Source organism: Rhodococcus sp. 06-156-4, from assembly GCF_002259345.1.
Lineage (GTDB): Bacteria > Actinomycetota > Actinomycetes > Mycobacteriales > Mycobacteriaceae > Rhodococcoides > Rhodococcoides fascians_E.
Genome location: NZ_NPGB01000031.1, coordinates 344,321 through 401,991, shown reverse-complemented (window position 1 = coordinate 401,991; position 57,671 = coordinate 344,321). Strand labels below are relative to the sequence as shown.

At 64.1% G+C, this 57,671-nt stretch carries 45 protein-coding genes and 3 tRNA genes (2 of these 48 running past the window's edge); 31 read left to right on the top strand and 17 right to left on the bottom strand.

The window, feature by feature from the left end:
- Window positions 1–4,468: the 5' portion of a chemotaxis protein CheB gene (locus CH290_RS24400; protein ID WP_033189276.1), read on the bottom strand. It extends 29 nt beyond the left edge of the window; the window shows 4,468 of its 4,497 coding nt (coding positions 1–4,468); its start codon is at window positions 4,466–4,468; its stop codon lies off the left edge, out of view.
- A 197-nt stretch (window positions 4,469–4,665) separates the two neighbouring features.
- Here CH290_RS24400 and car point away from each other — a divergent pair, with 197 nt between their 5' ends.
- Window positions 4,666–8,205 carry a carboxylic acid reductase gene (car, locus tag CH290_RS24395; protein WP_033189277.1) on the top strand — a complete coding sequence of 1,180 codons (3,540 nt, stop codon included), beginning with the start codon at window positions 4,666–4,668 and terminating at the stop codon, window positions 8,203–8,205.
- A gap of 127 nt (window positions 8,206–8,332) precedes the next feature.
- Here car and CH290_RS24390 read toward each other — a convergent pair.
- The 3 genes from CH290_RS24390 to CH290_RS24380 form a co-directional block, all read right to left on the bottom strand.
- Window positions 8,333–8,405 (bottom strand) — tRNA-Arg (locus tag CH290_RS24390).
- A 45-nt stretch (window positions 8,406–8,450) separates the two neighbouring features.
- Window positions 8,451–8,540, bottom strand: a tRNA-Ser gene (locus CH290_RS24385).
- 73 nt (window positions 8,541–8,613) lie between these two features.
- The gene (locus tag CH290_RS24380; protein ID WP_033189323.1) at window positions 8,614–9,366 is read right to left on the bottom strand and encodes a dienelactone hydrolase family protein; all 753 of its coding nucleotides are present in this window, start codon (window positions 9,364–9,366) and stop codon (window positions 8,614–8,616) included.
- A gap of 91 nt (window positions 9,367–9,457) precedes the next feature.
- On the opposite strand from CH290_RS24380, the gene hisC reads away from it, so the two are divergent.
- Window positions 9,458–10,519, top strand: a complete 1,062-nt coding sequence (gene hisC, locus CH290_RS24375; RefSeq protein WP_020111829.1) for a histidinol-phosphate transaminase — start codon at window positions 9,458–9,460, stop codon at window positions 10,517–10,519.
- Here the strand turns inward: hisC and CH290_RS24370 are convergent.
- From CH290_RS24370 to CH290_RS24360, 3 genes are all read right to left on the bottom strand, one after another.
- Entirely contained in the window at window positions 10,516–11,553 is a 1,038-nt protein-coding gene (locus CH290_RS24370; RefSeq protein ID WP_033189324.1) for an alpha/beta hydrolase, read from the bottom strand. The two genes, hisC and CH290_RS24370, sit on opposite strands and share 4 nt — an antisense overlap.
- Before the next feature lie 141 nt (window positions 11,554–11,694).
- A complete protein-coding gene (locus CH290_RS24365) occupies window positions 11,695–12,324 on the bottom strand; it encodes a YrhK family protein (RefSeq protein ID WP_019667533.1) in 630 nt (209 codons plus the stop codon).
- A gap of 51 nt (window positions 12,325–12,375) precedes the next feature.
- On the bottom strand, window positions 12,376–12,579 hold the full coding sequence (locus tag CH290_RS24360; RefSeq protein ID WP_033189325.1) for a DUF3072 domain-containing protein: 204 nt from the start codon (window positions 12,577–12,579) through the stop codon (window positions 12,376–12,378).
- Window positions 12,580–12,690: 111 nt separating this feature from the next.
- Between CH290_RS24360 and CH290_RS24355 the strand changes: the two genes are divergently transcribed.
- From CH290_RS24355 to CH290_RS24330, 6 genes are all read left to right on the top strand, one after another.
- A complete protein-coding gene (locus CH290_RS24355; RefSeq protein ID WP_019667531.1) occupies window positions 12,691–13,041 on the top strand; it encodes an excalibur calcium-binding domain-containing protein in 351 nt (116 codons plus the stop codon).
- A 75-nt stretch (window positions 13,042–13,116) separates the two neighbouring features.
- Window positions 13,117–14,028, top strand: a complete 912-nt coding sequence (locus tag CH290_RS24350) for a pseudouridine synthase (RefSeq protein WP_196250053.1) — start codon at window positions 13,117–13,119, stop codon at window positions 14,026–14,028.
- Window positions 14,029–14,302: 274 nt separating this feature from the next.
- Window positions 14,303–14,599 carry a hypothetical protein gene (locus tag CH290_RS24345; RefSeq protein WP_019667528.1) on the top strand — a complete coding sequence of 99 codons (297 nt, stop codon included), beginning with the start codon at window positions 14,303–14,305 and terminating at the stop codon, window positions 14,597–14,599.
- Complete coding sequence (locus tag CH290_RS24340) at window positions 14,596–16,314, top strand: alpha/beta hydrolase (protein ID WP_020111826.1); 1,719 nt, start codon at window positions 14,596–14,598, stop codon at window positions 16,312–16,314. The genes CH290_RS24345 and CH290_RS24340 overlap by 4 nt, the downstream gene beginning before the upstream one ends.
- Before the next feature lie 95 nt (window positions 16,315–16,409).
- Complete coding sequence (locus CH290_RS24335; protein ID WP_230620985.1) at window positions 16,410–16,913, top strand: LppA family lipoprotein; 504 nt, start codon at window positions 16,410–16,412, stop codon at window positions 16,911–16,913.
- A 31-nt stretch (window positions 16,914–16,944) separates the two neighbouring features.
- Window positions 16,945–17,313, top strand: coding sequence for a hypothetical protein (locus CH290_RS24330; protein ID WP_020111824.1), 369 nt, complete (start codon window positions 16,945–16,947; stop codon window positions 17,311–17,313).
- Between the two features lie 269 nt (window positions 17,314–17,582).
- Here CH290_RS24330 and CH290_RS24325 read toward each other — a convergent pair.
- Both CH290_RS24325 and CH290_RS24320 read right to left on the bottom strand, forming a co-directional pair.
- Window positions 17,583–17,669 (bottom strand) — tRNA-Ser (locus CH290_RS24325).
- Window positions 17,670–17,721: 52 nt separating this feature from the next.
- The gene (locus tag CH290_RS24320) at window positions 17,722–18,219 is read right to left on the bottom strand and encodes a MarR family winged helix-turn-helix transcriptional regulator (protein ID WP_026348207.1); all 498 of its coding nucleotides are present in this window, start codon (window positions 18,217–18,219) and stop codon (window positions 17,722–17,724) included.
- A gap of 116 nt (window positions 18,220–18,335) precedes the next feature.
- Here CH290_RS24320 and mgrA point away from each other — a divergent pair, with 116 nt between their 5' ends.
- Together mgrA and CH290_RS24310 are read left to right on the top strand one after the other, a co-directional pair.
- Window positions 18,336–19,373 carry an L-glyceraldehyde 3-phosphate reductase gene (gene mgrA, locus CH290_RS24315; protein ID WP_019667523.1) on the top strand — a complete coding sequence of 346 codons (1,038 nt, stop codon included), beginning with the start codon at window positions 18,336–18,338 and terminating at the stop codon, window positions 19,371–19,373.
- A gap of 10 nt (window positions 19,374–19,383) precedes the next feature.
- On the top strand, window positions 19,384–20,355 hold the full coding sequence (locus CH290_RS24310; RefSeq protein WP_020111823.1) for an NAD(P)H-quinone oxidoreductase: 972 nt from the start codon (window positions 19,384–19,386) through the stop codon (window positions 20,353–20,355).
- 65 nt (window positions 20,356–20,420) lie between these two features.
- Here CH290_RS24310 and CH290_RS24305 read toward each other — a convergent pair whose 3' ends face one another.
- On the bottom strand, window positions 20,421–21,626 hold the full coding sequence (locus CH290_RS24305; protein ID WP_019667521.1) for a cysteine desulfurase-like protein: 1,206 nt from the start codon (window positions 21,624–21,626) through the stop codon (window positions 20,421–20,423).
- A 166-nt stretch (window positions 21,627–21,792) separates the two neighbouring features.
- On the opposite strand from CH290_RS24305, the gene CH290_RS24300 reads away from it, so the two are divergent.
- The 5 genes from CH290_RS24300 to CH290_RS24280 all read left to right on the top strand — a co-directional run bounded on the left by CH290_RS24300 (window position 21,793) and on the right by CH290_RS24280 (window position 26,130).
- The gene (locus CH290_RS24300) at window positions 21,793–22,377 is read left to right on the top strand and encodes a bacterial proteasome activator family protein (protein WP_026348206.1); all 585 of its coding nucleotides are present in this window, start codon (window positions 21,793–21,795) and stop codon (window positions 22,375–22,377) included.
- Between the two features lie 129 nt (window positions 22,378–22,506).
- Complete coding sequence (gene wzm, locus CH290_RS24295) at window positions 22,507–23,382, top strand: galactan export ABC transporter permease subunit Wzm/RfbD (protein ID WP_020111822.1); 876 nt, start codon at window positions 22,507–22,509, stop codon at window positions 23,380–23,382.
- A 9-nt stretch (window positions 23,383–23,391) separates the two neighbouring features.
- Window positions 23,392–24,267, top strand: a complete 876-nt coding sequence (gene wzt, locus CH290_RS24290) for a galactan export ABC transporter ATP-binding subunit Wzt/RfbE (RefSeq protein ID WP_020111821.1) — start codon at window positions 23,392–23,394, stop codon at window positions 24,265–24,267.
- A complete protein-coding gene (gene glfT1 / locus CH290_RS24285) occupies window positions 24,251–25,159 on the top strand; it encodes a galactofuranosyltransferase GlfT1 (RefSeq protein ID WP_026348205.1) in 909 nt (302 codons plus the stop codon). The genes wzt and glfT1 overlap by 17 nt, the downstream gene beginning before the upstream one ends.
- A 116-nt stretch (window positions 25,160–25,275) precedes the next feature.
- The gene (locus CH290_RS24280; protein WP_020111820.1) at window positions 25,276–26,130 is read left to right on the top strand and encodes a TylF/MycF/NovP-related O-methyltransferase; all 855 of its coding nucleotides are present in this window, start codon (window positions 25,276–25,278) and stop codon (window positions 26,128–26,130) included.
- A 43-nt stretch (window positions 26,131–26,173) separates the two neighbouring features.
- On the opposite strand, the gene CH290_RS24275 is transcribed toward CH290_RS24280, so the two are convergent.
- Window positions 26,174–28,045, bottom strand: a complete 1,872-nt coding sequence (locus CH290_RS24275; protein ID WP_033189326.1) for a glycosyltransferase — start codon at window positions 28,043–28,045, stop codon at window positions 26,174–26,176.
- A 113-nt stretch (window positions 28,046–28,158) separates the two neighbouring features.
- On the opposite strand from CH290_RS24275, the gene CH290_RS24270 reads away from it, so the two are divergent.
- Window positions 28,159–29,679 carry a hypothetical protein gene (locus CH290_RS24270; RefSeq protein ID WP_020111818.1) on the top strand — a complete coding sequence of 507 codons (1,521 nt, stop codon included), beginning with the start codon at window positions 28,159–28,161 and terminating at the stop codon, window positions 29,677–29,679.
- On the opposite strand, the gene CH290_RS24265 is transcribed toward CH290_RS24270, so the two are convergent.
- Together CH290_RS24265 and rfbB are read right to left on the bottom strand one after the other, a co-directional pair.
- Entirely contained in the window at window positions 29,665–31,140 is a 1,476-nt protein-coding gene (locus CH290_RS24265) for a hypothetical protein (protein ID WP_020111817.1), read from the bottom strand. The two genes, CH290_RS24270 and CH290_RS24265, sit on opposite strands and share 15 nt — an antisense overlap.
- Complete coding sequence (gene rfbB / locus CH290_RS24260; RefSeq protein WP_033189327.1) at window positions 31,124–32,128, bottom strand: dTDP-glucose 4,6-dehydratase; 1,005 nt, start codon at window positions 32,126–32,128, stop codon at window positions 31,124–31,126. The genes CH290_RS24265 and rfbB overlap by 17 nt, the downstream gene beginning before the upstream one ends.
- 87 nt (window positions 32,129–32,215) lie before the next feature.
- On the opposite strand from rfbB, the gene CH290_RS24255 reads away from it, so the two are divergent.
- The 6 genes from CH290_RS24255 (at window position 32,216) to CH290_RS24230 (ending at window position 36,974) form a co-directional block, all read left to right on the top strand.
- Window positions 32,216–32,971: a DUF8017 domain-containing protein gene (locus tag CH290_RS24255; protein ID WP_230620986.1), complete on the top strand. Its 756-nt coding sequence runs from the start codon at window positions 32,216–32,218 to the stop codon at window positions 32,969–32,971.
- Window positions 32,972–33,190: 219 nt separating this feature from the next.
- The gene (locus CH290_RS24250; RefSeq protein WP_230620987.1) at window positions 33,191–33,919 is read left to right on the top strand and encodes a DUF8017 domain-containing protein; all 729 of its coding nucleotides are present in this window, start codon (window positions 33,191–33,193) and stop codon (window positions 33,917–33,919) included.
- A gap of 115 nt (window positions 33,920–34,034) precedes the next feature.
- Window positions 34,035–35,132 (top strand): lysophospholipid acyltransferase family protein, encoded by a 1,098-nt coding sequence (locus CH290_RS24245; RefSeq protein WP_230620988.1) that lies wholly within the window; start codon window positions 34,035–34,037, stop codon window positions 35,130–35,132.
- Window positions 35,129–35,479, top strand: coding sequence for a hypothetical protein (locus tag CH290_RS24240; RefSeq protein WP_230620989.1), 351 nt, complete (start codon window positions 35,129–35,131; stop codon window positions 35,477–35,479). Before CH290_RS24245 ends, CH290_RS24240 begins: the two co-directional genes overlap by 4 nt.
- 38 nt (window positions 35,480–35,517) lie before the next feature.
- The gene (gene rfbA, locus CH290_RS24235; RefSeq protein WP_033189329.1) at window positions 35,518–36,387 is read left to right on the top strand and encodes a glucose-1-phosphate thymidylyltransferase RfbA; all 870 of its coding nucleotides are present in this window, start codon (window positions 35,518–35,520) and stop codon (window positions 36,385–36,387) included.
- Window positions 36,387–36,974: a dTDP-4-dehydrorhamnose 3,5-epimerase family protein gene (locus tag CH290_RS24230; RefSeq protein WP_033189330.1), complete on the top strand. Its 588-nt coding sequence runs from the start codon at window positions 36,387–36,389 to the stop codon at window positions 36,972–36,974. The genes rfbA and CH290_RS24230 overlap by 1 nt, the downstream gene beginning before the upstream one ends.
- A 122-nt stretch (window positions 36,975–37,096) precedes the next feature.
- Here the strand turns inward: CH290_RS24230 and CH290_RS24225 are convergent, their stop codons facing one another.
- Entirely contained in the window at window positions 37,097–37,597 is a 501-nt protein-coding gene (locus CH290_RS24225; protein ID WP_080748718.1) for a GtrA family protein, read from the bottom strand.
- Window positions 37,598–37,671: 74 nt separating this feature from the next.
- Here CH290_RS24225 and dprE1 point away from each other — a divergent pair, with 74 nt between their 5' ends.
- From dprE1 to CH290_RS24180, 9 genes are all read left to right on the top strand, one after another.
- Window positions 37,672–39,123 (top strand): decaprenylphosphoryl-beta-D-ribose oxidase, encoded by a 1,452-nt coding sequence (dprE1, locus tag CH290_RS24220; protein ID WP_019667145.1) that lies wholly within the window; start codon window positions 37,672–37,674, stop codon window positions 39,121–39,123.
- Window positions 39,120–39,884, top strand: a complete 765-nt coding sequence (dprE2, locus tag CH290_RS24215) for a decaprenylphospho-beta-D-erythro-pentofuranosid-2-ulose 2-reductase (protein ID WP_019667144.1) — start codon at window positions 39,120–39,122, stop codon at window positions 39,882–39,884. Before dprE1 ends, dprE2 begins: the two co-directional genes overlap by 4 nt.
- Window positions 39,885–41,777: a galactan 5-O-arabinofuranosyltransferase gene (locus tag CH290_RS24210; protein ID WP_033189331.1), complete on the top strand. Its 1,893-nt coding sequence runs from the start codon at window positions 39,885–39,887 to the stop codon at window positions 41,775–41,777. It begins immediately after the preceding gene.
- Between the two features lie 34 nt (window positions 41,778–41,811).
- Window positions 41,812–43,602 carry a hypothetical protein gene (locus CH290_RS24205; protein WP_019667142.1) on the top strand — a complete coding sequence of 597 codons (1,791 nt, stop codon included), beginning with the start codon at window positions 41,812–41,814 and terminating at the stop codon, window positions 43,600–43,602.
- Window positions 43,603–43,707: 105 nt separating this feature from the next.
- Window positions 43,708–46,908 carry an arabinosyltransferase domain-containing protein gene (locus tag CH290_RS24200; protein WP_052083177.1) on the top strand — a complete coding sequence of 1,067 codons (3,201 nt, stop codon included), beginning with the start codon at window positions 43,708–43,710 and terminating at the stop codon, window positions 46,906–46,908.
- Between the two features lie 72 nt (window positions 46,909–46,980).
- Window positions 46,981–50,307: an arabinosyltransferase domain-containing protein gene (locus tag CH290_RS24195; protein WP_020111808.1), complete on the top strand. Its 3,327-nt coding sequence runs from the start codon at window positions 46,981–46,983 to the stop codon at window positions 50,305–50,307.
- A 95-nt stretch (window positions 50,308–50,402) separates the two neighbouring features.
- The gene (locus tag CH290_RS24190; protein ID WP_033189333.1) at window positions 50,403–51,296 is read left to right on the top strand and encodes an ABC transporter ATP-binding protein; all 894 of its coding nucleotides are present in this window, start codon (window positions 50,403–50,405) and stop codon (window positions 51,294–51,296) included.
- Window positions 51,293–52,009 carry an ABC transporter permease gene (locus tag CH290_RS24185; protein WP_033189334.1) on the top strand — a complete coding sequence of 239 codons (717 nt, stop codon included), beginning with the start codon at window positions 51,293–51,295 and terminating at the stop codon, window positions 52,007–52,009. The genes CH290_RS24190 and CH290_RS24185 overlap by 4 nt, the downstream gene beginning before the upstream one ends.
- A complete protein-coding gene (locus CH290_RS24180) occupies window positions 52,006–52,758 on the top strand; it encodes an ABC transporter permease (protein WP_033189335.1) in 753 nt (250 codons plus the stop codon). Before CH290_RS24185 ends, CH290_RS24180 begins: the two co-directional genes overlap by 4 nt.
- Window positions 52,759–52,783: 25 nt before the next feature.
- On the opposite strand, the gene CH290_RS24175 is transcribed toward CH290_RS24180, so the two are convergent.
- The 3 genes from CH290_RS24175 to pks13 all read right to left on the bottom strand — a co-directional run.
- Complete coding sequence (locus CH290_RS24175; protein ID WP_033189336.1) at window positions 52,784–53,263, bottom strand: DUF4265 domain-containing protein; 480 nt, start codon at window positions 53,261–53,263, stop codon at window positions 52,784–52,786.
- 122 nt (window positions 53,264–53,385) lie between these two features.
- On the bottom strand, window positions 53,386–54,930 hold the full coding sequence (locus tag CH290_RS24170) for an acyl-CoA carboxylase subunit beta (RefSeq protein ID WP_033189337.1): 1,545 nt from the start codon (window positions 54,928–54,930) through the stop codon (window positions 53,386–53,388).
- Window positions 54,931–54,933: 3 nt separating this feature from the next.
- Window positions 54,934–57,671: the 3' portion of a polyketide synthase Pks13 gene (pks13, locus tag CH290_RS24165; protein WP_033189338.1), read on the bottom strand. The gene runs 2,323 nt beyond the window's last position; 2,738 of the gene's 5,061 nt are visible here — the last part of the coding sequence; its start codon lies off the right edge, out of view; the stop codon is at window positions 54,934–54,936.

Sequence of the window (57,671 nt, the reverse complement as noted above, 5' to 3'; positions counted from 1 at the left end):
TGTCCGGCAGGGACATCGGCCGTCCGAGGTGGTAGCCCTGGGCCAGCTCGGCTCCGGACGCCGCTGCGACAGCCGACAACCTCGTGTCCCCCACCCCCTCGATGACCGCCGTGGTCTCCAGAGCGTGTGCGAGCCCCACCGCCGCTTCGAGTATGCGTTCTCCACGTGCGTCTTCGGCAGCGCGTTCGGTCAGCGAACGGTCGATTTTGATGATTCCCGGTTTCAGTTGGCCGAGCAGCTCCAAATTGGAGTAACCGGTACCGAAGTCGTCGATACTGATCGTTGCGCCCAGTCTCTGCAGAAGAGTGAGGACACCGAACGCGCGGTCACCGGGCGTGAGTGTGATCTGTTCCGTGACTTCGACGACGATTTTGTCGAAACCACCGGCCGGACGCCACGCCAGAAGTCTGTCCATCAGGTCGCGTTCACGCAGTTCGGTGGCTGACATGTTCACCGCTACGCGTGGATGGTCCGCACCGAACCGTGTGTGCAGTGTGCCGACGTCCTCGATGAGGCAGTCCAGTACGAGATGGCCGAGGGCGCGGAGTTGGCCGGTGTCGGCGGCGATGTCGATGAATTCGCTGGCACTGATCAGCTCGCCGTCTCGTCTCCACCGAACAAGAGCTTCGATCATCGCTGTATCGCCCGTCGCGATCGAACGAATCGGTTGGTAATACAGCTCGAAGTCGCGGGATCTCACTGCCGCTGAGAGCTGGTGGCGCACAGTTGCACGCGCGTCGGCATCGCGGTCCATCTCAGTAGTGAAGTAGATGTGTTGGTCGCGGCCGTTCTGCTTCGCGGAATACATCGCGACGTCTGCGTTGTGGAGCAACTCGTCAGCTGTGTTGCCGTCGGTCGGTTGTACGGCTATTCCGATGGACGCCGACACGAAGGCGTGGGAGTCGTCGACGACGATCGGCTCGCGTACGACGTTCAATATTCGGTGAACCAGGCTGTCGAGAGCATCGAGATCGTCTGCGCGACTGACGAGTATTGCGAACTCGTCACCCCCGAACCTGCCGATCAGGTTGTCCTTGCGCACTGCACCTTTCAAACGGTGTGCGACGACGCCGAGAACCAGATCACCGTTCCGGTGACCCAACCTGTCGTTGACTTCCTTGAATCCGTCGAGGTCGATCCACAGAACCGCCGATGGTTCGTTGCTCGCAGCGACCACATCCGTGGCACGGGAACGAAAGAACGTGCGCGTGAGAAGGCCGGTCTGCTGATCGAACTGTTCATGCGCGGCCAATTCTGCACTCAGACGACGCAATCGGGAACTGTCCTGGACGACGACAACGGATCGGCCCGCCCCGGCGCCGTCGACGAACTCGACCGACGCCGGAATGGTGTGACCGTCCGCGCGAACCAGAACACGATTCGTAGGTACCCGGTTCTCGTTCTCGTACTGGATCGACGGAACGAGACTGGACAGGGTGCGCCCTGCGAGCGCGTCGGCGGTGTATCCGGTCATAGCTTCGATCACGGGGCTCACCCGCTCGATCCGCCCCCGACCGTCGACGAGAAGCAAACCCAGGGACGAGTTGAGAAACAGGGACTCGATGAGCTTGGCTTGGCCGTCGACATGCACCGCGAGCTTCTGCTGCTCGGAAATGTCGAACGCGCTGCCCACGCGCACCGGTGGCGACCCGTCGGGTGGTTGCATGAAGGTGGCCGACTCGTCGATCCATCGGATCGTGCCGTCCGGTCGGATGATTCGGTACTGGATCTGCCAACTCGGGTCCGTCGACGCGGAGACAGCGGCTACACGTTCGCGGTCGTCGGGATGCACTGCGGCCAGGAGAAGCGAAGGGTCGGCGAGTACACGAGACCGGTCCAGACCGTACAACTCCTCGACCCGGCGAGTCAGGAGGGTCAACACTCCGGACGTATCGCGTTGCCAGACAAGTTCTCGAATGGACTCGGTGACTATTTCGAGGTTGGTCAATGCCCGTTCGCGTGCCCGCCGCTCGGCTGTGATGTCACTGACGTCGATCACCACCACGATCACGCCGAGGATCTCGCTGTTGTCTCCGCGGTAGGGCTGCGTCTGCATCAGCAAGTCACGCTGGTCGCTTTCGAGCTCGATGATGATCGAATCCCCGCCCAACGTTCTCTGTAACGCTTCGTCCAGTCCGGGAACGGCAATGGCGGTCGGGACCGCACCGAGAGTCCGTCCGATGTCAGACGGGATGAGGGAGAAGAGGCGAACCGCCAGTGGCGTGAAACGAGTGACGCGGAGGTCTCTGTCCAGCAGGATCAGGCCATTGGTGAGGGAACTCTGAATATTCTCCAGGTCGATGTTCGCACGAGTCAATTCGGTTCCACGCGTCGTGAGTTCTTGGTTCAGCGTCGTCAACTCTTCGTTCGTCGCTTCGAGTTCTTCGTTCGACGCCTGTACCTCCTCGGACGACGCCTGCAGTTCCTCCGACGATGCCTGCAGTTCCTCGTTGAGGGCTTGCAGCTCTTCGTTGGCCGTGCTGAGGTCCTCGACTGTCGCCTGAAGTGCGTCGTACACGGTTTCGAGTTCGTCGCTGAATTGAACTCCCGCTCCCACTGTTTCCGGAGCAAGTTCGCCGTGAAGGACTGGTTCGGATTCGAAAGCGACAATGGCACCGTCGCCACTGCTATCGGTGAGGGAGGAGCCGATCCGGGTGACCGATATCCGAGTAGTTGTTTCGTTGGATCGTATCGTTCGGGTCGTTGTTTTCGGTGCACTGTGCTGGACTTGACTGAGCATTGCACGAACCGTCGGGCGGTATTGCTCTTTCAGAAGGTCTACGACGCTGCCACTGTGGACGCCCTCGCTGATCGTGCACCACTGCGCGACATCGCCGACGACCTCGATGAGGATCGACCTGTCGTCGACGATCAGCGCAGACGGAACAACAGATTTGACGATGTCACGGTAGAACTCTCGATCGACGGCGGAGGCGTGGGGCGAAACATCGACCTGCTCGGTTTGTTTAGGCGAACGGGCGGCTGGAAAGACGCCGCGGAGTGGGAGGCCGAATACACGAGGATGCTGTCGCCTCCGATAGAGCCGGCGATCGGGGTCGACGACGGTGAATGCTTCATCCGTACGTGGAACGCGTTCACTCTGGCCGAGCAGAAGCAACCCCTTTGGGTTCAAGGCGAACTGGCACAGGTGCAGCACTTGCTCCTGCAGTCGCGGCTGAAAGTAGATCAGCGTGTTGCGGAGAGAGATCAGATCGAGATTGGGAAACGGCGGATCGAACGCGACATTGTGCCGAGCGAACACGATGCACTCGCGCAGCGCGGGAACAATTTCCACCATGCCGTCTACGGTGCGCGTCCACTGACGACGATAGCGGTCAGGAATTTCATCGGCCTCGATCGATGGGTATCTCCCCGCTCGTGCGACAGTCAGTGCTTGCTCGTCGAGGTCCGTGGCGAAGATCTTCACACGGCCCGACAGTTCGTCTGGCCCGATACCGAGAACGTCGGCAGTAAGCATTGCGACTGTGTAGGCCTCTTGCCCACTTGCACAGCCGGGCACCCAGATCCGGATTCGATCGGCTGATGCGTCGACGACTGTGTGCAGATGCTCACGGACACCGTCCCAGATGTCCGGGTCACGGAAGAACGCCGTCACTGTCACGAGAAGCGCCCTCGACAGTGACGTCGCCTCGGCGGGAGTGGCGCGTAGAAAACCGGCATACGCAGTCGCGCTTCCAATGTCCAGAAGGCGTTGTCGACGGGCTATCTGACGTCCCAGGGTGGAGGTCTTGTATCCCGAGAAGTCGAGCCCGGTTTCTGCATGCAATGCCTCGAGGACGTCATCGAGATGCGACGGGCTGAGATCGACGGCATCGGCCGGCTCGGCGGTGTGAAAATCACTGTTGTGCATCGACGCGGTGCTGTCGAGGCAGCGCTTCAGTTCCCGAGGTATGTCATGCGCCGGTGCCTCGATATCCACCGATCCGGTTGCAAACGAGGCCGTCGGCATCGGATCGAAAGCTGCGGTTGCGAGCTCCTGAACCGCGACAAGACCGCCGGCTGACTCGATGGCCTCGACTCCTGATGCTCCGTCGCTCCCGGTCCCGGACAGGACGACGGCAACGGACCTGTCCTCGAACGCCCGTGCTGCCGAGATGAACAGATGATCGATGCTGGGCCACGGCCGAGTGTTCGCGCTGGGGACTTCGATCGCGAGGTGGTGAGCATCGACCGAGATGTCGTGGCCTGGCGGCGCGACGAACACTGTGTCCGCGCGGAGTCGATCTCCGTCCGCAGCTTCGACGACCTGCATGTCCGTCGTACGACCGAGGAGGTGAGCTAGCCCGCTGGATTCTGTCGGTGCCATGTGCTGAGCTACCACGACGCACCAGCCCAGGCCTACCTCGACTGCTCCGAGCATCGAGGTAAGCGCTTCGAGGCCACCAGCCGAACTACCGACAACGATCACCCGCAGCGCCGGCACCGCTTCATTCGAATCCTCGCGCACAAGGCTCCCCTTCGAACGACCACCCGACGGCCTTGCAGGGCCTAGAGTATGTCACTCTGCCACACGAAGACACTGCTGGTGTGGCGCGCGCACAATTACCTGAGCATGTTTTTCCTTCGCCCACCAGCGGACCACCCACTCTATGACCAGCATCACGATTACCGGATTCCCCTCCGGGCATATCCTTACCTTAGGTAATGAAATCGATGCCGATCACGGAGGGGAACTCGCGCATGACTTCCAGCACTGCCACAACCGCCACCGACCACGCATTACGACGCCGCTTCGCCGAACTCCATCGCACCGACGAGCAGTTCCGCTCGGCCGAACCCGATCACGGCGTCGCCGCGGCAGCCCTCGCGCTGAAGCCGAATCTGGCCGCAGTGGTCCAACAAGTCATGATCGGATACAGCGATCGACCAGCGCTCGGTCGGCGCGCCAGAACCATCGTCGACGGCGCGGCGTCCCTGCTCCCCTCCATCGACACGATCACCTACGCAGAGACATGGGACCGTGCAGGCGCAACGGCTGCCGCCCTCGTGCATGGCGAGAAACCGGTTCAGCCAGGTGATTTCGTCGCGACTCTCGGTTTCGCCAGTGTGGACTACGCGATCGTCGAGCTTGCCACCGTGCGGCTCGGCGCCGTCGCGGTGCCACTGCAGGCCGGTGCGAGCGCCGCGCAACTGATCGACATCGTCGCCGAGGTGGAGCCTGCCGTCATCGCAGCGGACAGCGAAAACCTCGCGGTGGCAATCGAGATCGCCCAGCAAAGCCCCTCGGTACACACCGTGATCGTTCTGGACCACGACGACCGTGTCGACGCCGACCGCGAGCGACTCACCGCCGCACGCGTGCTCGACGCCGTCTCACTCTCGACCCTCGCCGACGTGATCGAGCGAGGCCGAGCACAAGGGCCTTACCCACTCGTCGAATCCGACGATCCCGAGCGCCTCGCCACTCTGATCTACACCTCGGGCAGCACCGGAACGCCCAAGGGCGCGATCCACACCGAGGCCATCGTGACCGGCACATGGACGGGCGCCTGGCACAGCACGGGCTCGGAATCGGACTCCGACGCCGGTCCAGGATTTCCCGTGATCACCCTGGACTACCTGCCGATGAGCCACCTCGCCGGACGCGGTCTGGTGTTCTCCACCCTTGCTGCAGGTGGAACCGTCACCTTCGCGGGCTCGAGCGACCTGTCGACGCTGTTCGACGACTTCTCCCTGACACGGCCCACCCTGGCGCTTCTGGTCCCCCGGGTATGCGAGATGATTCGCCACACCGCGCTTGCGGAGATCGATCGCCGAGTCGACGCGGGCGCGGACCCGGCGACGGTCCGCGACGTCGTTCTGGGCGAATTCCGACGCGACACCTTCGGCGGCCGCGTGCTCGCCGCTGTCGTCGGCACTGCGCCCATCGCCACCGAGGTGAAGGACTTCGTCGCCGAGCTGCTCGACGCGCAAGTCCAGGACAACTACGGATCCACCGAAGCGGGAATGGTGTTGCACGACGGCGTCGTCCGTCGTCCGCCGGTCATCGACTACAAGCTCGACGACGTACCCGAGCTCGGATACTTCGTCACCGACACACCGCATCCTCGCGGCGAACTGCTGCTGAAGACCGAGTCCATCACGCCCGGTTACTACAAGCGTCCCGAGGTCACGGCCGAGATGTTCGACGCCGAGGGCTACTACCGCACAGGCGATGTCGTGGCTGAACTCGCGCCCGATCATCTCGCCTACGTGGACCGACGCAAGAACGTCCTCAAGCTCGCCCAGGGTGAATTCGTCGCACTTGCACGGCTCGAATCCGTCTTCGGTACCAGCGATCTGGTCGACCAGATCTTCGTCTACGGAAACAGTCAACGGTCCTACTTGCTCGCCGTGGTGGTACCCGCGCCCGGCGTCGACGACCCGGGATCCATCCTGGCGTCGCTTCAGACGATCGCGCGGGACGCAGGGTTGAACTCCTACGAGGTACCGCGCGAGGTGATCGTGGAGACCGAGTCGTTCACGCAGGACAACGGACTGTTGTCCGGTGCGGGAAAACAGTTGCGTCCCAAGCTCGTCGACCGATACGGCGCGACATTGGAAGCGCGCTACACCGAGCTGGAGGAATCGCAGTCCGGTCGACTTCGCGACCTGCGACGCCGCGGACCCGACGCGCCTGTGCTGGCGACCGTCGGCGATTCGGCGGTGGCACTGCTCGGCTGCGCGGGCACCGACGTGAGTCCCGACGTGCGCTTCGCCGATCTCGGGGGAGATTCTCTGTCCGCCTTGACCTTCTCGAACCTTTTGAGGGACATCTTCGACATCGAGGTCCCCGTCGGAGTGATCACCGGTCCCTCGACCGACCTGAGGGGAATCGCCGACTACATCTCCGCACGCCAGGACTCCGATACGGATGCGGTGACGTTCGATTCGGTGCACGGACGCGGTGCGACGGTGGTGAAGGCATCCGATCTGACCCTCGATGCGTTCCTGTCCACCGACGCACTGAAAGCTGCGCAGGACGCCGAGCGGCCGCGCCCGACGACGCGCACGGTCTTACTGACCGGGGCCAACGGTTACCTCGGCAGATTCCTGGCGCTGGAATGGTTGGAACGCATGGCGGATGTGGGCGGCACCGTCGTCTGCCTCGTCCGGGGCCGCGACGCCGCCGACGCACGCGCGCGCCTCGATGCAGCGTTCGACTCGGGCGATGCGGAACTGTCCGCCAGGTATCGAGCCCTCGCCGACTCGGCACTCGAGGTCGTCGCAGGCGACATCGGTGAAAGGCGGCTCGGACTCGACGAGAACACATGGAACTCGTTGGCCACGCGGGTCGATCGCATCGTGCACCCCGCCGCTCTGGTCAACCATGCACTCCCCTACCAGCACATGTTCGGCCCGAACGTTGTCGGTACGGCCGAGATAGTGCGACTGGCCACCCACCACCACCTCAAGCCTGTCACGTACCTGTCCACCGTGGCCGTTGCGGCGGGCGTCGACGAATTCGTCGAGAACGGCGACATTCGGGTGGAGAGCAGCTCGCGCAGCGTCGACGAGTCGTACGCCAACGGCTACGGCACCTCGAAGTGGGCAGGTGAGGTTCTTCTGCGCAATGCTTTCGACGATCTCGGACTTCCCGTGACGGTGTTCCGATCGGACATGATCCTCGCGCACAGTACGTGGTCCGGACAGTTGAACGTCCCCGACGTGTTCACCCGACTGGTGCTGTCGATCGCAGCGACGGGCATCGCACCGAACAGCTTCTACCGCAGCGACACCGGAGCGCCGCTCGACGACGCAGGCCGCCCCCGCGCGCACTACGACGGCCTTCCCGCCGACTTCAGTGCCGCCGCGATCACCGCACTGGGAGGTGACACCGTCGACGGATACACCACCTACGACGTACTCAATCCGCACGACGACGGCATCTCGCTCGACACGTTCGTCGACTGGATGATCGAGTCCGGCAGGAGCATCGAGCGTATCGAGGATTACGACGAGTGGTTTGCGAAGTTCTCCGCTGCCATCGACGAGTTGCCCGAACCGCAGAGGTCTCGATCACTGCTCCCCCTCCTGCACGCATACGCACACCCGGACGTCCCCGCAGCGGGGTCTCATCTCCCCGCCGACGTCTTCCGAGCCGCGGTCCGCGAAGAGTCCGACGACATCCCGCACCTGGATCGGGCGTTGATCGAGAAGTACCTCAGCGATCTCGAACAGTTGGGCCTTCTCGCCCCCGTGTGAGCTGTGGGTGAAGAGGCCTCACACCCGTTCGACACTTCACTGCCGGTCGGATTGCTCTCGGGATAGATCCGACGGAAAGAAGAAGCCCCTGATCCGCGATAACTCGCAGATCAGGGGCTCTCCTCTGTGCGCCCGAAGGGATTCGAACCCCTAACCTCTTGATCCGTAGTCAAGTGCTCTATCCGTTGAGCTACGGGCGCATGTTATTCAGTTGGTCTTGCTGGCCGGTAGAACTCTACCAACCGTGGCGGAGGCGAGAGGATTTGAACCTCCGGACCCGGTGAAGGGTCAAGTCATTAGCAGTGACTCCCATTCGGCCGCTCTGGCACGCCTCCTAGGCTGCCGGCCCTCTCGGACCGCCGAGGAAGAAGATTACACATGCCTACGCGGTTAACGCAAAACGGCTGGTCAGCGAAGGAATGAGTCGAACCAGTCGAAGATTCGGGTCTGCGCCTCGACGAGGGCAGCCGCCGTCGGATCCCCGTCCTCGGCGCTGCCGGGTGACGGCGGCGCGTCGGCGCGGTGACCGAGGCCGCCGTAGCTGACGACGTTGGTTGCCACGGACGCGTTCGTCGCCGCCTCCCGCAGGCTCTCGATGTGCTCGGGTGGGGTCTTGGGGTCGTTCTCGCCGTACAGGCCGAGCCACGGCGCCTGAAGCGACGGGGCGGCTTCGACGAGCGCGACGGCGTCGTCGTTCAACGGCTCGAGAATGCCGGCTGCCGCAACGCTGACGGCTGCCCCGATGGGACGGTTGGTCGCGACGATCAGGGCGGCGGTCCCGGCGTCGTCGAACCCGATGACGCCGACGCAGTCCGGATAGACGCCTCTGGTGGTGAGCCAGTCGAAGGTGGCGTCGAAGTCGGCGAAGAGGTTCTCACCGAATACTTCGTCGCCGTCGGTGTCGGCGTCGCGGTGGAAGAGGTCCGGCGCGACGGCCAACCAGCCCTCCAGCGCGAGGGCACGCAACAGGTCCAGCAGCGACGCGGGGATCTCGCGGGATTCGTGCAGGACGACGATGCCGCCGCGCACACTGCCTTCGGGCTCGATGGCGGTGAGGGGGACTTTCTGCTGCACCGCAGGTGGTTGCTCGGTGTCGGCTTCCACCACACCGGGGTCGACATCGATTCGGAGCACTGCCACATCCGTGAAGATTCCCGACATGAACCCAAACTAGTGCGCTCGTGCGGCGCTCGCATCAATACCGGCGGACACACAGAAAATGCACATGAACGCCGAGCGCATAATGTGAGCCGTGACTGCTCGCATACGCACCGACCTCGACGCCATCCCCGCCTACGTACCCGGCCGCAACTTCCCCGGGGCGATCAAGCTGGCCAGCAACGAGACCACTCAGGGGCCCCTGCCGAGCGTTCAGGCGAAGATCCTCGAAGCCGCAGCGGGTGTCAACCGCTACCCGGACATCCTGGCCACCGAACTGGTCGCAGCCCTCGCCTCGCAGTTGAAAGTCGCACCGGAGAACGTCGCGGCAGGCAACGGCTCCGTCGCACTGTGCCAGGAGGTCGTCCAGATCACCTGCGAACCGGGCGACGAAGTGGTGTTCGCGTGGCGTTCGTTCGAGGCGTACCCGATCATCACCCGCGTCGCTGGAGCGACACCCGTGCAGGTACCGCTCGACGAGAACCATGTCCACGACCTGGACGCGATGCTCGCGGCGATCACCGACCGCACCCGCGTGATGTTCGTCTGCAACCCCAACAACCCGAGCGGCACGGTGGTCCGTCGTTCGAAACTGGAGCACTTCCTCGACGCCGTGCCCGCGCACGTCCTGGTCGTGCTCGACGAGGCGTATTTCGAGTACGCCCGCGAGAACCCCGAAGGCGAATACACCGATGGAGTCGAATTGGCGCGCGGCCGTCGCAACGTGCTGGTTCTGCGCACGTTCTCCAAGGCCTACGGGCTCGCCGGGCTCCGCGTGGGCTATGCCGTCGGCGATCCCTCGATCATCACCGCCCTCGGCAAGGTGCGCATCGCGTTCGCCGTCAATTCCGTTGCACAGCAGGCGGCACTGGCATCACTGGCGGCCAAGGACGAGCTTCTGGCGCGCACCGACACTCTGGTCGCCGAACGCGAGCGGGTGCGAAACGCTCTGATCGAATTGGGTTACGACGTCGCTCGTTCCGACGCGAACTTCGTGTTCCTGCCGCTGGGTGACCGATCCGGCACCTTCGCGCAAGGGTCGGCCGAGGCCGGAGTCCTGTTGCGTGCCTACGGAAACGACGGCGTGCGGATCACCATCGGTGATCCGCACGAGAACGACGCTTTCCTGAAATACGCGGCGACCGCGGCTTTCTAGAGTCCCAGGGCCCGCTCGAGCGTCGGCCAGGACTCACGTAGGTCGTCCTGCCAGTAGACCCACTGGTGGATGCCGTAGGGGCGGTATACGACGGTCGCGTCGATGTCGAGCGAGCGCAGCCGGGTATCGAACAGAGTGGTGCAGTACAGCGCGGCAGCTTCGAGCGGACCGCCCTGTGCTGCCACCTCCAATCCGCTTCCACCGGGGCCGAGCTCGTAGGGACCGGGCAGCCCGGTGCCGACGGAGATGTAGACGTCCTTGCCGCGCAATGCTTCTGCGTTACGTGACGGATCGTGCTCGACCCAGCGGAGGTCGGCGTTTTCGCCCCACATGTTGGTTGCGTTGCCGCCGTTCATCGCGACGGTCGCACGAACGGCGTCCTTCAGGTTGTTCTGCGAGTTGTCGTAGCACCCGCTGAGCCCTGCGACGCCGGTGTAGAGATCCGGATGACGGGTGATGAGGTCCATCGCGGCCTGCGCGCCCATCGAGACACCGGCGATGGCGTTGGTGCCGTCACCGGAAAAACGCGCGTCGATCAGCGGCGGGAGCTCCTGCGTCAGGAACGTCTCCCACATGTTCACGCCGAGGATGGGGTCCGGAACGTTCCAGTCGGTGTAGTAGCTGCTCGAACCACCAACCGGGAGAACCACATTGGCGTTCTTGTTGGCGAAGAAGTCGACAATGTCGGTCTTCTGCGTCCACGTGCTCTCCGCGTAGTTGGATTCCTTGCCTGCGCTGACGCCGTCGAGCACGTACAGCGTGGGACGCGAGACGGCTTGGGCGGCAGGAAGCAGAACCTGAACTTGAACGATCTTGCCCATCGAGGGCGAATCCACGAAGACCGCGGCACGACGATCGGTCAACATCTCGACCTTGTCGATGCGAGCTGACTTGGCGGGGGAAGTCTGCGAGAACGGTGCCGGGGCCCCCTCGGAGCTACCGGTCCCGGGGAGCGGCTGGGCAGACACCACACCGGACCCGAGTATCGACAAGGCGATACCGGTTCCGAGCGCTGCCAGAACACGACGGTGCATTACTGATCCATCCTCCCCCGTTGCCCCGTCTCCGGCGCAACACGAACAACATCTGTTCCACAAGGTAACTCACCGGTAGGCAGCCGTGCCGCGAGCTGTGGTTCCGCTCACAATAGTCGTAAGGAGGGTCGTACAAAAGTTCTACGAGTTGTTTGGGACTCGTCCCAAAGGCCGCATGAGCAGGGCCGCAGCGAGGAAACACACGGCGCCTGCGAGTGTTCCAAGATTTGCCATCGACGCGTTCTCCGGATCCCCGGTCGCAGGTCTGACGAACGCCCCCACCGCCGAAATTCCGAACGCGATAGACCCGACCATGTTCAACCACGTGCTCCGCCAGTTGCGCGCATGCGGATCCCACAATTTGTCCGTTTCGGTGGTCGCCACGACCGCGAGCGCGCTCGCGACGAGAAATGCCGCCGAGCCGAACACGTCGGGACGCCACACCCACTTGTCGGCCTGAGCCGCCGTCAACCCGGCAACCAGTGCGACACCAGTGCTCACGTTGAACAGAACGGTACCCACGAACTGCACCGCAGCCGCCCACCAGTCGAAGTGCTCCACCTTCTCCGACTCCGAACCGGGTACCGGGCGCCCACTGAGCCTCAGTGCGATGAAACCCGACGCGGTGAAGAACAACGAACCCACGAAGTAGGTGACGTTGTCGACGTCGATTCCTACCCAGTGCCCATACGCAGGCACCGCGGCCAACCCGAACAGCAGCGAGCCGACGACGAATCCCCATGACTCTCGCCGCAGCCCCTGCACGTTCACCGGCCGATTGTCGCGGTCTCCGCCCGCGCCGTCCTCACCCGTCGGGGATGGTTATCCGCGACCCGTCTCGCCCTGCAGTTTGTCGATCATCTCCGACGCCTGCGCCTTGGTCAGATCAGCCGGCACTTCCTCGCCCGCTTCCTGCGCCAGCGTGTTCAAGTAGCTTTCCTGCGGCCCGGTGATCGGCTCGTCACCGGTCACCCACTGGTCGGGGTCCTTCTCGGGGTTCTGGTTGACCTGCTCGTTTTCGCTCATACGTTCGTATACGCACGATCGTCGGATCCCAAACTCATTCGCGCAGATGATTGACCGTTTGATCACCCCTGTCCGACGATTGAAACCCCCCTCAGCTCAGGAGCCACACCTATGACCGGCAAGACCTCCATGCTCGCCCGCCTCGGACTGGGCGGTATCGCCCTCGCTGCCACGATGGCCGTCAGCCCAGCCGTCGCATCCGCCGATCCCGTCGCAGACTTCCTCTGCAACTCCGGTTCGTCGCAGTTCTGCCCCGTGTTCGTACAGCCGGCTCCCGCGCCGCGTGTCGCTCCCGCACCTCCGCCTGCCCCCGCCCCCCAGGCCGCACCCCGGCCACAGTCCGCGTTCCAGTACAAGAACTGCACCGAGGCACGCGACGCAGGCGCCGCCCCCGTCTACCGCGACGAATACGGTTACGGCCCGCACCTCGACCGCGACAACGACGGCATCGGCTGCGAATAACCCCACGAGTTCGCACTTGTGCAGCTTTTAGGCTGCGTTTTGCCTGCACAAGTGCGAACTGGGTACCGTCGGTCGGTGAGACGACGGCAGCAACCCCCGTTGCCGAAAAGGCACGGCCTGGATCCAGCCCGGGTGCGGATGCCGGAAGACGGCCGCTGGGTGACCGTGCGTGAATTTCTCGTCGCAACCGAAGCGCGGATGTCACCGGACCGCATCGACGAGATGCTCGACGCCGATGCCGTCGTCGACATGCAGGGTCCTGTAAGCCGCGACGCCTCGTACGCCCCGGGCGAGGCCGTCTGGTTCCACCGCGATCTTCCGGTCGAATCCGTTGTCCCGTTCGACATCCCCATCGTCCATCGCGACGACACGATCCTGGTGATCGACAAACCCCACTTCCTGCCGACCATCCCGCGCGGCGGCCACATTCTGCAGACAGCATTGGTGCGGTTGCGCCAGGAATTGGCTCTGCCGCAACTGATTCCGGCGCACCGATTGGATCGCGTCACTGCAGGTCTCGTGCTGTTCGTGATCGATCCGAGCGCACGCGGCCCTTACCAGACTCTGTTCCAGGACCGAAAAGTCCGCAAGGTCTACGAGGCGGTGGCCGGTTACCTTCCGGCACTGCACTTTCCGCGTGAAGTATCGAGCCGCATCGTCAAGGAGAAGTACGACTTCGCCGCCCGAGAGGTCTCCGGCGAGCCCAACGCGCACACCACCATCGAACTCGTCGCCCACCGTGATGAACTGGGACACTACCGTCTTCACCCGACGACAGGACGTACCCATCAGCTACGGCTGCACATGAACTCGATGGGGATCCCCATCGTCGGCGACGATCTTTATCCGCGTCCCACCGACCGAGCCGTCGACGACTTCACCGAGCCATTGCAACTCCTGGCCTCGGAGATGGAGTTCACCGACCCGCTGACCGGAGAACGCAGGCAATTTCACTCAGCTCGACGCCTGGACCACGCGCTGACGTGACGACCGACAAATTCTCGCTGAAGGGGTGGCGGTACAGCTCAGTGTGGATCGACCACAACAGATGCGGGATGTCGGTCCGCGTCTCGATCGCCGCGTTGCAACTCGTCGCGCACCCGCTTCACCCGAATTCCCGAACCATATAAAGATCGGAAATCTTCAAGACCGACAACCCATCGGCTGAATCGCTGTGAGTTCTAGCTGGCGTCGGCGTGTTAGCCTGCTGGCGATATGGCGCTGGTTCGATCGCGCCGATGGATTCGCTGGGGGGCGAGAAGTGGGCGAACTGCTGGCAGTCGATCTCGAAGGGCTTCGAGCGCTCGGTAGAACACTCGCCGCTACGGCGAGTGCGATGAACGCAATCAGCGTCACGGCGACGGTCACGATGCCGGGTTCGCCGATCGCCCCGGCCTCGGAGCAGAGCACCAAGACCACGGCCGACGCGTACACCCGCATCGCCGGCAACGTCGCCGAGATGTCGGCAACGTGCCAGTACAACGCCACGACCTACGAGGGCGTCGACGAGGCGTTCAGTTCTCAGCTGACGCGCTACGACGCCGGGTCCGCGCGGTGACCACCATCGCGCACGTGCGGGGTTGCCAACCGAGCTCGATGCTCGACTACGCCACGTCCCTACTGGCGTCGAACAGTACGTTCACCGATCAGATCCTCCGGATGGATCGTGCGGTCGACGCAGCGATGAACACATGGCAGGGGGAGGCGGCAGCAGCCGCGTCGGCGCACAGTCTGTCGGAGAGCCTCGCCGCCTCGCACATCGACACGGCCGTCATCGCCATCGCCGAAGCGCACGCCTCCCACGGAGGAATACTCGACGGCATCCGCATGTCCCTGTTGGCCATCGTGGACCTCGAGGCACCCGGTGCCGGTATGACGGTGTTCGACGACGGCACCGTGACGGCCCCGACTGTTCCACTCGGTAGCGCTGTAGTTGTCTCGATGCTCCTGCAGAGCACACTGGACGCGCAGGCCGACGCCGTCGAGGTACGCATCAAGGCACTTCTCGTTCAGTTCCGAGAAGCCGAAATGCAAGCGGCGCAAGCAATTCGAGTAGCGCAAGAGCGTCTCGACGCGACCGGATCGCCCGGGGCTGCAGCCATCAGCCCGGTCGTATCGGACATCGTCAGCGGCAAGACCTCGCTGCCGTCGGACCCGGCGCAGTTGCACGAGTTGTGGTCCACGTTGTCCCCGGCCGACAAGGATGCGCTGTTCGCTCACGACAACTACATCGGCAACCGCGACGGCCTCCCCGTCGTCGATCGTGATCACTACAACCGAATCGAACTCGACGACGAGTTGACCCGCGCCGAGGCCTGCGATCCGACCGTGTCGAATCGGCTCGAGGACCTACAGGCCGTCCGGGACACCGTCGAGAAAGACCCCAACCGGATGCTGATGCTCCTCGATACTCGGTCGGGTGCGCAGACCCACGCGGCGGTGGCGGTCGGAAACCCGGACACCGCAGAGCACGTGTCCGTCACCACGCCGGGTTTGAATACCACCGTCGGCGGTGCCATCGGTGCCATGACCGACGAAGGCCAACAGATGAAGACGAACGCGGAGAAGCAACTCGACAACATACCGGGCCATGCGGGCGAAACGGTGTCGACCATCGCCTGGATCGGGTACGACGCACCACAACTCGACAAAGACAACTACTTCTCCGAGGAGAGCATTGCGGGGGCAATCCAGGTGGCGCAACCATGGAACGCGCAGGCAGCCGCGCCCGACCTGTCGCAGTTCTACGAGGGCATCGACGCGTCGAACCACGACGGCGACCCACATCTGACGGCTGTCGGGCATTCGTACGGGTCGTTCACCACCGGGCTCGCGCTCCAAGAGACTCCCGAGGGAATCGTCGACGATGTGATGGTCTACGGGTCCCCCGGCCTTGGTACCGGCCATGACTTCGTCGACAGCAGCCTCGACAAGCTCAACATCGCACCCGGGCACGCGTACGAGATGACCGCGCACGACGATCCCGTCGCGCACATGAACCGCTTCGGATGGAGTCCTGGTTACATGTCCGAATTCACCCACCTCGACACCGATGCGACGACCACCGCCGACGGAGTGGCGCGCCAAGGAGCGACAGGGCACAGCGAGTACCCGAGGTCGGGCGACAACGGCGAATTGCGTACCTCCGGTTACAACACCGCCGTTGTCATCGCCGGTCTGGCCGATGTGCCGGGCCAGCTCGTGACCGGTGACTCGGCAATGAAAACCGGAGGTATCGACATTCTCGACGGCCTGGTCGGCCTGACCCGATGATGCGCAAGAGACGAACGACCGGTACCCGATCACGACGGTGGATGACGGCATTGACCGTCGCCTCAGTCCTTACGTTGGCAGGATGTGGATCAGACGTGCTCGACAACCCGTACGAAAAATCCGACCCGGCCGTGACGACGGACTCAGCCGCAATCCTGGAGACGTTGCCGTCGCTCGAGGACACCGAAGTGCAGCTCGAGAGTGCCGTCGTGCAGATCGGAGCATTCGTGGACACCCTGGTGCCCGGCATGGGGTGGACCTGGATACGCGAGCGAAGTGTCGGCGGCTGCGGCCGGCCGTTCGATGGGACCGACGGTGACGATGTCCAACTGAAGAACTATGTGTCGGAGGGGCCGATCCCGGATGCGGTATGGCCGCAGGTGTTCGAGTTCGCCACACGTGTCGCCGCGGCTGCGGGCGCGACCAAGGTTCAGACATTCCACGACGATCCGGACAACCACGAAGTCCGCTTCTACAGCCCGGAACGAACGGCCATCTTCATCGGCAGCCGAGGTGCCGTAATTTCGGCGAGCACGGGATGTCGCCTGCCACAGGCGAAGATGTCGGGGGCGCAGGCTCCGGTCACGCCGACCCCGTGATCGTCTGCGCATCGAGGGAGTCCAGGTGACGATGTCGAGCAGTGAATTCGACGAGTTGGGCGCGAAAGTGCAACGCGCACAATCGGTTGCGCGCGAGATTCGTGGTGTCGGCAGGGTCGGTGATATCGCCGTCGAGGTCGACGCCGAGAACCGACTCGTCGCACTGCATCACCCAGATGCCGACCTAATCCTGGCTGCGTACCGAGCCGCGCTACTCGACAAGCAGCCACAGTTGGACAAGGCGATGCGGGATCTTCTCAGCGACCCCGATGCCCAGGCAATAGCCTCGTTCGTCGATAGCTACGCCGCCCGCACACAGGCTGAACCGGCGCAGACTCTCGAGGTCGACGACATGTACTTCCAAAGCATCCGACAGGATCCGCTCGGTCGGGATCGGTGAACGGCGACTTACTGCAAGCACTCAGCATTGGAACTCGTGACACACGCCGTCCGATCGCAAGGACCGTCGTACCAACGTAAGTACGAAGCAAGGTCCAGGCTAACTACACTCACCTCGTATCGGATGTCCCCAAGCGCCACTATATCCACGCCTTGTCGCAACGCTATGGCACGATCCGACTGAGGACGTGTCACATATGTGTCGTACCGGCGTACGGCTAAATGAGTCGATGCCGGGGGCGGTTAGTCGAAACCGCCCCTGACATGCTGCGGAAGCGGAGGGATTTGAACCCCCGGACGCTTTTGGACGTCTCTCGCTTTCAAGGCGAGTGCATTGGGCCGCTCTGCCACGCTTCCATCGTCTACTGACGAAAGACGATCCTAAACGGTTCTGCTGGCCCGGGGCCAATCACCCCCGGCTCGTCGGACTGCCCATCGCTGCGTCGACCTTTTCGAAGATGTCGCCGAGAACCGCGAGTTCACGGGCGGTCAACAGATCGACGAGATGCTTCCTGACGCTGGTGACATGAGTCGGTGCAGCTTCCTCCAACCGGCGGCGACCCATGGCGGTGATGACGGCAAGGACACCCCGCCCGTCGTCGACGCACGTGCTGCGTTCGACCATGCCGTCTGACTCCATGCGCCTGATCTGATGCGTCAGGCGAGACCTCGACGACAGGACACCGTCGGCGAGGTCGCTCATTCGTAGCGACCCATCGGATGATTCCGACAGCATGACGAGGATGCGATATTCCGCCATCGTCAGGTTGTGCGCGTCCTGCAAATCCTTGTTGAGTACCCCCTGCAATCGTTGGCCGCCGTCGATATAGGCGCGCCACGCTCTCATTTCCGCAGCATCTAACCACTGCGGGTCCCCCCCTGGACCAAAGGATCGTTCGGCCGTCACCCGACCATATTAGGCATCAGAGCTACCGATGAGTAGATCAGCTGTCCCTTCAGGTCATTCCGTGGGCCACGCTCCCGCTCGATGTCCGTTTCGGGCGGTCGGAATAGGCTCGGTGCATGTCCGAACCTCATATCGATCCCCCGTACGTCGCGGCTGCAGATCGCTACGACTCGATGCAGTATCGGCGAACCGGCACCAGCGGCCTGAAACTCCCGGCGATCTCGCTCGGCCTGTGGCACAACTTCGGCGACGACGCGCCGCTGCAGACCCAGCGCGCGGTTCTCCGTAGAGCATTCGACCTGGGGATCACCCACTTCGACCTCGCCAACAACTACGGACCTCCGTACGGCAGCGCCGAGAAGAACTTCGGACGCATTCTGCGCGAGGACTTCGCCGGCTACCGCGACGAACTGGTCATCTCCAGCAAGGCCGGGTGGGACATGTGGCCGGGGCCGTACGGCTTCGGCGGATCGCGGAAGTACCTCCTGTCGTCGCTGGACCAATCGCTGCACCGAATGGGCCTGGACTACGTCGACATCTTCTACAGCCACCGCCCCGACCACGAGACACCCCTCGAAGAGACGGCAGGGGCGTTGATCAGCGCAGTGCATCAGGGCAAAGCGCTGTACGTCGGGATCAGCTCCTACACACCCGAGAACACGACGAAGATGGCCGAACTCCTGTCCGCCGCCGGGGTGCCCCTACTGATCCACCAGCCGTCGTATTCCATGGTCAACAGGTGGATCGAGGACGGGCTGCTCGACGCCCTCGCGTCGATCGGCGCAGGCACCATCGCGTTCTCGCCCCTCGCGCAGGGCATGCTGACCGACAAGTATCTCGACGGAATCCCCGATGGCTCACGCGCAACGCAGGGCAAGTCGCTGAACCCCGACTGGTTCACCGACGACCACCTCGCCCACCTGCGCGGCCTGAACGACATCGCGTCCTCACGTGGCCAGACACTCGCGCAGCTCGCGCTGAGCTGGGCGCTGCGAGACCCTCGCGTGACGTCGGTACTCATCGGAGCATCGAGCGTCGAGCAGCTCGAGAACAACGTGGGTGCACTGGAGAACCTCGACTTCTCGGCGGACGAACTGAGCCGGATCGACGAGCACGCTCGGGACTTCGGCATCAATCTCTGGGATATCGGGTAAGGAGGCAGGCATGCATGCGATAACGCTGAAAGAGTTCGGGGCCCCCGACGTGATGCAGTGGACCGAAGTGGCGGACCCACGGCCCGAGCGCGGGCAGGTCATCGTCGACGTCGCAGCCACCGCGGTCAACCGCGCCGACCTGATGCAGCGCCAGGGCTTCTACCCGCCACCGCCCGGGGCGAGCGAAACGTTGGGACTCGAATGCTCGGGGATCATCTCCGAACTCGGTGAAGGAGTGCACGACTGGAAGGTCGGAGACAAAGTCTGCGCCCTCCTCGCCGGCGGCGGGTACGCCGAGCAGGTCGCCGTCCCGTCGACTCAGCTGTTTCCCATCCCAGGAAAGCTCGATCTCCATGCGGCAGCGGCACTTCCGGAAGTGGCGTCGACGGTCTGGTCCAATCTGGTGATGTTCGGCGGCCTCCGCTCCGGTCATGTGGTTCTCCTCCACGGCGGCGGAAGCGGCATCGGAACGCACGCTATCCAGGTCGCCAAAGCATTCGGCGCCACCGTCGCCGTGACGGCCGGATCGCGCGAGAAGCTCGACTTCTGCGCATCCCTCGGCGCGGACATCCTCATCGACTACAAGAACGAGGACTTCGTCGAGAAACTACCCGACGGAGCCGACCTGATTCTCGACAACATGGGCGCGAAGTACCTGGGGCGCAATGTAAATGCTCTTGCCAAGGACGGGAAGCTCATCACCATCGGGATGCAGGGCGGCCTGAAGGGTGAGCTCGACTTCGGTGCACTTCTGGCCAAGCGCGGCACCGTTCACGCCGCAGGTCTGCGTGGTCGACCGGAAACCGGAGCGTCGAGCAAGGCGGACATCGTCGCTGACATGACTGCACGGTTGTGGCCGCTGGTCGAGGAAGGCGCCGTCGCCCCGATCATTCACGCCGAACTACCGATAACCGATGCGGCAGAAGGCCATCGACTGCTCGACGCCGACGCGATCGGAAAGGTCGTCCTCCGCGTCTCGTGAGTGGAAATGTCGGCCGTGGGCCACTGGAGCGGAGCCAGCGGAGCGACCCGAGGACACATTTCCGCTCACATACGGAGCTTGGACAACGCTTTGGAAAGCTGATCGATCTCGTACCGCGTCGTGTACGGTGCGAGCCCGATCGTCACCGCACCACCCTCGTCGTTGACCCCCAGGGCATCCAGAAGCCTACTGCCGCTATGGATTCCACTGACGGTGCCGATGCGGTTCTGCGCGAGGTGCTCGGCGACCTTCTCGGCGGACGTGTCCGCGACGGTGAAACTCAACGTCGGGATACGGCTGGGAGCGTCGCCGAGCACCATGACGTGGTCCAGCTTCTCCAACGATCGCAACAGATAATCGAACAGCCGGTCGTGGTAGTCCTGCAACGACCCGATGGACAGCTGCAAACGCTCGCGACGGGTACCCGTCGCGGAGTCGTCGAGATTGGCCAGATAGTCCACCGACGAGACGACACCGGCGAGCAACGCGTACTGATGGCCCGACACCTCGAGCCGCTCGACGCCCTTCGCGAACGGATTGAGCGACATCGACGGAATTCGATCCAGCAGACCCGGATCACGGAAGACGAGCGCGCCCACCTGCGGACCACCCCACGCCGACGCCTGGACGGCGACGACGTCGGCACCCAGCTCCTCGATATCGACGTGCGCGTACGGGGCCGCGCCCGCGGCGTCCACGACGATCAGGCCGCCGACGGCATGAACACGATCGGCCGCGACACGCACGTTCGGGGCCGACCCGACGATGGGCGAGGCCGCGGTCATTGCCACCAGGCGAGTGGTCGTGGTGATGAGTTCTTCGAATTGCCAGCTGGGGAGTTCGCACGTGTCGATCTCGACCTCGGCCCACCGGACCTGAGCACCGTAGCGGTTGGCGATGCGCAGCCAGGGCGCGACGTTCGCTTCCTCGTCGAGGCGCGACAGCACAAGACCCGTTCCCAGCCCGAGACGCGACGACATGGACTCGGCGAGCCACGCGAGCATCGTCGCGCGATCAGGGCCGAGAACGACACCTGCGGGATCGCCGCCGACCAGATCCGCTATCGCCTGCCGCGCGGCGTCGAGCAAACCAGCGCTGCGACGAGACGACAGGTGACCCGAAGTGTGAGTTGGCGCACTTCCGCGAAACGCTGTGGACACGGCGGTCGACACACGGTCGGGGATCTGCATGCCGTTCTGCGGATCGAGGTGGATCCAGCCGTCGCCCAACGAGGGAATGGATCCCCTGACTCGTGCGACGTCGTACCCCATGCCGGACACTCTAAGCGCCGATTTCGTGAGCGTGTGTTCCACATCCCTTTTTCGGATCGACCGCCTGGCTGTCTTGCACGCTTGTCTTCCCTCCTCAACGACCCGAAACAACAATAATCGGCCCCGCTCATCGCGCAATCCCACCGAAACCGGAAGGATGGCGAACATGACGCACTCGGACTCGCACTCGAATCCAGAAGCCGGCGACCACGTCGTCGTGATCGGTCCAGACGGACAGCCTCTCGCACTCAGCCGGGAAGAGGCAACCGCCGCCGCGGCCCGCGCCGCAGGCACCGACAACGTGGAGAACGGCGAAACGCCCTTGTCGGACATGGTCGAGCAACCGGCGAAGGTCATGCGCATCGGCACGATGATCAAACAGCTCCTCGAAGAGGTGCGGGCAGCTCCTCTCGACGACGCCAGCCGCGCACGACTCAAAGGCATCCACCAGTCCTCGATCCGCGAACTCGAACAGGGCCTGGCCCCCGAACTCCGCGAGGAACTGGAACGCCTGGCCCTTCCCTTCGGCGAGGACGCCATCCCGTCGGACGCCGAACTGCGCATCGCGCAGGCCCAGCTGGTCGGCTGGCTGGAAGGGGTGTTCCACGGAATTCAAACCGCCCTGTTCGCCCAGCAAATGGCAGCACGCGCCCAACTCGAACAAATGCGCCAAGGCGCCCTGCCTCCCGGCGTCGCCATCAACCCCAGTGGCCCAGGCCACACCGGCGGCGGAACGGGCCAGTACCTGTAGCGCTGGGCAGGAGTGGAGCCTGGGGAATGACCCAGGGAGGCGGCGGGAGTGGAGCCTGCGGAATGACCCGGGGCTGGGCAGGAGTGGAGCCTGCGGAACGACCGTCGGGAGCGGGTAAGGTCGACCGTCGTGTCAGCTCCAGCGAAGGAACCCGAGAACGAGACAGGAGAGCGTGTGAGCCTCCCTGTTTCGGATTCGCAGACGTACAAGCGCGCATTCCGCGATCTGAAGACCGGGTTCAATCAGCGTGAGCTGTGGCTCCACCTCGGCTGGCAGGACATCAAGCAGCGATACCGACGCTCGGTCATCGGCCCGTTCTGGATCACCATCGCCACTGCAGTCCAGGCCACCGCCATGGGCCTGCTGTACTCGGTGCTGCTCGACATGGATCTGAAGACGTTCCTGCCGCACGTGGCCGTCGGTTTGATCATCTGGAACTTCATCAGTGCGGCGATCCTCGAGGGCGGCGATGTCTTCGTCGCCAACGAAGGCCTGATCAAGCAGTTGCCGTCGGCGCTGTCGGTGCACGTGTATCGGCTGGTGTGGCGTCAGATTCTGCTGTTCGCGCACAACCTGATCGTCTATGTGATCATCATCGCGATCTTCCGACCGACGTTCCACTGGACCGACCTCGCGGCGATCCCGGCCTTCGCGCTCATCGCCATCAATGCCGTCTGGGTGGCGATGCTGTTCGGCATCGTCGCAACGCGCTACCGCGACATTGCGCCGATTCTCGGGTCCATGGTCACGCTGCTGTTCTTCATGACACCGATCGTGTGGACGACGCAGGGGCTACTCAACCAGGGCGGACAGGCCGCCGAGCGCGCCCGCCTCGTCGAGATCAACCCGCTCTTTCACTACCTGGACATCCTCCGAGCCCCGATGATCGGTGAGCCCCAGGAGGCCTACCACTGGTACATCGTGATCGCCTGCACCATCGTCGGCTGGCTCCTGACCATTTTCGCTCTCAAGAAATTCCGGGCCCGAGTGCCCTACTGGGTTTAGGGGTCTGCCATGTCAGTCAGCATCAACACGCACGACGCCTGCGTCGACTTCCCCATCTTCGACGCCAAAACTCGCTCCCTGAAGAAGGCGTTCCTCGGCAAAGCCGGCGGTGCCATCGACCGGAACAGCTCCGACGTCGTCGTCGTCGAAGCCCTCAAGAACATCACGATGAATCTGAAGGAAGGCGACCGCGTCGGCCTCGTCGGACACAACGGAGCAGGCAAGTCGACGCTCCTGCGCCTGCTCTCCGGCATCTACGAGCCCACCCGCGGCACCGCCTCGGTGCGCGGCCGCGTCGCCCCCGTCTTCGACCTGGGTGTCGGTATGGACCCGGAGATCTCCGGCTACGAGAACATCATCATCCGAGGCCTGTTCCTCGGCCAGACGCGTAAGCAGATGCTCGCGAAGATGGACGAGATCGCCGACTTCACCGAACTCGGCGACTACCTCGACATGCCGCTGCGGACCTACTCGACCGGCATGCGCGTCCGCGTAGCGATGGGCGTCGTCACCAGCATCGATCCTGAAATCCTGCTGCTCGACGAGGGCATCGGCGCCGTCGACGCAGAATTCATGAAGAAAGCACGCATCCGGCTCCAGGAACTGGTGCAACGCTCCGGCATCCTCGTCTTCGCAAGCCACTCCAACGAGTTCCTCGCCCAGCTCTGCGACCGCGCGATGTGGATCGACCACGGCCAGATCCGTCAGGACGGTGGCATCGAAGACGTCGTGCGTGCGTACGAAGGCAACGACGCGGGCGACCACGTGGCGACGATCTTGAAAGAGCTCGCTCGAGACGAAGCGGGAGTGGAGCCTGCGGAACGACCTCGAGACGGATCGGGAGTGGAGCCTGCGGAACGACCTAGAGATGAAACCAGTGGCTGAGACGATCATCGGAGTCATCGTGACGCACAAGCGTCGCGAGCTCCTCGCGAAGTCACTCGATGTCATCACGCGCCAGACCCGCCCGCTGGACCATCTCGTCGTCGTCGACAACGCGCACGAGAACGAGGTCCGCGAGCTCGTCGAGTCTGCGTCGATTCCGACTACTTATCTTGGGTCGCATCACAATCTGGGCGGTGCGGGCGGATTCGCGCTCGGCATTCTCTACGCCCTGTCGCTCGGCGCGGATTGGGTGTTCCTTGCCGACGACGACGGGCGGCCCGAGGGTCCGGACGTACTGAAAACGCTGCACGAGTGCGCACTGAAGCACGGCCTCGACGAGGTCTCCCCCGTCGTCTGCGACATCGACGACCCCGATCGTCTCGCGTTCCCGCTGCGGCGCGGAGTGGAATGGCGGCGACTGAGGTCCGAACTGATCGACCCTCGTAACCCCGACGACGATCTGCTCGAGGGAATCGCGTCACTGTTCAACGGTGCACTGTTCAAAGCCTCGACGATCGACGCAGTCGGGGTGCCCGATCTGCGACTCTTCGTCCGCGGTGACGAGGTGGAAGTTCATCGCAGACTGCAGCGATCGGGCCTGAAGTTCGGTACCTGTCTGACGACCGCCTACGTCCACCCCAACGGCGCCGAGGAGTTCAAACCGATCCTCGGCGGGCGGATGCACACGCAGTACCCGGACGACGCCACCAAGCGCTACTTCACCTATCGCAACCGCGGGTACCTCATGTCACAGCCCGGTATGCGGAAACTGCTGCCGCAGGAGTGGATTCGTTTCGGTTGGTTCTTCCTTGTGACCACTCACAATCCCAAGGGCCTGCTGGAATGGCTTCGTCTCCGTCGACTCGGGCGTCGGGAGCATTTCCGGAGGTGACCCAGGTGAGTGGAAATGCGGTGTCATCTGGTCGCTCCGCAGGCTCCGCTCCTACCCCAGGGCCTCCATTTCCACTGACAACGGCCGTGGGCGTCTGCGTCCGCTACCGTGTGCGCATGACGGAATCTCGGAAGCTGACGGATCGGATTCGGCATTCGGCGCGGGAGAAGTTGCAGCGTGCGATCGGCGAGGTTCTGGACAAGCAGACAGCCCAGCTGGCCGAGCAGACGAGCGATCAGCAGACCAAGCTGCTGGACATCCTCGAACGTCAGCGCCGCGAGATCGACGACCTGCACGCCTTCATCCGTGGACTCGAAATGCGCATGCGACGCGATATCCCGTATGCGTCCGACGTCGAGGCCGCCGCTCAGAGCGCCGAGTTCGCCGAAGAGGTCATGCCGAAGGCACCCACGTTCCTGCGCCCCCACGCGACGCTGAGGTTCGCGCTCGGCGAGGTATCGGTACCGGGGATGGCGCTCGAGTTCGGTGTCGCCAGCGGTACGACGCTGGAGATCATCGCCGAGGAGATGGCGAAGCGACACGACATTTCCATCGTCGCCGGATTCGACGTCTTCTCCGGTCTCCCCGAGACGTGGCGAACGGGCTTCCCGAAGGGACTGTTCGAGCAGGAAACCGAGCCGACGGTGCCCGGCGCGGAGATCGTTCCCGGCATGTTCGAGGAATCGCTACCCGAGTTCCTGAAGAGCCACAAGGACAAGCTCGCGTTCCTTCACCTCGACGCGGACCTGTACTCGTCGACCGTGACCGTCCTCGACCTCGTCGCCGACCGCTTGGCCGTGGGAACCGTCATCGTCTTCGACGAGTACTTCAACTTCCCCGGCTGGCGCAATCACGAGTACCGCGCGTGGACAGAGTTCGTCGGCCGCACCGGCACGGAATTCGACTACCTCGGCTACACCGCGGACAACGAACAGGTCGTCGTACGAATCCGCACCGCTCCGTCGTTGTGAGCGACAATGCGGTGTGTTCTGGTCGGCCTACATTTCCACTCACCTAGGAGTAGAGCCGCGTCCAGTTCTCTCGGCTGGTGAGCTCAGGAACAGCCTGCCGGTAGGACTCGGCCACGCTGTCGGTCTCGACACGCAGACGACGCAGCGCCCTCAGCCCTCGCTTCAGTAGCTCCGTGGCGGCTGCCTTGTCGCGCTTACGTACTCGCACACCCTCCTGCGAACGATCGGTGACGACGGCATGCGCGAACAGCGAGACGTGCCACCAATGCGCGTCATCGGCCGAGATCGCGACCGGGCCGGGGTGAACGCGGCCACGCGACTGGTTGAGCACACGCTTGGCCAGAACGGCCCACTCCAGGCTCTTCTTGGGGTGAGGCCCTGCCGGGGTGATGAACATGTCCGCAGGGCGGACGTCAGGAACCGCGTTCGCGTTGTAGCGCTTGGTCTCGTTGTACGCGGCTCGGTCACGACGGATCGCCGCCGCAGCGTCCATGCCGCCGTCGGTGAGCTTGCTCGGCCCGACGAGGAAGTCCTCGATGGCCTTGATCAACGTGAACGCCATGCCGTACTGCATGGAGACGAGATAGCGGAACAGATCGGTCGTCAGCTGACGCGCGAGCTTCTTACCGTCAAGCCCCGCGTGCAGCGACGCCGTGATCATGCCGTTGCGCAGGTTGAAGTAGCGGTGCCACTCGTCCCAGTCCTTCCACGCGAAATCGGCGTGCCACACCGCCGCGCCTGGAAGCGTGACCGTCGCGAATCCATTGGCACGGGCCCGGTAGCCGTACTCGATGTCGTCCCACTGGAAGAACAGCGGAAGTGGGTAACCGATCTGCGAGACGATCTCCGACGGGATCAGGCACGACCACCAGCCGTTGTAGCCGGCGTCGACGCGGATCTCCTGCTTCTTCTTCAACGCGCTCTTGTCCGAGATCGCGTTCTTCACGTGCAACCCGGCTTCGAGCTTCTGGAGGTTCGCGACCTCGGCACCGACATGCACCCGATCGGGATGCAGAAGGTAGAGCATCTGCGCACCGATGATCGCGGGCTCGATGGTCTTGTTCGCGAACGCGTTCATACGCACGATCGCCTCGGGCTCGCACAGCACGTCGTCGTCCATGAACACGACGTTGGCCGGGTCGCCGCCCTTGCCCTGCACCTCGTAGAGCCCGCGGGTGAAACCACCCGCACCACCGAGGTTGGGCTGAGTGATGTAGACCAGCTTGTCGCCGAGTTCGGCCGCGACACGCTGGAACAAGGGCCGCGTCTGGACTTGGTCGCTGCCCTGGTCCACGACGTACACGTTGTCGACGCCGAGCAGTGCAATCGGATCGTCGGCCATGGCTGCCACGGTGTTGGCGCAGTCGTCGGCCCGGTTGAACGTGCAGATGACCACGGACGTCGGACGCAGCTTCTCCGGCGCGTCGACGGTCCACTCGGCGTCCTCGACCGTCAGCTCACCGGACGTGGTGGTGAATCGGGCGAACAAGGCTCCACCGTCGAGGAACTGCTTGACGGGAACAGCGAAGTCCAGCCGCCTGGCCCGCCCGTCGGTGGTCACAGTCTCGCTGGCCATCGTTCGCTTACGACCCTTGTAGTCGGTAGCGACGATATCGACGCGCCCCGAACCGGCAACGGAAGCCGAGAAACGCACCTCGGTCACATCGGTCCAGCGCTGCCAGTAACTCGCCGGGAACCGCCCGAAGTAACTGTTCGTCTCGAGAACCGTGCGCTTGGCCAGCTTCGCCGCATACCTCGAACGCTCGACATTGCCCTTGGCCACATTCGTGTACATATCCGCACTCACCAGCGGCGACGGCCCGTCGAAGAGGAGACGCTGTGCGCGCAACTCCGTCGACGACGGCAGGTCGACGGTGTCTGCCTCGGTCGTGGTGGTGGAATCAGCGTGACTCACAGCAACGGTCCCTTTTCTCCTTGGCTCTTGTGCTGCCCGTATTGCGAGACACAACGCCGGGCGAGGGCTCGCGGTGCAGCGTACGAGCCCTGTTGTCTGCCATTCTGGTGACCATGGTTGCACAGTCCGCTGCCGCCGACGCGGAGGCGTACTCGCCTGGAACCCGGTTGTCGCGCGCAGGACACTCGTCATGGATACTCATCGCGCTCGGCGCGGCCCTGGGCGCCGTCGGGTACTGGGTTGCTGCACCCAGCCTCACCGACGACGCGTACATCAGCCTCTCCGCGGCCCGAAATCTCGCCGAACACGGTCAGTGGGCGATCGTCACCGACCTGACCGCGAATACGTCGACCTCGCCCCTCAACGTTCTGCTCCTCGGCTTCATCGTGTGGATCACGTCGTTCTTCGGCGCGCCGGCGCCGTTGTTCGCTCTGTTCGTCGCCAACGTTCTGGCCGGGGGAATCGTCGGTGCAGCATGCGCGTCGATCTCACGGTCGGTCGGTAGAGGCCTGTGGCTCGGTGGGATCGCGGTCGTTCTGGTGATGAGCAACCCGTTCCTGCTGTCGTCCATCGGACTCGAAGTTCTCCTCATTCCCGCAGCGGTGCTCACGCTGACCGCTGCGGCTCTGCGCGGCAGCCCCGTACTGTTCGGCGTCGCGAGCGGACTGGCCGTCCTGGTACGACTGGACCTTGTCCTCTTCGTACTACTTCTCGCTGCTTTCGCGCCGACGCTGTACCGCCGCTGGCCCCGGGCTCTTCTAGCCGCGGCTGCGGTGTCCCTGCCCTGGTACGTCTTCAGCTGGATCGTGCTCGGATCACTGGTGCCGGACACGCTCGTCCTCAAAGAAGGCCAGGCAATCGAGGGTTTCAACTACTTCGACGGGCCGTCCCTCTACTACGACGGCGACTGGTGGGGCACGCTCGCGAGTTTCGGCCCTGCCGTCGTCGGCCTCGTCGTCACCGTCGGCTGGCTCGCCGCATGCGTATCCAGACGCGCGCGCGACCGGGCGTCATGGCCTCTGATCGGTCTCGGACTCGGCGGAGGTGCCTACTACCTCGCGTACACAGCTCTCGACACCGTCCCCTACCACTGGTACTACGTCACCCCGATGATCGCGGGTGGATCGGCAGCAATATTCCTTGCCGGCATATCACCGCGCCCGGTGGCCGCCGTCTCACTTCTGTTTGTCGTCATCGGAATCGCGGGCTCCATCGCGTTCGACACAGCCAGGCCCATGCCGTGGGCGTCACCGCCCATCTTCGGCAACTTCGCTTCGGCCGCGGACTACCAGCGCGTCGGCGAGGAGATCGGAAAGATCGTCGGCGACGACGCCGTCAAGTCGCCCGGCGAGATCGGAACGCTGGCCTACGCATGCGAGTGCAGAATCGTCGACGAGTTCTCCGACCGAGGCGTCATCATCAACGAGCGGATCATCCCGCGCTTGGAGGAATCCGGGCCTGTCGGCGACCTGTTACTTCGCGCAAATTACGCCAACCTCGACTACTCCCGTAAGCCGGTCGTACCGGTCTACCGCATCGAATACCGTCCAGGCCCGAGCGACGGCTCACCCTGGACATGGACAGTGGATTCCGCAGCGCGGGGCGTCGCACACTTCGCGCTAGTTCGGAACTGACACATCCGGATTCGTCAAATGTAGCTCGCCCGCTCCGGTCCACGGGGAGGTGATCGGCCAGTCCACGAACGACGGCGGGCTCTCCTGCACCAAGTTCACCCGCAGGAGCCGGTAGTCCAGCGGGATCGGACCTACCTGTTCGAGAGCGTCGAAATCCAGAAAGTGGAAGTTCTTGCGCCACAACCAGCCGGCGACTCCTGGCTCGGCCGTCTTTTTCCGGAGATCCGCTTCGAGTGCACCCCGATCGGAGAACTTGTCGACGACGAGGCACTCGCAGTAGTACGACAGCGCGCCGATTTCACCGCCCGAACGGACAGCCTTGTCGCCCGCGTAGGCAGGCAGCTGGGCGCCGATGTCCTCGTACTGATTCGCCGTCGCATGGTTGGTCGTGATGGGAACGACGCGATCGGTGGCCGTCGTCCAACTCCACAGGGCCGCGCCCGCCAGCCCGGCGGCTCCCGCCGCCGCAAGGCCGACAGACTTCACGACAGAAGGAGCCGCGAACATCGCGCCGACGAACATCACCGTCCCCGCCACTGCCGGAACCCCGTAATACCAGTGGTACGGAGGAACCTCGAGCAAGGTGTACGCGGCGTAGTAGACGACGCCGCCGAGCGCCCAGGCCCACAACACCGTTGCTCGACGCCATCGCCGCACCGCCGGCACTGCAAGCAAGCACAGCGCTCCGAGAATCGGCACGACAGCTGTCAGGACAGCCGCGGCGGGATAGATGTCGAGGTACATCAGCAAACCGTTGCCGAAACCCCATTCCCCCCAGGCCCCTTGGCCGGTCTTGATGACGACGGTATCCGGGACCACCGAGCCGAGGAACACCCAACTGACGAAGAACCACGGCAACGCTGTGGCTGCAGCGGCGAGCGCAGACAGCCATAGTCGACGCAGCGGCGCGCTCCTGATCAGCACCAACGCGGCCGCAACAACGACCAAATCCACACGAGCGACCACGGCGAGGCCTGACGCCACACCGAGAGCAATCGGTGAGTGCTCCATGGCGAACACCGCCACCCACGCCAAAATCGCCGTTCCCAGAATCACTTCCAATCCCAGAGACGACGAGACCACCGGGTTCACGACGATCAATGCAAGCGTCACCGGAGCGAAGGCCGTCGAGAAACCTTGGTGAAGAGCAATTCTTCGAAATGCCACCACCGTCGCCACGCAGGACAAGACGAACACGATCCCACAGGCAAGTACGGCGTCGCGCACCACGATTGTTCCGGCAGCGAGCGCCAGAACGTTCAGCGGCGACGTTGCCGTGTTCGACGGGTGACCACTGACCAGAGCCCATTCACCATGGAATGCAAGATTCCTCGCGTACGACAGGGTGATGAAGGTGTCGTCGATCAGGAACCGCGACGCCAACGCGAATACCGCGGCGGCGACAATTGCCGTCGCCGCAGGAAGAAGATAGGTCCGGACGCGTTCAGACAGTGCGTTCACCCGCGGTTGCGTAGGCGGCTTCGGTGGTGTCCTTCTGTGGACGCCACCAGTTCTCGTTGTCTCGGTACCAGTCGACGGTTGCTTTCAAACCACTGCGGAAGTCGACGTACTGCGGGGTCCAACCCAGTTCGGTGCGCAGTTTGGTCGAGTCGATTGCGTAGCGCAGATCATGGCCGGGACGGTCGGTGACGAAATCGAAGGCGTCGGCGGCTTGTCCTGTTTCCTCGAGAATCGTCTCGAGCACGTCGCGGTTGTTCTTCTCCCCGTCGGCGCCGATGAGATAGGTCTCGCCGAGCACACCGGCGTCGATGATCGTCCAGACAGCGCTGTTGTGGTCGTCGACATGGATCCAGTCGCGGACGTTCCTGCCTTCGCCGTACAGCTTGGGGCGCAGACCGGACAGGATGTTGGTGATCTGACGCGGAATGAACTTCTCCACGTGCTGGTAAGGGCCGTAGTTGTTGGAGCAGTTGGAAATCGTGGCTCGGACCCCGAAGCTCCGCGCCCACGCTCGGACCAGCAGGTCGCTGGAGGCCTTCGTCGACGAGTACGGGCTCGACGGGTTGTACGGGGTGTTCTCGGTGAACCGTGCGGGGTCGTCGAGTTCGAGGTCGCCGTAGACCTCGTCGGTGGAGATGTGGTGATAGCGCACGTCGTGTTCGCGGACTGCCTGCAGCAGGGTGGTGGTGCCGATGACATTGGTGTGTACGAACGGCCAGGGGTTCGCGAGGGAATTGTCGTTGTGGGATTCCGCGGCGAAATGGACCACCAGATCGGTGTCCTTGATCAGGCTCGACACCAGATCCAAGTCTGCGACGTCGCCTTCGACGAACTCGATCCGGTCCGCAACCGGGTCGAGCGATGCTCGGTTGCCGGCGTAGGTCAGCTTGTCCAGGACAGTGATCTCCACATCGGGCCGTTGAGAGACGGTCAGATGGACGAAGTTCGCGCCGATGAACCCGGCACCCCCGGTCACGAGCAGTTTCATAACCGTGACCATACCGGTGTGCCCGGTTTCGGGCCGAACTTGTCCGACCCCCGTGTTACCTTTTCGCAGACTTCGGGGGGAGCGTTCGTGGGATTACGTAAACGGCTACTGCTGCTGGCAGGGAGCTTGGTTGTCTTCAACCTAGTGCTGTGGGGAATACCCAAACTGGCACCTGAAGCGCCCGGCCGATACGAGGGGGTCTCGGTCGCCGAACCGTCCAAGACGAGCCCACAAGCTCCGACGACAACACCAGCTCCTCTGCCGTCGGGGTTTCCGACGATGGAGTATCCGCCTCCCAAAATCATCGTTCCTGACGGGGAGCCCCAGCCCATCGCAACGAAATTCGGATTGACATATGACATCCCCAGCGGTTGGGACAACTGGTACGACGGTATGTCCGGCTGGAACTTCGACGACGGCACCTCCCTGGTGTTCGGTGCCCTCGGATTCTACGAAAGAGAAAAGTGCGGCGGCGAGCACAGACAACTTGCGATGACTGGCATGACCGGTCGGCCTGATGCAGACATTGCCGAAGTAGCGCGCGCGGAGATCGATAAAGTATCCAAGATCTTCAGCGACGATGCCCAAACGTCCGTGACCGTTGACCTTCCTACTCAATTCACTGTCGACGGACGTCCAGCGATCAGATACCGCGCGGACGTTTCGAACATCGTTTCCACAGATTCGTGTACACCGAGCGAGGCTCGCTTCGACATCATTGCGACCCCCTCCTACGCCACCGCAGCAACAGCACTGTTCGTGTTGACCGCAGCTCGCGGGGTAGAACGAGCTCTTACGGACGATCAAATCGAACAGATCGTCTCGACGATAAGGAGGACCTGACAGGGAAGGGCGCCGTACGCGGTTACCGCCCGCGTCCTCTTCGAATGCACGCCGACCACACAGCCATTCGCGCGAAACACGGCGCCATTGTCGTCGACGATGTTGCTCGATCGCCATTCTTCCGAGCCGACCGTGTCCGACCCCTGTGTTACCTTTTCGCAGACTTCGGGGGGAGCGTTCGTGGGATTACGTAAACGGCTACTGCTGCTGGCAGGAAGCTTGGCCGTATTCAACCTAGTGTTGTGGGGAATAACAGAACTGGCACCAGAGGCACCCGGCCGGTACGAGGGGGTCTCGGTCGCCGAACCGTCCAAGACGAGCCCACTTGCTCCGACGACAACACCAGCTTCTCTGCCGTCGGGGTTTCCATCCATGTCGAGGCCGCCGCGGATCATCGTCGGCGACGGCGAACCACAACCGATCGCAACAAAGTACGGACTGACCTACGACGTTGCCCCAGATTGGGACAATTGGTCCGGCGGGGTGGCTGGATGGGATTTCGACGACGGAACCTCGGTGGTGTTCGGGTCACTAGGGTTCTACGAACGCACAAAGTGTTCTGACGGCGAACATTCCGAGCTCGCCATTACCGGAGTCATTGGACGCCGAACAACTAACCTCGACGCAACGGCACGCAGCGAAGTCGAACGAGCCGAACTGATCTTCTCCAGCTCTGATGAGTCGAGGAAACCGTCGATCCGTATCACCGGGCCGCAGACCTTCCGGATCGGCGATCGACCTGCGGTTAGGTACCGAGCGACGATCGACGACATACCCGACGCAGCTCAGCGCTGCTCGTCCAGCCAGGCAACATTCGACGTCATCGCCACGCCCGGCTACGCATCAGCAGAATCAGTGGTTTTCATCGTCCGTTCCGCCCGCGGTGTCGAAGGCGCACTAGGCGACTCGGATATCGACGCCATAATCTCTACGATAAGGAAGAGCTGACATGGAAGAAATCTTCGGTGCTCGTCCATCAGAAGTCGCTGGGATGGGGAAACTGACGTCCGAGATAGGTCTACGAACGATGGCATGCCATCGCTATATCGGAGATCACGCGGGCTTGAGCGATACAATCCCCGGTCAGATTCTGCAGCGGCTTGCACCGTCCATTGCTCTTTACCAAGAGAATACGCGCAGCAGGCACGTCCACCTATCGGCCAACTGCACCTACATCGGAGACGAACTCCGAAAAGCAGCATGGCTCTATCACGATGCCGAGAAGGAAACATACGACCAACTGAACGCTCACACCGATCTTGTCCCTGTACCTGTTCCGCAGCTGGGTAATTCGAAGACCGCCGCGGTGGGAAATGTCGACGATTACGTCAATGCCGCCGACTACGGCCACCCCGACGGAATCGACTATCCGCCAGCAAATCCCGCCGTGGACGACACCCGTGAGGTCATTCAAGCGGCTGCAGGCTGGCTGGGCGACGTGGACGAGACGATCTTCGAACTCACCACTTGGAGCCCCCTGACTGAAGTCACCACACCGCTGAGCGGGAACTGGAACGAGATCAGACGAGCTGGAGAAGCATTCGACATCGCGGGCAGCGCAATGGAAGCTGCCGCCGCATCACTCGAGCGTGGCGTCCGGCGCGTCGACGACTACTGGGATGGCCAGGCCGCCCAAGCTTTCACCGAGTATTCCGGTCGACAGATTGCAGCCATGTACTGGGAAGGTTCGTGCGGTCGCACGATCCACGCCATCTCCGAAGCCATCGCCGAGGAAATTCGCGAGGGCGTCCAGACCGTCGTGAGGAAGTTCGCCGAGATGTTGGAGGCCGAGGTAGATCTCGGGTCCGGCTCCGCAGCAATGAAAGTGGCGCTCAAGAAAGTTCCTGTCCTCGGGACAGCCTGGCAGCTCGGAGCGATCGTCGACATACTGAGACAGACGATGGACCTGACGATGGATCTCGTGCGCAGAATCGAAGAACTTGTCGACCAGTTCGGACTGTTCCTCGACGCGATCATCGACCCGGAAGGTCAGGTCAGCCGCACGATCGACAAGTACCTCCAGCCGTTCAACGAGGCTCTGGACAAGGGCAAAACTGCCGTCGACGCAGGCAGAACCGCCGACATAACCCCAGTCCTCGACACGCCTGACCAACAATTCTCCGTCGGCGAAGGCGACCAACCGTGGCAGGACGCGGTATGACCGATCCCAGGAACACTCCCGAGTACAGGAGAGTGCTCGACGCCGTCGACCGCCTGCGCGCAGCTCGACTCCGCGCCGATGCCACACCGATCCGTGTGGACCAGGGCCCTGTCGTCGTCGACGAGGCATTGCTCGAACGCCTCTCACAGGCAAGGACAGCAAGCCCGGAACTCCAGACGTACGGCGTGAGGGTGGCGTCGGGCAGCACGACATGGGACCGGATCGAGTTCGATGCCGTACCGATCCCACCAGAAGTCGAACAGATGAAGGCCGACCCCAGAATCGTTTGGCCCCGTCACTGGCCGTTGCCGCAGGAGGACGAGCCGTACAGCATCCCCTGGCAGTGAGCGCGCACGACCAGGTCCCGTCTGGGAGACTTCCCGATATGCGGGGAATCATTCTGGCGGGCGGCACGGGCTCGCGTCTACATCCGATCACGGTCGGCATCAGCAAGCAGCTTGTCCCGGTCTACGACAAACCGATGATCTACTACCCCCTCTCGACCCTGATGCTCGCCAACATCCGCGACATCCTCGTCATCACCACCCCACAGGACGCCGATCAGTTCCAACGACTCCTCGGCGACGGCTCACAATTCGGAATCAACCTGACTTACCAGGTCCAGCACGAGCCCAACGGCCTCGCCCAGGCCTTCGTCCTCGGCGCCGACCACATCGGCACCGACAGCGCCGCACTCGTATTGGGCGACAACATCTTCTACGGCACCGGACTGGGCTCCCAGCTCTCGCGATTCGAAGGCATCGACGGCGGCGCTGTCTTCGCCTACGAAGTCAAGGACCCCAGCGCCTACGGCGTCATCGAATTCGACGCCGACGGCAAGGCCATCTCCCTCGAGGAAAAACCCACCGCACCGAAATCGAACTTCTCCGTCCCCGGCCTGTACTTCTACGACAACGACGTCCTGGCGATCGCCCGCGATCTCGCGCCGTCCGCACGCGGGGAATACGAGATCACCGACGTCAACCGCCACTACCTCGAGGCAGGCAAGTTGGCTGTCGAAGTGCTTCCGCGTGGTACCGCCTGGCTCGACACCGGCACCTTCGACTCGTTGCTCGATGCCTCCAACTACGTCCGCACCATCGAACAACGTCAGGGCATGAAGATCGGGGCACCCGAGGAAGTGTCCTGGCGACGCGGCTTCATCACCGATGACGAACTACGAGTACGAGCCGAGAAACTCGTCAAATCCGGATACGGGCAGTACCTGCTCGATCTACTGGCGCGAGGCAAGTGATGAGCTTTCGTGAACTGACTATCCCCGGCGCCTACGAGTTCACCCCACGACAGTTCGGCGACGATCGCGGCGTGTTCTTCGAATGGTTCAAATCCTCCGCCTTCGAGAACGCAGTGGGCGGGCCGTTGGAACTGCAGCAGGCGAACTGCTCGGTATCCGCGGCCGGGGTGCTGCGCGGTATCCACTTCACCGACACCCCGCCCGGGCAGGCGAAGTACGTCACCTGCGTCAAGGGCGCATTCTTGGATGTGATCGTCGACCTGCGGGTGGGTTCGCCGACCTTCGGGCAGTGGGACAGCGTGCTCATCGACGACGTCGACCGCCGCGCAGTGTTCCTGCCGGCAGGTCTCGGGCACGCCATCCTGTCCCTCGAAGACGGCTCGACCGTGATGTACCTGTGCTCGATCGAGTACACCCCGTCGTTGGACCGCGATCTGAACCCACTCGATCCGGACCTGGGTATCAACTGGCCCACCCACGCCCGCGACGGATCGGTACTCGAGTACCAACTCTCCGACAAAGACCGCGCCGCACCCTCCCTCGCCCAAGCCATCGCCGACGGCTACCTCCCCACCTACCAAGGCTGACCACCTCGATCCAGGGGCGTCGGGACCGAACGGCTCATTCGGTCACCGGGAGGTGCCGCACGCGCGCCTTTCATCCCCCCGCGGACACGCGGAGCGAATGTGCCGTTCGGTCACCGGGAGCGTCAGCGGATTTTGAAGATCACGGCCCGCTGGACGATGAAGTTGATGACCGTTGCGGTGCCCTGGGCGACGACGAAGGCGAGGTTCGCGAACCAGAAACCGTCGGGAAATGCCTGGTAAAGCCAGGTGTAGATACCGACCTGGACGGCGAAGGTGACGGCGTACAGCACCACGACCGCGAAGAAGCGGGCGCGCGACGGTGCTGCCTTGAATGTCCAGCGCCGGTTGATGAGGTAGGCCGTCGTGGTGCCCAGGACGAAGCCGATTGCCTTCGCCAGCGTCACACCGACACCGAACACGAAGTGAAGCAGCAGGTTGACGCCCTGGTCGACGACGGCAGAGAGCACACCCGTTGCCAGGAACCGGACGATCTGGGTATTGAGGTCGAGGGCCTCGTCGGCGATGTTCTCCGTCAGTGGGAGTTCGACGGGCAGCGGCACGTGATGCTGCGGCTCCGACGCTTCGGCGGGCCAGTCGTCGTTCTGCGGGGTGGACACGATCACTGAGACTAGCCGTCATGACGAGCAGGGAGCGCAGCCTGCGGAGCGACCCGATCGAACAGGTACCCTCAACGACGATGTCCACGACAGCCGACGACGCACTCTTCCCCCTGGAACCACAGGCCGGGAACACTGCGCCGCTACCCACGCAGACCCGCACACTCACAGGTTGGGGACGCACCGCGCCCTCGACGAGTGAGGTGCTCTCGACCTCCGATCCAGAGCTCATCGCGAGCGCTGTGAAGCAGGTCGCGGAGCAGAACGACAGCAAGCCCGCCCACCTGCGTCGCGGCGTCATCGCTCGCGGCCTCGGTCGGTCGTACGGCGACAACGCGCAGAACTCCGGCGGCCTCGTCGTCGACATGAATGCGCTGAACGGTATTCACAGCATCGATGCGACGACGCGGATCGTCGACGTCGACGGCGGCGTCAACCTCGATCAGTTGATGCGCGCCGCTCTGCCGTTCGGGCTGTGGGTTCCGGTGCTGCCGGGCACGCGTCAGGTCACCATCGGCGGCGCAATCGGCACGGACATCCACGGTAAGAACCATCACAGTGCCGGTAGCTTCGGCAACCACGTGCGTTCGATGGAGCTGCTGACCGCGGACGGCCAGATTCGTCACCTCACGCCGTCGGGAAAGAACTCGAAGCTCTTCTGGGCGACGGTCGGCGGCAACGGTCTGACCGGCATCATCCTGCGGGCAACCATCGAGATGACGCCGACCGAGACGGCCTACTTCATCGCCGACGGTGACGTCACGCAGACGCTCGACGAGACCATCGCCCTGCACAGCGACGGCAGCGAGAACAACTACGACTACTCGAGCGCCTGGTTCGACGCCATCGCCGCGCCGCCCAAGCTCGGTCGCGCCGCTGTTTCACGTGGATCGTTGGCAAAGCTCGATCAGCTGCCGACGAAGCTGCAGAAGGATCCGCTGCGGTTCAACGCAAAGCCACTCGTCACGTTCCCGGACGTGTTCCCGAACGGACTCGCCAACAAGTTCACGCTGAGTGCAGTGGGTCAGGCCTGGTACCTCAAGGCAGGCAACTACCGGAACAAGGTGCAGAACCTCACCGCGTTCTACCATCCGCTCGACATGTTCGGTGAGTGGAACCGTGCCTACGGCTCGAACGGCTTCCTGCAGTACCAGTTCGTGGTGCCGCCCGAGGCCGTCGGTGAGTTCAAGAAGATCATCGTCGACATCCAGAAGTCGGGGCACTACTCCTTCCTCAATGTCTTCAAGCTGTTCGGCCCCGGAAACAAAGCGCCACTGAGCTTCCCGATTCCCGGCTGGAACATCTGCGTCGACTTCCCCATCAAGCCGGGCCTGAACGAGTTCGTGCGCGAACTCGACAAGCGCGTGCTCGAGTTCGGCGGCCGGCTGTACACCGCCAAGGACTCGCGCACCGATGCGGAGACGTTCCATTCGATGTACCCGCGGATCGACGAGTGGATCAAGGTCCGCCGATCCGTTGACCCCACGGGCGTTTTCGCCTCCGATATGGCCAGAAGGTTGGAACTGCTGTGACGATCGACGCTGTGGGCAATCCGCAGACCATTCTCGTACTCGGTGGAACGAGCGAGATCGGTCTCGCCATCACCGAGGAGTACCTGTCCAAGTCGCCGGCGCGCGTGATCCTCGCGGCCTTGCCGAACGACCCGCTCCGGGATGCGTCGGTTGCTCAGTTGAAAGCCAAGGGCGCCAAGGATGTCGACGTCATCGATTTCGACGCACTCGACACCGAGTCGCACCCCAAGGTCATCGAGGAGGCGTGGTCCAAAGGTGACGTCGACGTGGCGATCGTCGCGTTCGCGGTGGACTTCGACGCCGAAGAGCTGTGGCAGAACCAGCGCAAGGCCGTCCTGACGGCGAACATCAACTACACCGCGTCGGTGTCGGTCGGTGTTCTGCTGGCCGAGAAGTTCAAGGCCCAGGCATACGGACGCATCATCGTCATGTCCTCGGTGGCGGGCGAGCGCGTGCGCCGATCCAACTTCGTCTACGGTTCCACCAAGGCGGGTCTCGACGGGTTCTACCTCGGGCTCGGAGAAGCGTTGCGTGAGTTCGGCCCTCGCGTCACCGTCATCCGCCCGGGCATGGTGCGCACCAAGTTCAGCGCCCACGTCAAGGAAGCACCTCTGACGGTGGACAAGGAAGACATCGCGAAGCTCGCCGTCGCAGCGTCGCAGAAGGGCAAGGATCTGGTCTGGGCACCGGGCCCCTTCCGCTTCGTCATGATCGCTCTGCGGCACGTGCCGCGTCCGATCTTCCGCAAACTCCCCATCTAGATGAAACGAGCGCTCGGCACAGCCGTCGACGGTGTACTGGCCGCTCTAGTCGCAGCTGTGGTGGCGGCGGTCGGGTTGTTCGCGTTCTCACTCGTCGAGTGGCCTGCGTTCAACTCGTCCAACGTCACCCGTGCGCTGACGACGCTCGGGCAGGTACTGTGCGTCGCCCTGTTGGCCACGGCGATCGTGCTGTACCGACGCGGCATCCTTGCGTGGCTCGCGAAAGTGTTGACGTGGGGCGGGCTTTCGGGGTTCGTGACGGTCACGCTCGGCATGCCTCTGGCGGCGACGAAGCTCTATCTGTTCGGCATATCCGTCGACCAGGAGTTTCGAACCGAGTACCTGACGCGCCTCACCGATTCGCCTGCGCTGCGCGACATGACGTACCCGGACATCCCACCGTTCTACCCGGCCGGATGGTTCTGGATCGGCGGACGCGTCGGGAACCTGCTCGGCATGGACGGCTGGGAAGTGTTCAAGCCGTTCGCAATCGGATTTCTCGCCGTCACAGCCGTCGTCGCCTACACGCTCTGGCGCCAACTGGTCCGCGCCGACCTCGCGGTAGCCGTCTCGGCCGTCACCACCGCACTCGTCGTCGCCTACGCCTCCCCGGAGGCCTACAGTGCCGTCATCGCGCTGCTTGTCGCGCCTGCACTCCTACTCGCGTGGGGCGCGCTGAATCGGCCGGTTCCCGACGAGCCCGAGCGATCGAGTAACTGGGGCTGGGGAGCTGTCGTCGGGACGGGTCTGTTTCTCGGCCTCGCGGCAACGTTCTACACCTTGTATCTGGGTGTGGCGGCGTTTGCGGTGACGCTCATGGCCGTTGTGTCGGCGTTTCTGAATGTTCGCGCTCACAAAACTTGGCGTGCAGCAATTCCGGTTGCTGTTCGCCTCGTTGTGATCGCCGCGATTTCAGGACTTGTCGCACTGACGGTCTGGGCTCCCTATCTTGTCGATGCACTGACCGGAGCACCTGCGACGTCGGGTACTGCGCTGCACTACCTCCCGGAGGCCGGTGCCGAGCTGCCGTTCCCGATGTTCGAGTTCTCCCTGCTCGGTGCGCTGACCATGGCCGGGACCCTGTGGCTCGCCGTCAGGACGGCAACGTCGCGTCGAGCACAGGCGTTGAGCATCGGCGTCGTCTCCGTGTATCTGTGGACGCTGCTGTCCATGGCGGCGACCGTTGCCGGCACGACACTGCTCAGCTTCCGCCTGGAAGCCGTACTGATCGTATTGCTGGGAGCGGCAGGCGTTTTCGGCTTCGTCGAAGGCGCGAAGGCCATCTACCAGGCAGTCGGTGAACCGTCGCGGTTCAAGGTCGCCGCGGTGACGGTGGCGACGATCGGTGCACTTGCGTTCGCACAGAACATCCCTCAGGTTCTGCAGTCGGAGATCACCGTCGCGTATTCGGACACCGACGGCGACGGCAACCGCGCCGACAAGCGCCCACCGAGTGCGGTGTCCTACTACTCCGAGGTCGACCGAGCGATCACCGAGCAGGTCGGCAGGCCCCGAGACGAGACGATCGTCCTGACGGCCGACACCTCGTTCCTCAGCTACTACCCGTACTTCGGCTTCCAGGGGCTGACGTCGCACTACGCCAACCCGCTCGCTCAGTTCGACCAGCGCGCCGCGGCCATCGAGGACTGGACGACGGCCGAGACCCCGGACGAGTTGGTCACCAAGCTCGACGAGAGCCGGTGGCAGGCGCCCGACGCCTTCCTGTTCCGCCGCGGCGCCGACGGTTACACCTTGCGGTTGGCGGAGGACGTCTATCCGAACGATCCGAACGTTCGTCGCTACACGGTCACGTTCGACGAGTCGTTGTTCGAGGATCCGCGGTTCCAGGTCACCGATATCGGGCCGTTCGCGCTGGTCACCCGCGCTACATAGGCAAATGACATAACGTTCACGTAACGTTCAACCGATGCCTACCTCGGACCAGACTGTTCTCGAGCAGCCGCGGACCGCCCCGGCACGGCGAATCGGGGCGCTCTCCACCCGTCTTCGGCGTGCCGATCGAGCCGATGTCGCGGCTGCGTCGGCCTTCACCGTCGTCGCTCTCTTCGTGCTGCAGGGACAGTGGCGGAACCTCGGTAGTGGCTATCTCTACAACAGTGGCCAGGACCAGGCCATGTGGGAATGGTTCTTCGCGGTGGCTGCGCATTCCGTCGCGCACCTCGAGAACCCGATGTCGAGCGATCTGCAGAACTTTCCGCTCGGGGTGAACCTGATGGCCAACACGGCCATGTTCGGGTTGTCGATCCCGCTCGCACCCGTGACGTTGCTGTTCGGCCCGACTGTCACCTGGGCCATCGCGTTGACCATCGGTCTCGCAGGCACTGCGTACGCCTGGTATTGGCTGTTCTCACGCACGCTCGGGGCGTCGCGACCGTCGTCGGCGCTCGGTGGAGCACTGTGCGGCTTCGCGCCGGGCATGATCTCCCACGCCAACGGCCACCCCAACTTCGTCGTACTCTTCCTGCTGCCGGTCATCGCGGCTCTCGTCGTCCGCACCGCCCAGGACGGCCCGACGGCGAAACGAACCATCGCGCTCGGACTCGTCGTCGCGCTGCAGATCATGCTCGGAGAAGAACCCCTGCTGATCTTCGCGATCGCGTTCGGACTGTTCGCCGTCGTCTACTACGTCGGTAAGCCGCGCAGCCTGTGGCCGGCCGTGAAGAACTCGGCGACAAGCCTGCCGTTGGCGGCTGCGCTCGCGATCGCCCTCGTCGCGTTCCCTCTGTACTGGCAGTTCTTCGGCCCGCAGAGCTACTCGTTCCTCGAACATGGCGCGATGGGCAACGACGCCAAAGCCCTCACCCAGTTCCCGACGCAATCCATCGGCGGCGTCGCGACCCCCGGTCAGAACGTCCGGATCAACGCGACGGAAGAGAACGCCTACTTCGGGTGGCCCCTCCTGGTGCTCGCGGGGGTCGCCGCGGTCTGGCTGTGGCGGGTCGCCTGCGCCCGAGCGGCCGCGGCCACCGCCGTCGCTGTCGCCGTGCTGTCCCTCGGGTCCGAGCTGATCATCGGCAAGAACAACACCGAGATCGCACTGCCGTGGGAATGGCTCGCCGACACCCCACTGGTCGAGTCGATCCTGGAAACGCGCTTCGCGCTCGCCGCCGTTCCGGCACTGGCGCTTCTGCTGGTACTGGCCACCGACAAGGCCTTCAAGGCCGGACTGCGGCCGATTCCGGCACTGTGGTCGATCGCTCTCGCACTCGCGCTGGTGCCACTGCTTCCGACGCCACTCGACACCGTCGAACGCGCGTCGACGCCGTCCTTCTTCGCCAGCGGTGAATGGAAGAACTACGTCGACGACGGATCCGTCGTCACCGTGCCCCTCCCCCGTCCCGAGGACGCTCGTCCCCTGCACTGGCAGATCGAAGCCGACATGGGCTTCCCGCTCGCGGGTGGATACTTCGTCGGGCCGGGTGACAACGTCGAACGCAAAGCCAAGTACGGCGCCGTGGATCGGCCGACGGCCCTGCTGCTCGGGTCCGTGCGGAACTCCGGCACCGTCCCGGACGTCACACCACAGCAGCAGGCCGACGCTCGGGCCGATCTTCGATTCTGGGGCGCCGACGTCGTCGTCCTCCAACCCGGCCGCAACAGCACCCAGCTACGCGACACCGTCGACGAACTCCTCGGCTTCGATGCCGAGTACCACGACGGTGTGTGGATCTGGGACGTGCGGGACTTCGCCCGCTGACCTGCAGGAAAAGGGGTGGGTCGGGGCTGTGCCCTAGCATCGACAATCGTGTCCACCGCTGCAGCCACCGCACCGAAGCCCCCTGAAGCATCGTCGTCGACGCGTATGTCGGCGGGAGTCGTTGCCGTCGTCTCCGGTGTCATCGCAGTCCTCGCCGCGATTCTGACGCCGCTGCTGCCGGTGACCCAGGACTCGGCGTCGATCAGCTGGCCGCAGAACGGAACGCTGAACTCGGTCGAGGCTCCGCTCGTCTCGTACTCGCCGTTGTCGCTCGATGCCACGATTCCGTGCAACATCATCGCCTCCGCAGCGCCCGGCACGCTCGTACTCTCGACCACCGCTCCCGGCGCACCGGACGCCCAGGGCGTCGGCCTCGTCGTCTCCCGCACCGATTCCGGCCTGCAGGCCGTCCTGCGCGAGAAGGTTCTGCTGTCGCTGACCGACGCCGAACTCGCGTCGTGCTCGTCGGTGACCATCAGTTCGACCGATACGTCGACGACCGCGTCGGCGACGGGCACCGACGTCACCGGAACGATCGACGGCGACGCACGTCCCCAGACCGTGGGAATCTTCACCGAACTGCAGGGTGCCGCACCGGCGGACCTGAACGTCGACGTCCAGATCGACTCCCGCTTCTCCTCGACCCCCACCGTTCTGAAGAAACTCGCGATGGCCGCCGCGGTGATCTTCACGATCATCTCGCTCGTCGCGTTGCACCGACTCGATCTGCTCGACGAACGCAGCAGCCGCCGCTTCTTCCCGGCACGGTGGCTCCGCATCACCGTCGTCGACGGGGTCGTCATCGCAGTACTGGCCGTGTGGCACTTCATCGGCGCCAACACCTCCGACGACGGCTACCTGCTGACCATGGCACGCGTATCCGAGCACGCCGGGTACATGGCCAACTACTACCGCTGGTTCGGCGTCCCCGAAGCACCGTTCGGGATGCCGTACTACGACATGCTCGCCGCGTTCGCGAAGATCTCCACAGCCAGCCCGTGGATGCGGTTGCCGGCGCTGATCGCCGCGCTTGTGTGCTGGGCCGTGGTCAGCCGCGAGGTCATCCCGCGTCTCGGTCGCGCCGTCCGCTCCAACAAGGTCGCGATCTGGACCGCTGGCCTGGTGTTCCTCGCCTTCTGGCTGCCCTACAACAACGGCCTGCGACCCGAGCCGATCATCGCTCTCGGCGCCCTGCTGACGTGGTGCTCCATCGAACGCGCCGTCGCGACCGGCCGACTGTTGCCCGCGGCCGTCGCGGTCCTCATCGCCGCGTTCTCGCTCGCCGCAGGCCCGACGGGTCTGATCTGCGTTGCCGCGCTCCTCGCCGGCGGACGCCCCCTCGTGCGCATCGTCATCGCCCGCGCCCGCATCGTCGGCTACGCACCCGTCCTGGCCCCGATCCTGGCGTCGGGAGTCGTCATCGTCGCCGCCGTGTTCGCCGACCAGACCGTCTCGACAGTCCTCGAAGCCACCCGCGCCCGCGCAGCCGTCGGACCGAACGTCGCCTGGTTCAACGAGCGCGCACGCTGGGACTCCCTCATGGAGATCACCCCCGACGGCTCCCTCGCACGGCGCTTCGCCGTCTTCGCGATGATCCTGTGCGTGATCGTCACCATCGTCGTCATGCTCCGACGAGGCGGCCGCATCCCCGGCGTCGCGATCGGACCGTCCAGGCGCATCGTCGGCATCGTGATCGGCGCCCTCGCCCTGATGATGTTCACTCCCACCAAGTGGACCCACCACTTCGGTGTCTACGCGGGCCTGGCCGCATCGCTCGCTGCCGTCGCGGCGGTCGCCGTCGCGTCGGCCACCCGGGACAACGCACGCAACCGCACTCTGTTCACCGCTGCCGTGCTGTTCCTGGCCGCGCTCGCGTTCACCGGCTCCAACGGCTGGTGGTACGTCTCGAGCTACGGAATCCCCTGGTTCGACAAGCCTCCGATGATCCTCGGCAAAGGCTTCTCCACCATTTTCCTCGGACTGACCGTGCTCGCGTTGCTGTACGCAGGCTGGCAACACCTCCGCGCGCCGTACCGAACCAGCACCCGTTCCGCACGCTTCGGAGTCTCCGCGCTGACGGTGATGGCCGCATTCGTCGTACTGTTCGAGCTCGCGTCCTTCGCCAAAGGCATCGTCGCCCAGTACCCGGCGTACTCGGTGGCCCGCTCCAACCTGAACGCGCTCGCAGGCAACTCCTGCTCCCTCGCGAACGACGTTCTCGTCGAAGAAGATCCGAACAGCTCGATGCTGACACCGATCGATTCCACCGTCCAGAATGCACTGGCCGGACCGAACACCGTCGGCTTCACCCCCGACGGAATCCCCAACGATCTCACCGCCGACGAAGAAGACGTCTCCCAGGAGAGCACCCGCGGATTCAGCAACGACCCCGACAGCGGCACCGACTCCGACACTCAGGGACCCACCTCCGCAGGTTCCTCCGGCACCCAAGGCGGCACCACCGAAGCCACCGGCATCAACGGAAGCTCCGTCGCACTGCCGTTCGGGCTCGACCCGTCGCGCACGCCCGTCCTCGGTAGCTACGGCGCCGACACCGCGGAACCCGCAACCCTCGAAACCGAATGGTTCTCCCTTCCGTCGGATGCGGACCGATCGGGTCGATCCGCGGGCTCCGCTCCTGGCAACGATTTCATCGCGATCAGCGCCGCCGGGCGCATCCGATCCGTCGACTCCGACGGCATCGTGGCCTCCGGCCAGCCGCTCGAGGTGGAGTACGCCGCGGGCGATCAGGTCCTCGGCCGCGTCACCCCGATCGACATCGGGCCCCAGCCGTCGTGGCGCAACCTGCGCGTGCCCCTGTCGGACATCCCACGTGAAGCCGACCGCATCCGCCTCGTCGCAACCGACGGCGACATCTCACCGGATCAATGGCTCGCCGTGACGCCGCCGCGGATCCCCCGCACGACCCCACTCGTCGACGTCATCGGACCCGACGTGCCCGTCATGCTGGACTGGACCGTCGCACTGGGCTTCCCGTGCCAGCGCCCGTTCGACCACAAGGACGGCGTCGCGGAACTGCCGGAGTACCGCATCCTGCCGGACCGCAGCGGTGCCGCCGCACACAGTCCGGTGATGGACGCCTTCGGCGGTGGGCCGCTCGGCTGGCAACAACTCGTGCTGTCCGCCCAGGTTGTCCCGACCTATCTGAACAATGATCTCGATCGCGACTGGGGCTCGCTCGAGAGATTCATCCCACTGGACACGTCGGCGACGCCGGCAGAATTGACGGTCGGAACCGTCACCCGCAGCGGGTGGGAGACCGAAGGTCCGATAAGGGTCGGATGAAACCGGCATACAGCCGGTTTCATCGCGATGCGGGTGCGGTGAACCGATCACGTTCGAATAACATCGACAACCGTGCCCGACGCCGTGAATGATTCTCCCGCCGTGCCCGACGCCCCCCAGCCGAAGGGTTCGGTGTCGAAGGGCACCGGGACCGATCTGCGATCCACGGTGCGTACGACGCGTCTGGTCGCGATCGTCACGGGTCTTCTCGGTGCCGTCCTGGCTCTCCTGACGCCGTTCCTGCCCGTCGTGCAGACGACGTCGACCATCTCGTGGCCGGAATCGGGCTCGATCCAGGACATCGACGCCCCGCTCGTCTCGCAGGCGCCGATCTCCCTGACCGCGACCATCCCGTGTTCCGCGGTGGCCGCACTACCCCCGCAGGGCGGGCTGCTGCTCGCCACTGCGCCGCCTCAGGGCGAGGGTGCCGCGCTCAACAGCCTGTTCGTGCGAGTGAACGAGGGTTCGGTCGACGTACTGGACCGCAACGTCGTCGTCGCGTCGGCACCGCGCGAGGACGTACAGGGCGCAGCCTGCAGCTCCATCGAGATCACCTCGAACATCGACTACACCTCGGCATCGTTCACCGGCCTCGTCGACGACGAAGGCCTCGAACGCACCGGACGTCTCGACGGTGACCTGCGGCCCCAGGTCGTCGGCGTCTTCACCGACCTCGACGGCGCCGCACCCGCCGGACTGAACGTCACCATCGACGTCGACTCGCGCTTCTCCTCCAGCCCGACGATCCTGAAGCTGCTGGCGATGATTCTCGCGGTGGTCTGCACGATCATCGCCGTCACCGCCCTCGGTCGCCTCGACGGCATCGACGGACGCGGTCACCGACGGTTCTTCCCGTCGCATTGGTGGAAGTTCACCGGAGTCGACGTCACCGTCGTCGGAGTCCTCGTCGGCTGGCACTTCGTCGGCGCCAACACCTCGGACGACGGCTACCTGCTGACCATGGCTCGGGCCGCGGACCAGTCGGGCTACATGGCCAACTACTTCCGTTGGTTCGGAGTCCCCGAGGCCCCGTTCGGGTGGTACTACGACGTCCTCGCCGTCTTCGCGAAGATCTCCACCGCCAGCCCCTGGATGCGCCTGCCAGCCCTGATCGCCGGCGTTCTCTGCTGGATGGTCATCAGCCGCGAGGTCGTCCCGCGTCTCGGCCGTGCAGTACGCAAGTCCAACGTGGCGCTGTGGACCGGCGGACTCGTGTTCCTCGCGTTCTGGCTGCCCTACAACAACGGCCTCCGCCCCGAGCCCATCGTCGCGCTCGGCGCCCTCCTGACGTGGTGCTCCATCGAACGGGCCATCGCCACCGGCCGACTGCTTCCTGCTGCGACGGCGTTCCTGATCGGCGCGTTCACCCTCGCCTCGGCGCCGACGGGCCTGATGTGTGTCGCTGCCCTGTTGGCCGGAGCGCGGCCCATGGCGCGCATCGTCGTTCGACGCCACCGCCTGGTCGGCACCCTGCCGCTTCTCGCACCGCTCGCTGCCGCCGGCTTCCTGGTCCTCGTCGTCGTCTTCGCCGATCAGACCTACGCGACGGTCATGGAGTCGACGCGTGTGCGCACGGCAATCGGCCCCAACGAGCAGTGGTACCAGGACTTCCTGCGCTACTACTATCTGTTCGTCCAAACGGTCGACGGTTCCGTCGCTCGCCGCTTCGCATTCCTCGTGATGCTGCTGTGCCTGTTCTCGACGCTGTTCATCCTGCTGCGACGCAGGCGAGTTCCCGGAATCTCCAACGGACCGGCCTGGCGTCTCATCGGCGTCGTGTTCGGAACGATCTTCTTCATGATGTTCAACCCGACCAAGTGGACCCACCACTTCGGGTCGTACGCAGGCATCGCGGGCAGCCTCGCCGCGCTGACCGCCGTCGCGATCTCCGCCAGCGCGTTGAGGTCTCGCCGAAACCGAACGATATTCCTCGCCGGCCTGATGTTCGTGCTGGCACTGGCGTTCTCGGGAATCAACGGGTACTGGTACGTGTCGAGCTACGGCGTGCCGTGGTTCGACAAGACCGTCTCGCTCGGCGGAAACGAATCCAACACCCTGTTCCTCGTGCTTTTCGCCGCCGCACTCGCGTTGGCGGGATGGCAGTACCTCCGTGAGGGTTACGCACCGCCACAACCCCGTGCCGGTAGCGAACGAGGCAGGCGCATCAAGAAATTCGCCGCCGCACCGCTGACGGTGATCGCCGGGCTCATGGTGCTGTTCGAAGTCCTCTCCCTCGTCAAGGGAGCAGTGTCCCAGTACCCCGCCTACTCGCTCGCACGCTCGAACGTCCAGGCCCTCACCGGCAACTCGTGCGGCCTCGCGAACGACGTGCTGGTGGAATCGAACCCCAACGCCGGCATCCTGAACCCCATCCCGTCGGCGTTCGACCCACAGACCGGCCCACTCGGAGGTGAAACCCCATCGGGCTTCACCCCCAACGGAATTCCCACCGACCTCAGCGCCGACGCCGTCGAGGTGAAACCCGGACAGGGCAACACCGACCAGCAGAGCGTCGGACCCGCATTCGAAGAAGGCCAGAGCTCGGGCACCGGCGGCGGCATCGGCGCCCTCGGCGTCAACGGCTCCACCGCAGCCCTGCCCTTCGGACTGGACCCGGCCACCACCCCCGTCCTCGGCTCCTACCAGCCAGGCATCCAGGAACCCGCGTCGGCGACCTCGAGCTGGTACTCACTGCCCGAGCGCTCCGACAGCGCACCGCTGATCGTCGTGTCCGCCGCAGGCCGCATCCTGTCCTACGACGACACGGGCGCCATGACATACGGCCAGTCGCTCCTCGTCGAGTACGGCACGCGTCAGCCCAACGGAACCGTCGACGTCAAGGGCACCTACCTGCCCCGCGACATCGGACCCGCACCGTCGTGGCGCAACCTCCGCATCCCCATCGCGGACCTGCCCGCCGACGCCGACGCCGTGCGCATCGTCGCCAACGACCCCAACCTCACCGGCGACCAGTGGTTCGCATTCACGCCACCGCGAGTACCTCAGCTGGAGAAGCTGAACGACCTCATCGGTAGCGAACAGCCCGTACTGCTCGACTGGGCCGTAGGACTGCAGTTCCCCTGCCAGCGCCCGTTCGACCACGAATACGGCGTCGCCGAAGTACCCGGATACCGCATCCTCCCGGACCGCCCACTGGCCGTCAGCTCCACCGACACCTGGCAGTCCGGCGACAACGGCGGCCCCCTCGGCTGGAGCGAACTCCTCGCCCGTCCCGTCACCGTCCCGACGTACCTCGACCGCGACTGGGCTCGCGACTGGGGCTCGCTCGAACGGTACGAGCAGTACTACCCCGGCGCCGTACCGGCAACACTCGACACCAACGAAGTCACCAGGTCCGGCTTCTGGACGCCAGGGAACTTGAGGGTGTTCGATCGGTAGAGCTCGTTGCCCTTCACCGGGTCATACCGCGGTAGTACTCGTGATTGATCCTCTGGACGGATGATTCCATCCTCGATCCGCGGCAGGGTCGAGGCATGGACATCGTCAGAACTCACAGCCTCGTCAAGCGATACGACAACCACACCGTCGTCGACGACGTGAACCTCGCCATTCCCGAGGGCTGCGTCTACGGTTTCCTCGGTCCCAACGGATCGGGCAAGTCGACGACGATGAAAATGCTGCTGTCTCTGATCCGGCCGACTTCCGGTGAAGTGGAAGTGTTCGGTCGACCGATGAACTCTGACACCCGACGCGAATTGCTCACCGGGATAGGTTCGTTGATCGAATCACCACCCGGCTACGGTCACCTCACGGGCGCAGAGAACATGAAGATCGTGCAACGATACCTGGGCTCGACCGACGACCAGATCACTCGCGCCGTCGCCACCGTTCGACTGCAGGACCAACTGAACAAGAAGGTGAAGAACTACTCACTCGGAATGAAGCAGAGACTCGGAATCGCCATGGCACTGGCCCGGGAACCCCGACTTCTCGTGCTCGACGAGCCCACCAACGGACTGGATCCCGCGGGAATCGAGGAAATTCGAGCCCTGCTGAAGCATCTCGCCGAGCACGGAGTGACCGTCATGGTGTCGTCGCACCTCCTCGGCGAGATCGACAAGACGGCGAACGTACTTGGAATTCTCAGCGAGGGGCGACTGATCTTCCAAGGCAGCCGCGACCAACTTCTTGCCGCCTCCACTCCCGACGTCGTCATCGACATCCTCGGTTCAGACAACCCCAATTCCACTGCTGAACAACAGCTTCGGGATCGAGAGACGCTGCGTATCCCATCCGTCGACGACCTTCACACCGCCCACGTCGTCGGCGAACTCGTCGCATCCGGAGCCGGGGTCTACGGAGTCCGGCGAGACGAGCAGTCACTCGACGACGTCTTCATGAACCTCACGAGCGGCGGAAGACTGTGAACGTACTACGCAACGAGTTCGCCAAACTGCGGCATCTGCACCTCGTGGCCCTTGCTGCGTCGATGACCGCCGGCATCGTCGCGCTGACCGTCGTCGGAACGATGACAGGGAATGCCGCACAGCACGCCTCGGCACTGTCCCTCGCCGGACTGTCCCTCGCGTTTCCTCTCGTCTCGCCGCTCATGATCGCCGTAGTCGCAAGCCGAACCATCGACATCGAACATCACGGCAACGGATGGCTTCTCAGTCGCGCCACCGGAGTGACCCTCGGTGAACTCCTACGTGCCAAGGTGGTATCCGCTGGACTCGTCGTCACCACGGCGACAGTCGTGGCCGTCTCCCTCGGTGCGCTACTCGGCGGAACGAAGCCGCTGTGGACATGGCTCGGTTACGCAGGCGCGATGGTCGTCGTCAATCTCGCGGTCCTGACGCTGCACCTGACGGTTTCGACACTCGCGGTCAACCAGCTGATCTCGCTGGGAATCGGCGTTCTGGGCACCGTCGTCGCGATCTGCGCATCCGGATTTCCCTCGTGGCTGGCACATCTCACACCGTGGGGATACTACGCACTCGCGTCCGCCGCGGACTACCGAGGCGACCACGTCATGACACTGTCCCCGTCCTACACCAGTGTGGCCGGGCTCGCCGTCGTCGGCGTCGCACTGTTTCTGTTCGTCACGGCTCGGCTCGATCGACAGGAGTTTCTGGCATGAACACCGTTGCCGCCGAACTGATCAAACTCAAACGATCCCAGAGCCTGACCGTCGTGATCCTGCTGCCCATCCTGATAGTCGGAGTCGGATCATTCAACACAGTTCTGTCCGGAGAACAACTTCAGAACGGTTGGCACACACTCTGGTTGCGAACGGTGGTGTTCCACGGCCTCTTCCCGCTCGCACTGGGAGTCGCCCTCCTGGCATCGCTGATCTGGAAACCCGAGCACGACAGGGGGAACTGGAATTTCCTGATGAGCGGCCGGGCCCCCTCGCTACGAATCGTCGTCGCCAAGACCTCGGTCGTGGCACTCCTTACCGCTGCCATGCAGGTGTCGATGGTCGCAACAGTCCTCGTCGTCGGCAAACTGGTGTTCGGACTGGACGGACCACTGCCCGCGCCGTTGTGGATCGCCGCCGGGTTGACCATCTTCGCGGCGGTTCCGCTGGCCGCAGTGCAGTCCGCACTGTCGATGCTCGTCGGATCCTTCGCCGTACCGATTGCCCTTGCGCTCGTCGGCGCAGGCGTCTCGGCATTCCTGCTCACCGCCGACGTCGGTGCCGCCATCGTCGTACTGCCGCATGCGTTGGTCTCGCGCGCAACACAACTCGCCACCGGCACCTTCGGAGACGGTGGCTCGCTCACCGCGGCATCCACCCTGTCCGTCGTCGGCGCGACCATATTTCTCTCTGCGGTGGCAATTGTCGGCTCGAGCAGAATCCTCGACCGTCGGGATGGTCGTTCCTGATCACGTGACGGGCCCAGGCACGCGTTCAGGCGTCGCGAAATTCCTGGGTGAGCGCGCCACCTTCCCAGTCCCATCGGCCGTCGGCCGCGCCTGCCATCAGCAGTTGCTTGATGGCACCATGGTCGACCGACGACGGAAGATTCAAAGCGAGCAAGTTGAACTGTTCGGCGCCTTCGCCTTCGGCACCCAGTTCCCCGAACACGTCCATCACCGACTGAAGGGTCTCCCCGCCGTCCCGCAACGGGATGACTCTGACCGTGCAGTTGTCCGACGGTTCGACGGTGTCCTGGACGACGAGTTCGCCGTCCGCGTTCTCCTCGACACGGACGATGTCGCCTTCGGCAGCGCCCCGAACGAAGAACGGCGTGTTGTTGAGCTCGACGAGATCGTCACCACGGGGTATCGCCCACATACGCTCGGAACCCACAGGTGGCCAGTTGTCCTCGGTCCTGGGCAGCTCGAAGACCACCTTCACCAATGCCGTCGTTTCACGCCCCGCAGTCATTCGGACAGCATGCCAGACCACCTCGAACTCTTCACCGACACATCAGGCACCGGAAACGTGGACCGAGGGAGCGACGGCGGTCCTTGCTCAGCATGCGGTAGGGGGCAGCCACCCAGCAACAGTCAGATCGGGAACAGGTGGTGCTTCCGTGGGTTCTTGAAGACTTCCTTGTCCTTCAGCAATTTCAGCGCCTTGCGGAGCTCGAGGCGGGTGCTCGAGGGCTCGATGACGGCGTCGATGTAGCCACGCTCCGCGGCGACCCAGGGAGTGGCCACGTGCTCGTTGTAGAAGTTGATGAGCTGCTGACGCACGGCGGGAGCGTTCTCTCCTGCGGCGGCCATCTGCTTGCGGCCGATGATGTTGACGGCACCTTCGGCACCCATGACGGCGATACGCGCTGTGGGCCAAGCGAAGTTGATGTCGGCACCGAGCTGCTTGCAACCCATGACGGCGTAACCGCCGCCGTAGGCCTTGCGGACGACGACGGTGACCTTGGGTACCGATGCTTCGATGTAGGAGAACAGGAATCGGCCACCGCGTTTGATGACGCCGACCTTCTCCTGGTCGACGCCGGGGAGGAAGCCGGGTGTGTCGACGAGGAAGACCAGCGGAATGTTGTAGGCGTCGCAGATGCGCACGAAACGTGCTGCCTTGTCGGCACTGTCGGCGTCGAGCGCACCGGAAAGGTACATCGGCTGGTTGGCGACGACACCGACGGACCGGCCGTCGACACGGGTCAGACCGGTGATGACGTTGGGTGCGATCTCCGACGACATCTCCAGGAATTGACCGTCGTCGAACAGCCGAAGGATGATGTCGTGCATGTCGTAACCGGCGTTGTCGGCGTCGGGCATGATCTTGTTGAGCGACAGGTCGGAGTCCGTCACCTCGGGTTCGAGACCCGGGTTGACGACGGGTGGGTCTTCCTGGCAGCTCGACGGCATGTAGCTGAGGTAGTTGCGAACCCAGTCGAACGCAGCCTTCTCGTCGGGCGCGACGTGGTGCACGTTGCCGTACTGCGCCTGCTTGCGCGCACTTCCGAGGTCGTCGAGGCTGACGTCCTCGCCGGTCACGGACTTGATGATGTCCGGTCCGGTGACGAACATGTACGCCTCTTCGGTGGCGACCACGACGTCGGTGTTGATGGGCGCGTAGACGGCACCGCCTGCGCACTTGCCGAGGATGACCGAGATCTGCGGGCACATTCCGGACAGCGGCTCGTGGCGACGCCCCAGTTCGGCGTACCAGGCCAGGGACGTCACGGCGTCCTGCACGCGAGCGCCACCGGAGTCGTTGATGCCGATGACCGGGCATCCGACCCTGATGGCGAAGTCCATCACGCCGGCGACCTTGCGGCCGAACATCTCACCGACGGTTCCGCCGAACACCGTCTGGTCGTGCGAGAAGACGGCGACGGGGCGACCGTCGACTGTTCCGTGACCGGTGACGACACCGTCGCTGTAGAGAGCCGACGGGTCGTTGGGCGCTTTCACCAAGGCGCCGATCTCGACGAAGCTGCCGGGATCGAGCAGCATGTCGATGCGTTGCCGGGCACTGGGGATGCCCTTCTTCGCGCGCTTGGCGATACCGATCTCACCTGCCGGTTCCTTGGCAAGTTCGAGGTTGGCCCGCAAGTCGGCCAACTTTTCGGCGGTAGTACCAGTCAAGATTTAGTCTCCGGTTCTCAGCGACTCGATCTCATCGAGCTTCTTCGTCATGTGTGCCGCAATTCGTCCAATGTACGGCTCATCGACGACGGCGAGATGGTCGCCTCCGATTTGCACGATCTCGAGATCCTTCACGACCGGTCCCCAGCCGCCGTGATCCTCACGAGTGGCGTAGGCAGGCTCGAGCGCGATGGCGTCGTCGTGGTACTTGTCCGCCATGTACAGCGTCACCGGGCCGCCGTACGGCTTGAGCTCCGCTGTTTCGATCGCGCGGTTGTCCAGCCACGACGTGCGTTGGTGCTCGATGATTCCGCCCGGGATCTTGGCGCCGCTGAGCTTGACCAGATCGGTGATGATCCGGATCTGGCCTTCGTCGTCGGCTTCGACGAGCTTGTCGTACGGAATCGGGTAGTCGACGTCGTACGTCTTCTTCGCGAACTTCGCGTACCGCTCCCACCGACGACGAACCTCGTCCTTGGTGTCGGGAATCTTCGCACCCGGCATGACGGTGTCGAGGAGTCCGACGTACGCGACCTCGATGCCCTCTTCCTCCATCTGACGGGCGACCTCGTAGGCCAGGATGCCGCCGAGGGACCATCCGACGAAGACGTACGGGCCCTCCGGCTGGATCGCCTTGATCAGCGGAACGTACTCCGCCGCACGGACCGAAATCGGCCCCTCGACGCGCTCCAACCCGTACATCGGCGTACCCGCAGGGAGCTTGCGCAGCAGTGGTTCGTACGCGACCGTCGAGCTGCCGGCCGAGTGGAACGCGAACACCGGTGTCGCGGTGGATCCTTCCGGACGCGGACGCAGATTGCGGACGAGACCGTCGATCTCTCCGCCCTCGAGGTGCGGACGCACCTTGTCCGCGAGCTGCTCGATCGTCTCCGAATCCAGCACGTCGTCGAAGGTGATCTCGCCGCCGGCCCGCTCGGTGAGGCGCGCCGCCAACTTCTCCGCGGTCTCGTCGTCGAGAATCGGGAGCGTGTTGAAGATGCCCTTGGCGGATTCCTTCGTCACCACAGCCCACGTCGCGAACGTCATGCGCTCGGCGTTGTCACGTGGCGGAACATCGGATCCCGCTGCTTCCGCGAAAGCTTCCTTGCCGCCGAGATCGGTCTGCGCGGACGGCGCCGGCTGGTACTCCGCACTCGGCGTCGCAACCTCGTCCGACGCGACCGCGGTGTCGACTGCCGCGTCCCGTGCCCCCGCTCCGGCCTCGGCAGCCTTCTCGGCTTCCTTTTCCGCTTCCTTCTCGGCCGCCTGCTTGTCTGCGAGAGCCTGAACTTCCTCACGGTTCTCGATCGCGTACCGCAGGTACTTCTCCACCTCGAGGAGGTTTGCGTCCCGGACGGCCTGCAATTGAACAGTGGGGATGTCGAACTCGTACTCCACGCGGTTCTTGATGCGGACGGCGCTCAGGGAATCGAGACCGAGCTCGATGAGCGGGATCTCGGGAGGCAGGTCCTCGGGGGCGTACCCCATGGACTCGGCGACGATGATGGCCAGGCGGTCTTCGAGCTTCTGGTTGCCGTTGGGATCCCAACGATCACCGAAGTCCTCGACAACCTCCGGCAACTCCTCCACTCCGGGCCGGCCACGGTCCGCGACACCCGTGGAAGGCTCGGCGACAACAGGTTCCGGCAGCGCCTCGCCCGACGTCACGACGGCGTCGTGCAGCAACGTGAACGACGAGCCCGCGTGTGCGTGCACCTGGACGGACGCTCCCCCGAGGTGCGGGGTCAGCGTGGTCACCAAGGTTCCTGCGGTCGGGATGGCGGCGTGCGACACCGATGCACCGAGCGCAACGCCCGAGAAGACCTGCGCTGCCGCGGCTTCGACCAGAGTTCCAAAAGACTCGACGCTCGGCGCCTCGACCTCCCAGACGTGCCTGCCGTCCGGGAGGGCGACGTGCGATCCCGGAATACGGCCGCTACCACTGGAATTGACGCGAGTGTTCAGCCAGAACTCCTTGCGGAGGTAGGCCGTACGCGGGATGGGAGCGTAGCCACCTTCGGCGAAGAGAGTCGGCAGATCCAGGGCATGGCCGTGGACGTACAGCTGCGCCAGGGCAGCGAGGAACGTCTCGGACTCGTCTTCCTTGCGCTTCAAGGTGGGAATCAGCGTCGAGTCCGCAACACCGGCAGCCCATGCCGTCGCCGCCACGGACATCAGCGCGACAGGATTGGGAGCCAGTTCGACGAACGTCGTGTGGCCGTCTCCGACAGCAACATTGACGGCCTGGGTGAAGTTCACCGGGTGCCGCATGCCCTTGACCCAGTAGTCGACGCCGTGGATGGCCTCGTGTCCGACGCGGTAGTGCGCCTCGAGATCGACGGACGAGTAGACCCCGGCCGTCAGCGTGCTGGGCTCGATGCCTGCAAGTTCGGCGGCGAGTTCGCCGAGCAGCGGATCGACGGCGGACGTGTGGCCCGCGCCCTTGACGTCGAGAAGGCGAGCCATCTTTCCGGCTGCTTCGGCGACGGTGACAAGTTCTTCCACCTGCGCACGAGGCCCACCGACGGTGGTGTGCGTCGGCGCTGCGTACACGCAGGGCTCCACGTCCGGGAACTGATCGGTCAGGGCAGTGACCTCGTCGGCGGTGTACTCCACCAATGCCATTGCGCCCTGCGACGCGGCTCCCAGACCGTCCTGGCCCTCGGCGAGCAGTCGCGAGCGGGCGTAGATGATCCGCACGGCGTCTTCCAGGTTGAGCCCGCCTGCGACGTATGCGGCGG

Excerpts from the sequence above, each read along its gene's own strand:
- CH290_RS24200 (WP_052083177.1), top strand. The coding sequence starts at position 43,708 with ATGTCGGCGGGAGTCGTTGCCGTCGTCTCCGGTGTCATCGCAGTCCTC.
- CH290_RS24280 (WP_020111820.1), top strand. The coding sequence starts at position 25,276 with ATGACGGAATCTCGGAAGCTGACGGATCGGATTCGGCATTCGGCGCGG.
- dprE1 (WP_019667145.1), top strand. The coding sequence starts at position 37,672 with ATGTCCACGACAGCCGACGACGCACTCTTCCCCCTGGAACCACAGGCC.
- mgrA (WP_019667523.1), top strand. The coding sequence starts at position 18,336 with ATGTCCGAACCTCATATCGATCCCCCGTACGTCGCGGCTGCAGATCGC.
- CH290_RS24180 (WP_033189335.1), top strand. The coding sequence starts at position 52,006 with ATGAACACCGTTGCCGCCGAACTGATCAAACTCAAACGATCCCAGAGC.
- CH290_RS24300 (WP_026348206.1), top strand. The coding sequence starts at position 21,793 with ATGACGCACTCGGACTCGCACTCGAATCCAGAAGCCGGCGACCACGTC.
- CH290_RS24310 (WP_020111823.1), top strand. The coding sequence starts at position 19,384 with ATGCATGCGATAACGCTGAAAGAGTTCGGGGCCCCCGACGTGATGCAG.
- CH290_RS24230 (WP_033189330.1), top strand. The coding sequence starts at position 36,387 with ATGAGCTTTCGTGAACTGACTATCCCCGGCGCCTACGAGTTCACCCCA.
- rfbA (WP_033189329.1), top strand. The coding sequence starts at position 35,518 with ATGCGGGGAATCATTCTGGCGGGCGGCACGGGCTCGCGTCTACATCCG.
- CH290_RS24360 (WP_033189325.1), bottom strand. The coding sequence starts at position 12,579 with ATGAGCGAAAACGAGCAGGTCAACCAGAACCCCGAGAAGGACCCCGAC.
- CH290_RS24270 (WP_020111818.1), top strand. The coding sequence starts at position 28,159 with ATGGTTGCACAGTCCGCTGCCGCCGACGCGGAGGCGTACTCGCCTGGA.
- CH290_RS24305 (WP_019667521.1), bottom strand. The coding sequence starts at position 21,626 with ATGGGGTACGACGTCGCACGAGTCAGGGGATCCATTCCCTCGTTGGGC.
- CH290_RS24380 (WP_033189323.1), bottom strand. The coding sequence starts at position 9,366 with ATGTCGGGAATCTTCACGGATGTGGCAGTGCTCCGAATCGATGTCGAC.
- car (WP_033189277.1), top strand. The coding sequence starts at position 4,666 with ATGAAATCGATGCCGATCACGGAGGGGAACTCGCGCATGACTTCCAGC.
- rfbB (WP_033189327.1), bottom strand. The coding sequence starts at position 32,128 with ATGAAACTGCTCGTGACCGGGGGTGCCGGGTTCATCGGCGCGAACTTC.
- wzt (WP_020111821.1), top strand. The coding sequence starts at position 23,392 with ATGTCAGTCAGCATCAACACGCACGACGCCTGCGTCGACTTCCCCATC.
- CH290_RS24210 (WP_033189331.1), top strand. The coding sequence starts at position 39,885 with ATGAAACGAGCGCTCGGCACAGCCGTCGACGGTGTACTGGCCGCTCTA.
- glfT1 (WP_026348205.1), top strand. The coding sequence starts at position 24,251 with ATGAAACCAGTGGCTGAGACGATCATCGGAGTCATCGTGACGCACAAG.
- CH290_RS24190 (WP_033189333.1), top strand. The coding sequence starts at position 50,403 with ATGGACATCGTCAGAACTCACAGCCTCGTCAAGCGATACGACAACCAC.
- CH290_RS24175 (WP_033189336.1), bottom strand. The coding sequence starts at position 53,263 with ATGACTGCGGGGCGTGAAACGACGGCATTGGTGAAGGTGGTCTTCGAG.
- CH290_RS24370 (WP_033189324.1), bottom strand. The coding sequence starts at position 11,553 with ATGCACCGTCGTGTTCTGGCAGCGCTCGGAACCGGTATCGCCTTGTCG.
- CH290_RS24330 (WP_020111824.1), top strand. The coding sequence starts at position 16,945 with ATGTCGAGCAGTGAATTCGACGAGTTGGGCGCGAAAGTGCAACGCGCA.
- CH290_RS24205 (WP_019667142.1), top strand. The coding sequence starts at position 41,812 with ATGCCTACCTCGGACCAGACTGTTCTCGAGCAGCCGCGGACCGCCCCG.
- CH290_RS24355 (WP_019667531.1), top strand. The coding sequence starts at position 12,691 with ATGACCGGCAAGACCTCCATGCTCGCCCGCCTCGGACTGGGCGGTATC.
- CH290_RS24240 (WP_230620989.1), top strand. The coding sequence starts at position 35,129 with ATGACCGATCCCAGGAACACTCCCGAGTACAGGAGAGTGCTCGACGCC.